A 56,163-nucleotide genomic window follows, 5' to 3' on the forward strand; every position below is an offset into this window, starting at 1 on the left:
CACCACCAAGCCCTCATCGCACTCGCCCGCCGACGCATCAACGTTCTCTACGCGATACTCCGCGACCGCCAGCCCTACCAGCCCCGACCGCCCAAAGCGGCTTGACAGAAACATCAGCCTGTCACCTTCGGTCGGTCGGGTTCGTCGAGCAGCGCGGTCAGCGCCGGATTGTCGATGTCCGCGGCGAGCACGCGCGCCGTTCCCAGCGCACCGTCGTCGCCCAGACGGTGCCGGTGCAGCTGCGACCGCACGACCAGCTCACGCATCTCGCCACGCGCGGCCAGCGCGCCGAGCGTGGCGACCAGCGGCCGCGCGTGCTCCTCCTCGCCGCGGGACAGGGCGGTGTCGATGGCGGTGTCCAGCACGTGCCCCTGCATCCAGTGGTAGCGGTCGGTCACGCGGTTGCAGCGCACCGTCGCCTCGGCGAGCCACTCCGTCGCGGCGCGGTGGTCGCCGCGGCCGGCATTGAGCAGGCCGAGCCCGCGCGCGGCGAACCCCTCCCAGCACGGGTCGCCGACCTGACAGCCCAGCACCCACGACTGCTCGAACGCGTCGGCGGCCGTCTCGAGGTCGCCGTTGCGCAGGTCGACCTCGGCCCGCAGCGCCTGAGGCCAGGGCAGGAACGCCATCCACCGCTGCTGGTGCGCCAGCCGCAGCGACCGGTCGGCCGCGGCCGCCGCCTGGTGCCGCTCGTCGCGCAGCAGGTGCGCCCGGGCCAGGATCGACTGCGACCACGCCTCCTGCCGGTCGTCGCCGGCCGTGCGGGCGCGGTCGATCGACTCGCCGAGGAACCTGATCGCCGCGACGTAGTCGGCCTCGTCGGAGGCGTTCTGCCCACGGACGCCGAGGATCCCGGCCAGCTCGGCGTCGGTCTCGGCCAGCTCCTGCGCCTTGCTCAGCCAGGTCCGCGCGGCGGCCCGGCGACCGGCTTGCACCTCGACGTAGCCCATCTCGCGGTTGCAGCTGACGGCGGTGGCCCGGTCGCCCGCCGCCGTCGCGAACCGCAGCGCCTCGTGCAGGACCAGCGCACCCTCCTCGTCGCGGCCGCGGACCGCGTGCACCAGGGCGGCACCGAGCGCCGTCAGCGTCCGCGCCTGCAACTGCTGGTCGCGGCAGCGCGCCGCCTCGGCGACTGCACGGCGCAGGCACTGGATGCCGGGGTCGACGGCGCCGGCGACGATCGCCGCCCGGCCCGCGTCGAGCTGGCTCAATGCCGCGGCCCGGCCGCTCAGCGGCGGTGTCCTGGGCGAGTCGGACGCGGCCGAGGCCGCCTCCGTCAGCGCGGCCGATGCCTCGAGCCCGAGCTCCCGCATCAGCACGTCCTTCCCGGCCGCCACCTGCCGCATCGCCGCCGTCCGGTCCCCTGCCATCGCCAGGCTGCGGACCAACAGCTCGTGGTTACCCTCTTCGAGCGGGTTGAGCGCCACCACCCGGGCCGCATAAGGGACGGCGTCAGCTGCCCGTCCCGCGGCGAGCAGAGTGACGGCCGCCTGCCGCAGCCGCGTCTCGAGCCGGGCCGACACCCGGTGCCGCTCGACCGCGAGCCACGACTCCACCTCCGGGCACGCCGCGATGTACACCCCCTCGAGCAGCTCGCCCCGGGCCTCCAGCAGCGGCGCGGGGTCGGCCAGCTCGTCCGTCAGCGCTCGCACGTCGACGGCCTCGCCCGGCACGCCGACGGCGACCGGGTCACCGGTGAACACGTCGGGCCGGCCGAGCGTGCGGCGCAGCTCCGCCAGCGTCCAGCGCAGCGCGCCGAGCGGGTCCTCGGCGTCGCCGAAGAACAGTTCCGCCAGCCGCTGCCGGCTCGGCGGCCGGTCGGCGAGCAGCAGGTACGCCAGCAACGCCCAGGCCTTGCGCCCCCGCGGCGGTCTGATCGGGCCGCCGTCGTGCTCGATGACCGGCGGCCCCAGCAATCGGATCGTCCCCATGCGCACCCCCCTCGCCTGGGTTGATTGTCACCCCGATCGGCGGGCCGCGGAATGCTTCGCGGCCCGCCGATCTGGGCGGCGTCCGAGCCCGTCAGGCGCGGACGGAGGCGTGGACGGTGACGGAACGGCCTTCGGCCGTCCACGCCTTGAGGCCGCCGTCCAGGTGCGCGACGTCGGTGTAGCCCAGGTCCTGCAGCGCCCGCGCGGCCAGTGCCGACCGGCCGCCCGACGCGCAGTACAGGATGGTCTGGCCGGCCGGGCTGAACTCGGCGCGGTGATACGGGCTGGCCGGGTCCGCGTAGAACTCGATCATCCCGCGCGGCGCGTGCACGGCCCCCGCGATGACGCCGTCGCGGCTGACCTCCTCCGGCTCGCGGATGTCGATCAGCGTGACGCCGCCGGCCGCGATCCGCTCCGCCACCTCGTGGGTGGTCAGGTTGCGGATCCGGCTCTTGGCGTCTGCCACGAGGTCCTGAACGGACGACTGCTCTGTGCTCACGGTGGTGTTCTCCCCCGTCGGTACGGATGTTCTGACGATCAGGAACGATCCGGCAGCGGCGTGTGAAGCCGCGTGTGACGGGCATTGCCCTGGGATACCCGCGTGCGGGATGCTGCACGGACGATCTTTCGACGGCGCTCTGCGAAAGGAGGACGCGCGATGGCACAGACGCTGGTCGGCGAGCGGGTCGTGCTGCTCGATCCCGCCGGTGCGGCCGTGGGGACCGCCTTGAAGAGCGAGGTCCACCACGAGGCGACGCCGCTGCATCTCGCGTTCTCCTGCTACGTCTTCGACGCGGCCGGCTCCTTGCTGGTCACGAAGCGCGCCGCGGCCAAGACGACCTGGCCGGACGTGTGGACGAACTCGTTCTGCGGCCACCCCGCGCCGGGCGAGGACATCGTGTCGGCGCTGGCCCGGCGGGCGGCCGACGAGCTCACCATCCGCCTGGGGAACGTACGCCCCGTCCTGCCCCGTTTCCGCTACCGCGCGGTCATGCCCAACGGTGTCGTCGAGAACGAGGTCTGCCCGGTCTTCGCCGCCGACACCGCCGACCCGCCCGAACCGCACTCCTCGGAAGTGGGCGGCTTCGAGTGGATCCCCTGGCCCATGTTCCGCGACGACGTCCTGTCCGGACGGCGCGAGGTGTCGCCCTGGTGCGCGCTGCAGGTGGCCGACCTGGCCCGGTTCCCGTCCGACCCGCTGTTCTGGCCGGCCGGCGACCCCGCCGACCTCCCACCCGCCGTCCTCGACCCCGCCGCCTAGGGTCGAGTCAGGGCTGGCTGGCCCCGGCGATGCGGTCGCGGAGCACGGGCACCCAGTGGTCGCCGTAACGTTCCTGCAGCTCAGGAAGCCGCCAGTCCACGCCCGTGACGACGCCTCAGCACGGGGACGCGCCGCAGCGGCAGTCGAGGCGGCAGTCGGGATCGTCGGTGACGGTGGCGTAGTCGAGGTCAGCTCGGCCCCGGCGACCACGGGACCGCGGGTGCGAGCTCGAACGGGTCCGCCCACCAGAGGCCGGGGTCACAGCGTGGTTGCAGCCCTCACCGGCGGCGTCGGCGGGCAGGTCGGTGCGGGTCTACCGTCGCACACGCCGAACCGCTGGAATGATCGAGTACGGCACGGCCTTCCGGCTCGGTTCGATCCGACCCGAGAGGCTTTCGGCGTTTCCGGGCCCCGTGCCGAACCCGCCGGCAGGGCAGAATGCGACGATGGCGACGAACCAGACCCCCGCCCCCACGCGGCTGACCCGCATGACCGACAAGGCCGTGACCGAGCTCGCCGCCCTGCATGCCTTGCTCGAGGACGTCCTCCTCGGCCACGTCGCCGTGGTGGTCGACGGCCATCCGGTCGCGTTCCCGACCGCGGTGGCGCGCGACGGCGAGCGCCTGCTGGTGCACGGCTCGACCGGCTCGTCCTGGCTGCGGTCGCTGAGCAGCGGCGCGCCCGCCTCGGTCACCGTCACCGCCATGGACGCCGTCGTGGTGGCGCGGGCGACGTTCGAGTCGTCGTTCCACTACCGCAGCGCGGTGCTGTTCGGCCGGTTCACGGCACTCGCGGGCGAGGACAAGGAACGCGCGCTCGACGTGCTGGTCGACCGCATCCTGCCCGGCCGCTCCGGCGAGCTGCGCCGCCCGAACAAGCGCGAGCTCGCCGCCACCCTGATCTGCGCGATGCCCATCGACCAGTGGTCGCTCAAGGTGTCCGAGCGCTGGCCTGACGACCTTCCCGAGGACGTCGACGGGCCGGCCTGGGCGGGCATCGTCCCGCTGCGGCACGGCTACGGCGACCCCGTCCCAGCCCCCGACCTACGCGACGGCGTCCCCGTCCCGCCGTCGGTCCGCGCCCTGACTGAGTGAGGCCCGCGCGGGTACGTCCCCGCCATGAACTCGGGCACTGTGCGCGTGATGACCTGGAACGTCTGGTGGCGCTTCGGCGATCGGTGGCGGGAGCGGCAGATCGGCATCGCGGCGTCGCTCGCCGCCCACCGGCCGGACATCGTCGGCCTGCAGGAGTCGTGGTCGGCCCGCGAGTCGTCGCAGGCGGCGGTGCTCGCCGCCCCGCTCGGGCTGCACTCGGTGTTCGGCGGGCCGTCGCTCCCGGACCTGCCCGACCCGCCCGAGTCCGATGACCACGACGGGGTCGGCCTCGGGCTGGCGATCCTCAGCCGCTGGCCGATCCGGCACTCGTGGACGCACCGCCTGCCGTCGAGCCGTGCCGAGCGCCCGGTCGCGCTCGTCGCCGCCGTCGACCACCCCGACGGCGTCCTGCACGTCGTCTGCGCCTGCGCCGAGTACCACGCCCACCTGGCCGAGGACCATTTGGCGCAGACCCGTGAGCTCGCCCGTCTGGTCACCGACCTCAGCACCCGCGACGGCGCCCTGCCGGTGCTGCTGGTCGGCGACCTCAACGCCGGCCCGGACACCCCGGAGATCGAGGCCCTCACCGCCGGCGACGCGGTGACGGACGCGTGGACGCGCAGGGGCGGCGGGGACGGCGACGGCGTCACCTTGAGCGCCGCCCACCCCGACGCGCCCTTGGGGGCGGTGAAGCAGCTCAACCGCCGCATCGACTACGTCATGTTCCGCCCCTCGATCGGCGGCTCCACCCCCAAGGTCACGCACGCCGCCGTCCTGGACGAGCCGCTGAACGGCCTGTACCCGTCCGACCACTTCCCCGTGGTGGTCGACCTCGCGTGGTGATCTGAGTCACTGCCGTTCATGAACGGCAGGGCCGTCTCGTCTCCTTTGGTGAGCACGACGAGAGGAGACGACATGAGGATCTTCGTCGCCGGAGCGTCCGGCGCGATCGGCAGGCACATCGTTCCCCAGCTCGTGGAGCGCGGCCACGAGGTGGTCGGCACCACGCGCTCGGCCGCCAAGACCGGCGCGCTCCGCGGGCTCGGCGCCGAGCCGGTGGTCGTCGACGCCCTCGACCCGGAGGCGGTGGCCGACGCGGTCGCCAAGGCCGAGCCCGAGGTGATCGTCCACCAGCTCACCGCGCTGAACGGACCCATGCGCACCCTGAAGCGGATGGCGGCGGCCACCAACCGGCTGCGCACCGAGGGCACCGACCACCTGCTGGCCGCCGGTCGGGCCGTCGGCGTCCGCGCCGTCGTGGCGCAGAGCAACTACGCCCCGCTGGAACCCGCCGGCGGGCGATTCCTCGACGAGAGCGCGCCGCTCGACCCGAACCCTCCGAAGGACGTCGCCGCCAACGTGGCCGCGCTGCGCCATCTCGAGGACGCGGTGACCGGCATCGCCTGGGCCGACGGCATCGTGCTGCGCTACGGCGGCTTCTACGGCCCGGGGACCGGCCTCGAGACCGCGGAGGACGCGGGCCTGGCCGCGCTGATCCGCAAGCGCCGGTTCCCGATCATCGGTGGCGGCGGCGGGCTGTGGTCGATGGTGCACATCGCCGATGCCGCGTCGGCCACCGTCGCGGCGATCGAGCGGGGCGCGCCGGGGATCTACCATGTCGCCGATGACGACCCCGCGCCCGTGCGCGACATCGTGCTCGAGCTCGCCCGCGTGTTCGGCGCCAAGCCGCCGCGGCGGGTGCCGGCCTGGGTGGTCTGGGCGCTGGCCGGCCGAGGCGCGGTGGAGATCATGACGCAGTCGCGGGCCATCACCAGTGAGAAGATCCGCCGCGAGCTGGGCTGGACGCCACGGTATCCGAGCTGGCGGACGGGTTTCGTCGAGGGAATGAGCTGACCTCCGTCATGACCGGTGCCGACCTCTACGGCGAGCTGCGGCCGCGGGCGTTCGCCATCGCCTACCGCATGCTCGGCAGCGTCAGCGAGGCCGAGGACGTGGTGCAGGAGGCGTTCCTGCGGATGCACCAGACCCTGGAGCGCGACGAGGAGATCGCCTCGCCGCGTGCGTACGTCGCCACGCTGGTCACCCGGCTCGCCATCGACGAGCTGCGCTCGGCCCGCGCACGGCGCGAACGCTACGTCGGCGAGTGGCTGCCGGAGCCGCTGGTCGGCCGGCCGTCGCCCGACCCGACGCCGGCCGAGCAGGCCGAGACGGCCGACTCGCTCTCGCTGGCCTTCCTCGTGCTGCTCGAGAACCTGACGCCGCCGCAGCGGGCCGCGTTCCTGCTGCGCGAGGTGTTCGAGTATCCCTACGCCGAGGTCGCCGAGGTCATCGGCAGCGACGTGGACAGCACCCGGCACCTGGTCGCGAAGGCACGGCGCCACGTCCGTGAGCGCCGGCCACGCCACGCCGCGTCCCGGCAGCAGCGGGAGGCGCTGGCGCAGCGCTTCCTCGCCGCCGCCGGGCAGGGCGACCTGCGGGCACTGGAGTCACTCCTCGCCCGGGACGTGTCCCTGCACGTCGACGGCGGCGGCAAGGTGCCGGCACAGCGCCGGCCCGTCCACGGCCGGTCCCGCGTGGCCCGGACGCTGGCGGCCGGCGTCCCCATGCTGATGCGGCGCGGCGTGCGGGTCGAGGCCGGCGTGGTCAACGGCCAGCCCGGCCTCGTGGCCGTCGACGCCCAGGACCGGCTGGTCGGGATCATGGCCCTGGACGTCGTCGACGGCGAGATCCTCGCGATCCACTCCGTCGCCAACCCCGACAAGCTGGGCGGCGCCGGCACCGTGTAGGCGCCGGCGCCACGAATCCGCCACCTCCTACGGCACGATGTTCTGGTTCAGGTGGAACACGTTGTCCGGGTCGTAGGCGCGCTTCACCGTCCGCAGCCGGTCGTAGTTGGCGCCGTAGTTCACCGGCACCCGGTCCTGGTCGTCGCCGGCCATGAAGTTGACGTAGCCGCCCTCCTCGGAGTGCGGGGCGGTCGCGGCGTAGTAGTCGCGGACCCACCCGATGTTGGCGTCGTTCTGGGCCGGGTCGGGCCACATGCCCGCGATCACCGTCGCGAACGTCGCGTCGCGGTAGGCGAACGCCGTCGCGTCGGGGGCGACCCGCTGGACGGCGCCGTTGATCGGGTAGATGTGCATCGTCGAGTTGACGACGGGCACCTTTGGCCCGTGCGACAGGTGCGCCGAGATCGCATCGTCCGACAGCGTCCGGACGAAGTTCGCCTTCCAGTAGTGCTGCAGCCCAGGCGGCACCAGGCCGTCGAACGCGCTGTTCAGGGCGGGGTAAGGCATCGGCCCGACGTGCTCGGCGACGATGGGAGCGACGTCGCGCAGCGGCTTGAGCGCCTGCTCGCCCTCCTCCAGCGGACCGGCCCAGCAGGCCACGAACGCCAGGAACGGCTCGCCGTGGCGATTTTCCGGGATGAACGGCAGCGGCGGCGCGATCTGGTACGCCGGGAAGCCGCCGAACTGCTCCGGTGCGTCCTGGATGAACTCGCGGTAGAACCGCAGCACGTCGCCGGCATGGTCGAGCGAGAAGAACATCGGGCCGCCGTAGATGTCCTTGACCGGATGCACCCGGAACTCCAGCGACGTCACGACGCCGAAGTTGCCGCCGCCGCCGCGCAGCGCCCAGAACAGGTCGGCGTTCTCCTGCTCGCTCGCCACGACGATGCGGCCGTCCGCCAGCACCACGTCGGCGGAGACCAGGTTGTCGCAGGACAGCCCGAAGCCACGGGCCAGGTAGCCGATGCCGCCGCCCAGCGTCAGCCCGCCGACCCCCGTCGTCGAGATGATGCCGCCGGTGGTGGCCAGCCCGTACGGATAGGTGGCGGCGTTGAAGTCGCCCCAGGTGGCACCGCCCTCGGCGCGCGCCGTCCGGGCGCCCGGGTCGACCCGGACCCCGCGCATGCCGGCCAGGTCGATGACGACGCCGTCGTCGACGGTGCCGAAGCCGGGCACGCTGTGCGAGCCGCCGCGGACCGCGACCTCGAGGTCGTTCGCGCGGGCGTACCGCACGGCGGTCGCCGCGTCACCCGTGTTGGCGACGCGCACCACGGCGCGCGGACGCCGGTCGATCATCGCGTTGTACACGCGCCGGGCCTGGTCGTAGCCCTCGTCGTCGGCCGTGATCACCGTCCCGCGCACCTGCTCGCGCAGTCGGTCCATCGTGAATTCGGCCATGGTGGTTCCCCCTCGTGTCGTTGGCCAGCACCACAGGTCTCCCACCTCGACGTGTGACGCGGCGTGTGACGCGACCCGATCCCGCGCCCTGTTGCCAAGCGGCGCCGGCGGGGAGTAGGACTGGACGGGTGGGCACGGTCGACCAGTGGGTCAGTGCACCTGCGCGCATCGCCGACCCGGACGAGGGGATCTCGGTCGACGAGTTGCGGCTCGCCGCGCGCAACCACGGAATGCCGCTCGAGGCGCTGCGCTACGACGTCACCCCGCCCGGCCTGCATTACCTGCTGACGCACTACGACATCCCGGCGCTCGACCCGGCCGACTGGCGGCTGACGGTGTCCGGTGCGGTCACCCGGCCGCTGTCGCTGAGCCTCGCCGACCTGCGAATCCGCCCGCGGGTGACCCGGCGGGTGACGCTGGAGTGCGCCGGCAACGGCCGCGCCCGGCTGCTGCCGCGCCCTGTCAGCCAGCCCTGGCTCGACGAGGCGGTCGGCACGGCGGAGTGGACCGGGACCCCGCTCGCGGCCGTGCTCGCCGAGGCGGGGGTCGCCGCGACCGCCGTCGACGTCGCGTTCACCGGCGCCGACCACGGCATCGAGCGCGGCGTCGAGCAGGACTACCGCCGCGGCCTGACGCTGGCCGAGGCGATGCGCGACGACGTCCTGCTGGTCGACGAGATGAACGGGGCGCCACTGCTCCCGCAGCACGGGGCGCCGGTCCGGCTGATCGTCCCCGGCTGGTACGGCATGGCGCAGGTGAAGTGGCTGGTCGGCATCGAGGTGCTCGAGACGGAGTTCGACGGCTACCAGAACGTCACGTCGTACCGCGTCAAGCAGGAGCCCGACGAGCCGGGCGAGCCCGTCACCCGGATCATGCCGAAGGCGCTCATCCAGCCGCCCGGCGTGCCCGACTTCCAGAGCCGCGTGCGCGTCGTCGACCACGGCCCGGTGGTCCTTACCGGGCGCGCGTGGTCCGGCTGGGCCCCCGTCGACGCCGTCGAGATCAGCATCGACGACGGTGCCGGCTGGCGGCCCGCCGAGCTCGGCCCGCAGCCGGCCCCGTACGCGTGGCGGTCGTGGCGGTGCAGGTGGGACGCGGTGCCCGGACGGTACGAGCTGCGGGCCCGCGCCCGAGACGCTGCCGGGAACGAGCAGCCGGTCGGCCCGGCCTGGAACCGCCAGGGCATGGCCAACAACCACGCGCAACGGGTCACCGTCGTCGTCCGCTGACGAAACCTCCTCGCCCGACGTTGTCGGGATCGGCCTCCACGGTTCGACGTCTCGGTGGGGACGCACCGTGCGCCCCCTGTGGCACAGACCACTGGGAGGGACGATGAACGCTCTCGCGATCGAGGCCGAGGGTCTGGTCAAGCAGTATCGAGGACGCTCCGGCACCGTCGACGCCGTGCGTGGCGTCGACCTGAACGTCAGTGCGGGCGAGGTCTTCGGGTTCCTGGGCCCGAACGGCGCGGGCAAGTCGACCACCGTGCGCATGCTGACGACACTGCTGTCGATCACGTCGGGCACGGCCCGTGTCGCCGGCATCGACGTCGCGGCCGACCCCGACGCCGTCCGCCGCAGGATCGGCGTCGCGCTGCAGGAGGCCGGACTCGACCATCGGCAGACCGGGCGCGAGCTGATCGTGCTGCAGGCGCGGCTGTTCGGCAGCAGCGCCGCGGAGGCGTCGGCGCGGGCGCAGGAGCTGCTCGAGCTGGTCGAGCTCACCGAGGACGCCGACCGGCGCGTCAAGGGCTACTCCGGCGGCATGAAGCGCCGGCTCGACCTCGCGTCGGCGCTGGTCCACCGGCCCGAGGTGCTGTTCCTCGACGAGCCGACCACGGGGCTCGACCCCGCCAGCCGGCTGAGCGTCTGGGACGAGGTGCGGCGCATCAACCAGCGCGGCACCACGGTCTTCCTGACCACGCAATACCTCGAGGAGGCCGACCAGCTCTGCGACCGGCTCGCGATCATCGACGGCGGCCGCATCGTGCGCGCGGGGACGCCGTCGTCGCTGAAGAAGGAGCTGCGCGAACGGCTCCGGCTGCCTGGCGACGCGCCCGACCCGACGCTGGACGAGGTGTTCCTCGACGCCACCGGCCGGACCCGCGAGCGCGTGGCCGGCGACGTCCAGGAGGTGACCGCATGACCGCGCTGCAACAGGCCGACCTGCTCGGCCGCCGGGCCGTCCGCGAGTCGCTGCGCACGCCCGAGGCGCTCGCGCCGACCCTGTTCATCCCGGTGTTCTTCCTGGTCGTGAACTTCGGCCAGGCCGGCGAGATCTTCCCGTCCGACTCCACGCCATTCCTGTACGGGCAGACCTACGCCGCGTTCCAGCTGCCCAGCTCACTGCTGCTGGCCGCGTCGTTCGGCTCGGCCGCCCTGTACCTCGTCGAGGACATCGAGGGCGGCTACTTCGACAAGCTGCGGGCGGCGCCGGTGTCGCGCGGCGCGTTGGTGCTCGGGCGGCTGCTCGCCGAGGGCCTGAAGACGGCCGTGCTGACGGTCGCGCTGATCATCATCGCGCTGCCGTTCGGTGTGACCATCGCCAGCGGGCCGGCCGGGTTCGTGCTGCTGCTGGTGCTGACGTCGCTGTGGGGCATCGTCTTCACCGGCTTCATGCAGCTCATCGCACTGAAGACGCGCAGCGCGGCGGCCACCAACTCGGGCGGGCTGGTGTTCTTCCCGTTGCTGTTCCTGACGCCCAACTTCGTGCCGCGCGATCTGCTCACCCGGCCCATGGAGATCGCGGCGACGCTCAACCCCGTCACGTATGTCATGGAGGCGCTGCGGTCGCTGATCCTGCAGGACCTGCAGTGGGACGTCCTGGGCCGCGGGTTCGGCGTGGTGGCGGCGTTCGGCGCGCTGATGCTGTTCCTCAACGTGCGGATGGTCCGCCGCTACGACTGAGCCGGCCTCGCTCTCACCACTCTATTGACAACACGTTCCCAAGATGACAACATGTTGTCTATGACCACTAACACCGCACACGTCGCCCTGTACGACACGCTCGCCGACTGGGAGATCGGGCACCTCATCGTCGAGCTGCGCACCGGCCGGTTCACCGGCACGCCGTGGAAGGTCGTCACGGTGGCCGAGTCGGCCGAGCCGGTCACGACCATGGGCGGGCTGCGCATCGTACCCGACCTGGTGCTGGCCGACCTCGACCCGGCGAGCAGCGACCTGCTGGTGCTCGCCGGCGCGGAGTTCTGGGACGCCGGCGGCGGCCGGCCGTGGACCGACGCCGCCCGCAGGTTCCTCGACGCGAGGGTGCCGGTGGCCGCCATCTGCGGCGCGACGGCGGGCCTGGCGCAAGCCGGGCTGCTCGACGACCGCGAGCACACCAGCGCGGCGGCCGGGTACCTGCTGGCGCAGCCCGGCTACGGCGGCCAGGACCGCTACGTCGACGCGCGCGCCGTCGTCGGCGGCGACGTCGTGACGGCCGGGCCGGACTCCCCGGTGCAGTTCGCCCGCTCGACGCTGAGCCGGCTGGGCCTGGCGTCGGACGAGACGCTGCAGGCGTACGAGGACGTGTTCCATCGTGCCGACCCGAGCGCCTACCCGGTGCTCGTGCAGGCACACTGAGCGGCATGACGACGACGGAGATCCCGCCACGCGCGGACTGGCCGGAGCCACCGCCGGCCAGTCCCGCGGGCCGAGCGCTCACCGACATCGCCTTGACGACGTTCCGGCTCAATGCCCGGCTCATGGAGGCCGCCCAGGGCATGGCCGCGGCCGGCGGCATCACCGCCGCGTGGTGGCAGGTGCTCGGCGGCATCCTCGACCAGCCGCGCACGCACGCGGGTATCGGCCGGCTCATGGGCATGTCGCGGCAGGGCGTGCGCCGGGTCGCGGACCTGCTGGTCGAGCAGGGCCTGGCCGAGTACCGCGACAACCCGGCGCACCGCCGGGCCAAGCTGCTGGCCTGCACCGAGGCCGGCTACTGGGCGATCCGGCGCATCTCACTGGTCCAGCACCCGTGGGCCGAGCACATCGGTTCCCAGCTCGACCTCGACGACCTCACCCAGGCCCTCGAGACGATGCGCCGGCTGGTCGGCGTCCTCGAGGCCGAGCAGCCGGCGGACGAACAGGAGCGGACCGGCTGAGACTCAGTGGTCGCCGGCGCGGGCGCCGAAGAGCCCGGCCAGCTCGGGCACCTCGGGCCAGCGCTTCTGGTACTCCCGCCACAGCTGGGCCCAGCCGGTGAGCACCGGGCGGCCGAACTCCGCGCCGAGGGTTTCCAGTCGCTTCACGTGGACGTCGTGTGTGGCGCTGACGCCCGACGGTGTCCGCTTGCGGAAGTTGACCGGGAAGCCGATCAGCGGCAGCGCGCTCCAGGGCAGCTCGATGCGGGTGGTGCTGACGCCGGGAGCGACGGCGAAGGTGGCCACCCGCTGCCAGCCCTCGGTGACCGGGGCGGCCGCCTGCGGCTCGTAGCGCGTCGTCTGGACGTCGATGGAGCACCGCTGCCCCAGGACGGAGTCGAGCTCGAGCACGAGCGCGTTGCGCACCGGGTGGCCGAAGCGCGACACCACCAGGTTCGCCCGCGTCGCCCGGCTCAGGGTGCCCTGCGCGTCGACGTCACCCTCGTTGAACGAGCTCTGGTAGCGGCCGCGCTCGCGCGCACCGGGGCCCCACAGGACCTCGGCGGGCGACGAGCCGGGCGCCTCGACGACGGCCGAGCGCACCCGGGTGCCGTCGGCGCCCATGCGCAGCCGGACGTACTGGTAGCCCAGGAGGCTGGACCGGCTCAGCGCCAGCGGCTCGGCGTCGTACCACGGCAGCGCGCGCTCGAGACCGGTCAGGCCGGCCTCGAGGGTCTGCCGCCAGTCGTCGGACCCGGTCAGCCGGGCGTACTGCGCGATCGACTCGAGGATCGACAGCCAGCCGTTGAGGACGAGGCTCACGGGCCGGGCCGGCGACTCCTCGAACGCCACGAGATCGTGAGCGTTGACAAGAACGCCGCCCTGGTCGACCGGGACCAGCAGCGAGCGCATCACCTGCTCGGCCTGCCGCAGAACGTTCTCGTCCTCGGTGAACTGCCCGAGCCGGGCCAGCTCGACGGCGTAGTAGCACTGCGTCAGGCCGGAGTAGTGCCTGCGGTGCACCCAGGACGACAGTCCCCAGTCGGGCTGCTGCCAGAGCACCCGGGTGCCGTCGAACTCCTCCATCCGCGCCAGTGCGCCCTGCGCGACCAGCGAGGCCGCGGCCAGGTGATCGCTGCGACCGGAGGCCTCGAAGGTGTCGAGGTAGCCCCGGAGCAGGTAGCTGCCGAGGATCGGGTGCGGCACCGCCGAGCCGTCGGGCCGCACGCGGTGCGGGAACCCGTCGGGACCGAACCCGGTCTCCGGGCCCAGCTGTACGCGGCGCGCGGTCTTGGCGTCGACGGCGGGCAGTCCGAGTGCGCGCGGGTCGGCGGCGAGTGCCGGCGCCGCAACGACGTCGGTCATGGAAGGGCCTCCAGGGGTCGCTCACCAACCACGGCGAGTGGGTCGACGGACCTGGGCGCCTCGAGGCCGGCGGGCACCAGACGGGTGATCGCCGTCTCGAACCGCCGCCGCTCCAGCCCCCAGTGGTTCTCCGCGCCGTACTGCAGCGCGGCAGCCCGCGCCTGGGGATAGACGGATGGCTGGAGCAGGTTCGCCGCTGCGGCAGTGAACGATGCGGGGTCGTACGGGTCGTAGACTACGCCGCAACCGGACGAAACCGCCACCTTGCGCAATTCTGGCAAATCCGACGTAATGATCGGCACGCCGACGGCGGTGTATTCGAACACCTTGTTCGGCAGGCTGTAGTAATTGTTGCGCGACACCGGCTGGTACGGAATGAGCCCCACGTCCGCTCCGGCCGTGTACGAGAGCAGCTGTTCCGGAGGCACCGCGGGAAGGATGCGGAACCGGTCGCTGATGCCGCGATCGGCCGCCAGCTGCCACAGCTCGTCCTCCATCGCCCCGAACCCGAGCAGGACCAGCGCCACGTCGGCCGGCAGCTCGCTGACGCCGTCGATGAGCACCTCCAACCCGCGCCCCGGAGCGAAGCCACCCTGGTAGAGCATGATCGTCGCACTCGGCGGCAGGTGCGCCACCCGCCACAGCTCGACCGGCTCGACTTGGTCCGGAAGCTGCGCGCAGTTGCGCACCACGCGCATGCGCTTGAGCCCGTACCGGCGCCGGTACTCGGCGGCGATGCTGTGGTTCACGGAGAACACGACGTCGGCCCGGCGCATGTAGGTGCGCTCGAACGGGCGGAACAGGAACTTGTCGAGCCGGCTCAGGGCGGTGCTCTCGAGATACAGCTCGTGGCAGTCGTGCGCGTGCGGGCTCCCGATCGCCCGCGCGCCGCGGCTGGCGCCGACCAGCCCGGGCAGATCTGAGCTCACCACCAGATCGGGCTCCTCGGCGCGGATCAGCGCCGCGCTGGCCTCCCAGTACGCCAGGAACCGGCTGAACCGGTGCAGCGGGCGCAGCGCCCAGCGCATGGTCCGGATGCTCCATCGCCACGCCGCGTTGCGCCGGCGCCGCACCCGCCGCATCGCGCGCCGGAACGTCCGCACCACGAGCAGGCGCAGCCGCCGGTGCAGCCGGCGCACCCTGAACCACAGGCTCCGGCGCGGTTCACCCGTGGCCGGCGGGCGATCGAAGTCGGACCTGACCCACGCCTGGACACGACGACGATGCCGGCGCCGCACGCGAGCCCGATACCGCTCCAGGCGGCGGACACTCCTCGCACTCATGGCGATCTGGACCCGCTCGAGCCAGGACCGCACTCGAACCTGCCGGACCTCGAATCGCGGGTGAGAGAGATCGCCGCGAATCGGTTCGGGATCGGTGTGGGTGAGGAACACCACGGTGAACCCCATGAGAAGCAGCGTTTCGACGGTTCTGCGAATTCGGCCCCGCAATCGCGGCTTCATGGTCACCACGACGGCCGTTCTGGTACCGGGTTCGTCGCCCCGGCGAACAGATGACGAACGAATGTCGTCGTGCCCGCGTTGCCGCATGGTTCCCCTATCGAATGCGCTCGGTCCCACCCTGCGCGGAATTCAGCGACCCCGGCTCGGCATTCGATTTGAGGCGCACCACTGTTGTACTGCACCAGGCGGCATGAGGGCGAGCGGGGGCCGCACCGCCATGAGAACGGGCAGGCCTCAGGGACGGACGCTCAGGCCCGTGATCAGGGCGGCGCCCAGCAGTGCGAGCACGATCGTCACCGACGCCGCCACCTGAACCTGCAGCAGCGTGCTGCGCAACTCGCGGGCGAACGCCGGCGTCAGCAGCTCGCCCCTCCGCCTGCGCGGCACTCGGAATCTCCCCCGCCTCGGCGTCGCCATGGCGCGCCTCCCCTCCACCGGCGAGGGAGGAGGCTGCACTCCCTCATCACAGGGGAGTCCGGCGAGCGGGCCGTCAGCACGCGGGGCAGGTGTGATCCACGTCATAGCGCCGCCGAACCCTCAGAGAGTGCGGGTCATGAAAACGCTGAGCGGGTCGGGACGATAGTCGGCGAATGGCTCGCAATAGCCGAACCCGAACTTCTCATAGAGCCGTCGGGCAGGGGCGAAGAAATCGTCCGAACCGGTCTCGAGGCTCAGCCGCGTGTACCCCATGGCCCGCGCCTCGTCGATGATGTGCCCCAGCAGCAGCGACGCGATGCCGCTGCGCTTGCGCGCGACGGCGGTGCGCATCGACTTCACCTCGGCGTGCTGCCGGTCGAGCCGCTTGATCGCCCCGCACCCGACGACGCTGCCGCCGTCGCGCACCGCCCAGAACGTCACCTCGGGCTGCCGCAGCCCGTCGAGGTCGAGGGCGTGCTTGCTCTCCGGCGGGGTGATGGACAGCATCTCACGCACGTGCTCGTCGAGGAACGCGGCGATCTCCGGGCCGCGCAGGTCGTCGACGGCGATCTTCATCGCCACTCCCTTCGTCGAGCCCGACTGTAGGACGCCCGTGTCACCGGGAGGTTTCGCGCTCCGCACGGCGGCGGACGTCGCGGAGGATACGGCCGACGGCCACCCGGTGGGCGCCGCTGCCGATGACGAGCATCCGGTAGAGCCGTCCGTGCGGGCCGGGGAAGGCCGCCTCGGTGCGCGCGCCGACCACCGTCCCGCCCGGCGCGACGTCCAGTGTGAAGGTGAGCGCGTAGACGGAGAACCGGTGCCGCCCGGTCAGCCGGACGCGGCGCTGCGGCTCCGCCTCGGCGACGGCGAACCCGGGCACCGCTGCGCCCGGCTCCAGCCCCGCCCCGGCCGCCCGCCGGGGCCGCGTCGCCAGCACGGCATGGAGCAGCGCCGGCGCGGGGTCGCGGACGTGCGCGGCCAGCGCCGACCAGACGGCCTCCGGCGGGGCGGGCACCAGCAGCCGGTGCTCGTCGACGAACGGGAGCGCGGTGCCCGCGTCAGGCACCGGGCTGCACCCGGCCGGGCTGGTCCGGGTCGACCACGTCGGCGTACTCGGGATGGCTCTCGATGTAGCCGGCGACGTACTCGCAGAACACCGTCGCCGTCAGTCCCCGGGCGCGAAGGTCGTCGAGGACGCCGCGGACGAGCCGGCCCCCGACCCCGCGGCCGCGGTACTCCGGCTCGACGGCGGTGTGTGTCAGCACGCGCCGCGTGCCCTCGGCCTCGTAGGCGGTGATCGCCACCAGCGTGTCGCCGACGAGGGCGTCGTAGCTGCGGGCCTCCGGGTTGTCGCGCACGACGATGTCGCCGGCGGCCGGTGCGGATTCGTCGCTCACCTCTGCATCGTGTCACTCCCCGCTAGGGTCGGGGCGTGGGGAACCGGGTCGAGGTCGAGATCGTGGGGTTGGTGGTCTCGCCGGTGCACGCTTACGAGGGCCGGCCGCAGGCCGGTCCGCGGCCCGACCCGGAGCCGGCCGCCCGCACCGAGGTCACCGTCCGCGCCGGGCTCGGGCTGGTGGGCGACCGGTACTTCGGCCACCGGGCGCACCGCAACGCGGCCGTGACGGTGTTCGACGCGGCGGCGCTCGACGAGCTCGCGGCCACTCTCGGCTCGGGTCCGCTCGACCCGCTGCTGACCAGGCGCAACATCATCCTGCGCGGCTTCGGCGTCGACGAGCTCGCGGCACGGCGGCCGCACCCCGGCGCGGTGTTCGCGCTCGACTCCGGCGCCGGGCCGGTCCGCTTCCAGGCGCACCGCCCGGCCAACCCGTGCGCCTGGATGGACGTGGTGCTGGCGCCGGGCGCGTTCCGCGGCCTGCGCGGCCGCGGCGGCGTGCGGTGCACACCTCTCGACGACGGCATGCTGCGGCTCGGCCCGGCGGCCCTCACCGTCTCCTGGCCGGCCGCGACGTAGTGTCAGCCGAGGCCGAGCAGCTCCCAGGTCTTCTTGCCGGGAATGCCGTCGGCGTCGGTGCCCTTCCAGCCCTGATCCTCCTGGAAGGCCTTGACCGCGGCCTGGTCGACGTTCGACCAGCTGCGGCTGGGTCCTTCCTTGTAGAGGTCGCGGTACTTCTTGCCGCGCAGCACCAGCGCGGCACCGACGAGGAGTACGTAGTCGTTCTCCTTGCCGGCCCCGAACACCTCGGGCCCCGGGAACGGAACGACTTCGACAACCACGGGCTCGGCCATGTCCCCTCCAGCGATCGACGACGATCTGAGGCTCAGCGTAGGGAGTGCCGGGCCGTTCCCGCAGGACGTTCGCCGCCTGCTCGTACGCTGGGTCCATGACGACGGAGCACCACGACCAGTTGCGCACCACACTCGGCGTCCTCCGCAGCCGGCGCAGCACCGAGGCCCCCAGCGTCATGGACGAGACCCTCGCCGGCGGCGGGCCGCAGCTGCTGGCGCTGGCTCGCGCCATCGACCCCGTGAACGCCGAGGACCTGGTCCAGACGGCGTATGCCGACGTCCTCGAGCGGTCCGGGTCGGCAGAGCTGCCGGCCGTGCTGGAGCGCCTGGCCGACCTGGCGGTCCAGTACCGCGACAGCGACGTCGACACCGAGCGGGTCCGCGAGGACCGCATCACCGAGATCGCCGACACCGGGCCCGACGAGGACAGCCCCGCCGAGCTGTACTACCCCTCGTTCTACGAGGAGACCACCGACCTCGGCGACTGGGTCGACTCCCCGAACTCGTGGCCCGACGGCGCCCGCGTCCTGGGCCCTGACGCCGAGATCGACACCGAGGAGCTCTACGGCGTCGTCGACGGCGCACTCGCGGAGCTGCCGGCCGCGCAGGCCACGCTGCTGAACCTGGTCGACGTCCAGGACATCCCGATCGAGGTCGCCGCCCGCACCGCCGGGCTCGACCCGGCCGCGGCCCGCAAGGCCATCGGCCGGGCCCGCCACCACGTCCGGCAGCGGCTGCACGCCTACCTCGACGGCACCGAGTCGGCCTGACGGCCGGCGCCGGGCGCTCCTCGCGGCCGGTCGCGCGGCCGGTGGCGCGGCAGGCCGCACCCGCCGCCGCCGGGATGGACCCGTCGACGTCGAGGACCGGCCAGCCGGTCGTCCGACGGATACGCCGGCGACCCGGAGACGTCGATCAGCCGTACTCCGTCACCCAGCACCCTTGGCATGGAACGGGCCCGCGGCTACCGTGGCACGACGTTCCATGCTGGAGTCCGCTGGTCTCGCCGAGGAGTGCCCCCCATGCCACGAATCGCCGTCGCCGCCGCCCTCGCCACACTGCTGGCGGCCGCCACCCTGCCGTTGACGACGGCCGCCGGCGCTTCGGCCGAGGCGCCCGCCGTCCGCACGTTCGACGACGAGACGCTCGGCGCCGCACCAGCGGGCTACACGGTCCAGGGCGACGTCACCGTCGCCGAGGCGCCGTTCGGCCCGGCCGGCAACCGCGCGCTGCACCTCACCGACAGCAACCGGGCACTGCAGACCCGGCTGCACATTCCCGCACAGGTCACGGCCGCTCGGCGGTTCGACTTCGACCTCGCGCTGCACTCCACGAGGCAGCCGGTCTTCATCGCCGTCCACGCGGCCGGCGACAACCCCGCGCTGGGGATGTACCGGTTCATGATCACGCCCGTGTACGCCTACGGCGGCAGCACCACCGCCCAGGTCCTGGTCTACGACGGGCGCCAGTACGTGCGGTTCGCGACCGTGCCGATGCTCACCGCGCGCGACCACCCGAGCCGCGTCAGCATCGCCGCCGGCACCGAGGCCGCCGTGCTCACGGTGAACGGAATGTCGTTCCGCACCACCGTCAAGGCCTCGGGCGGCAGCGGGATCACCAGCATCGAGCTCGCCTCGAGCGGCAGCGCCCCCGTGGGCTCGGACGCCTACGTCGACGACGTCGGGCTGTCCGACATCGACCCGGCCGGCCCGGCGCTGGCCGCAGGACTCCCCGTCGTCGGCACCCTGCAGGACTACACCGCCGAGAAACACCCCGCGTCGACCGTCGTGGCGACCATCGACGAGCCGGGCCTGCGGGCGTCGCAGGTCCGGGCGCGCGTCGTCGTCGACGGTGTGGACACGCCGTTCCCCGCCCGCGTGCACGGCGAGCCCGGACGGCTCTCCGTGAGCGCCGCGATCGACGCCGACGACATCGGGCTACACCCCGTCACCGTCACGGTCACCGACCTGCGCACCCATGTCACGCGCTCGGTCCAGCAGCGCATCCAGGCATACTCGCCGATCCCCACGCAGGTGGTCGCCCAGGAGCCGGCCGGCGCGGCCGAGCCGCGCTTCCCCGACGCCGTCCGGCTGGCCGACGGCACCATCGTCCTCGCCTACCACCTGGCCGACGGGCACACGAACGCCGACGGCGTCGTCCGGGTCGTGCGCTCGACCGACGGCGGGGCGACGTGGACGGCGCCGGTCACCGTCGTCGCCACGGCGGGCGACAACCGCGACCCGAAGCTCAGCGTGCTGCGCGACGGGACCGTGCTGCTGACGGTGTTCCGCACCGACTGGTCGACCCGGCCGGAGAGCAACCTCGGCACCTTCGTCTATCGCTCGACCGACGGCGGCCTCACGTTCCCCGCGGTCACGCGCATCGACAGCGCACAGCCCGGCGCCTGGCAGCACGGCCCCGCCGTCGAGCTCCCGAACGGCGACATCCTGCAGCCGCTGTACGGCTACGGCGCCCGGGTGGCCCGCAGCACCGACGGCGGCCGCACCTTCCCCGCGTCGAACGAGCTGACCGTCGTCGAGGACGACGTGCGCTACTCCAACGGCGAGCCGAACATCGTCCGGCTGCCCAGCGGCGAGCTCGTCATGCAGATCCGCCGCCACGACAACCTGCTGGCGATCGAGAGCGAGTCCACCCTCGTCCGCTCCTTCGACGACGGCGTCACCTGGACGACCCCCGAGCCGATCGGCCTGCCGACGTCGTCGGCGCACCTGCTGCTGGCGGAGGACGGATCGCTGCTGGTCACGTACGGCGACTACTCCCAGGCGGGGCGGCCCACCTACGGCGCGCTGATCGACGACCCGTCGGGCCCCTGGACGGAGCACCGCACGCGGGCGCTGTACAACTCCGGCTGGGAGGACCAGGCCAACCCCACCAGCGTCCAGCTCGACGACGGCTCGTTCCTCACCTTCGGCTTCGACGTCGCCGACCGGACCGTCGTCTCGTTCCGCACCACGGCGGCCGACTACGAGTGAGCCGCGCTCGGCACCCCTCCGGAGTCGATCATCTCGCCCGGTCCCGATCCTGGCGCGCACGTCCCGAGCCGGGGCGTCGAGGACGGCAGGGGCCGGACGGTCGACGCCTGTCGGAGTTGTCAGGGTTTGCGTGATCGACACACCCGCGCAACACGCGACCGCGACCGTACTGTGGTCGCGGATACAAGATGCAGCCCGCCGCGACGCCCTCGTCCGAAGGGAGTCGTTCATGTCGACGCACCACTGGAGTACAGCAAGCCGGCGCAGTGTGCTGGCCGCCGGTCTCGCCGTCCCACTGGCCGCCGCCGTCGGCGCCGCCCCTGCCCGGGCGTCCCGCGGTCAGGGCGGCGGCCATGGTAGTCATGGCCCCATGTCCGGGAAGTGGGACCATCACCTGAAGTCCACGCCGGAGAACCTGCACTGGGGCGGGTTCCCGATCGGCTGGGAGCCGGGGGTCACGATCCGGTCGGGGCAGACGGCGCGTGTCGACACTCTCTCCCACCAGGGTTTCACCAACCCGGCCATCCACCCGCGCGACTACTTCGGCGCGTTCGGGGTGAAGCCGCGCGAGATCCTGTCCGACGGCATCGCGTTCTGGGAGACGCTCCCCGCACGGCAGGCGGAGAACCGGCAGTACGGAGGGCACGTCCTGACCGGCCCGATCTACGTCCGCGGCGCCGAGCCGGGCGACACCGTCGCGATCGACATCCTCGACATCGACACCCGGGTGCCGTACGGGTTCAACAACACGGCGCCGACCGGTGGCGTCATGGCCGAGTTCTACCGAGGCTGGCGCGAGGGCGACGCCGGCCTCGACATCCCGGCGCAGATCCCGCCGGGCCTGCCCGCGGGCGTCTGGCCGGACGTGCGCACGCACCTCTACCGGACCGGCATGCACCGGGGCGAGGAGGTCGTCTTCTTCTCCGACGACGTCATCATCCCGACGCACAAGTTCCCGGGGATCATCGCGGTCGCCTCACCGACGGGCGAGTTCATCGGCAACACCGAGGACGCCCCGCCACCGGCCACCGGGGTGCAGAACTCGACCCCGCCGGGGAGGTTCGGCGGCAACATGGACGTCCGCGACCTCACCGCCGGGACGACGCTGTACCTGCCGGTCTTCCAGCCGGGTGCGCAGATCTTCATCGGCGACCCGCACAGCTGCCAGGGCGACGGCGAGGTGAGCGGCACCGCCGTCGAGCACTCGCTCGCGGGCACGTTCCGGATCACCCTGATCAAGGACACCGTGACCGAGCTGCCCTGGGCCGAGACCGACGACCACTGGATCATGATGGGCATCCACTGGGACCTCGACCGAGCCATGCGCATCGCCGTCGAGAAGACCGTCGACTTCCTCGTCACCACCCAGGGCATGACCGTCCCGAAGGCCTACTCGTTCGCCTCGATCGCGGTGAACTACCACAACGCCGAGGTCGTCGACCGCACCCAGGTCGTCACGGGTTTCGTCCCGAAGAGCGTCTTCAGGGGCCGTCGCCGCTGACCTGGCCGACGCAGGCGGCCTCGGGTACGGTCCGGACGTGTCCAGGTCCACCGAGCCCGAGGCCGGCCTGCTCGCCGCCGCTCGGCGGGGCGACGAGCACGCCTTCGAGGCGCTGGTGACGCCGTTCCGCGGCGAGGTGCTGGCCCATTGCTACCGGATGCTGGGCTCGTTCCACGACGCCGAGGACGTGCTGCAGGACGCCCTGGTCCGGGCCTGGCGCGGATTGGACGGGTTCGACGGCCGCCGGTCGATCCGGCCGTGGCTCTACCGGATCGCCACCAACCGGTGCCTGACCGCCCTCGAACGACGGCGACGGCGTGAACTGCCGGTCGATCTCGGCCCGGGCGCCCGCGCCGAGGAGGTCCGGTGGATCGAGCCGTTCCCGGACGACCGGCTCGGCACCGAGCCGGATCCCGAGGCACGTACGGTCGCCCGGGAACGCGTCGAGCTGGCGTTCGTCGCCGCGCTGCAGGTACTGACGCCCCGGCAGCGAGCGGTCCTGCTGTTGCGCGAGGTCCTGGGCTTCGCCGCCGCCGAGGTCGCCGTCCAGCTGGACACGACCGTCGCGTCGGTGAACAGCGCGCTGCAGCGGGCGAGGAAGGCGATCGACGGACGGCGGCCCGAGCGCAGTCAGCAGGCGACCCTCGCGGCGCTGGACGATGCCACCGTCCGGCGGATCGCCGAGCGGTACGCCGCCGCCTGGGAGGCCGGCGACGTCGATGCGATCGTGGCGATGCTCACCGACGACGCGCGCTATGCGATGCCGCCGATCGCCGAGTGGTACTCAGGCCGCGACGACATCCGCGCCTTCCTGGCCGCCGGGCCGTTGACGGACCGCTGGCGGTTCCTGCCGGCGCGGGCGAACGGCCAGCCGGCGTTCGGCACCTACCTGTGGGACGGGTCCCGGCGCGTCTTCGTGGCCGCCGCGCTGGACCTGCTCGCCGTCGACGGCGACCGGGTCGCCGAGGTGACCTCGTTCCTCATGCCGGAGACCTTCGCCGATTTCGGCCTTCCCGCCGAGATCCCGGACGACATCGCCCCGGCGCGATGAGTTCGCCGGCACCCGCGGGGTTGTAGGTCGTGACGGACCGACCCGACACCGCAGGAGGAGACCATGAACGACACGACGGCCGAGACCGAGATCCGCTCCCTCATCGAGCGCTGGGCGGCGGCCGCCCAGACCGGTGACCTCGACGGCATCGTCGCCGGCCACACGGCCGACACCGTCATGTTCGACGTGTCGCCACCGGCTGGCGGGGTGCGCGGGCTCCAGGCGTACCGGGACAGCTGGGGGCCGTTCCTCGACATGTCGGCGACGGCGACGGCGTTCGTCTTCCGGGTCACGTCGATCGAGGTCACGGCCGGAGCGGACGTCGCCTTCGCCCACGCACTGCTCGACATCGGGCCGGCGAGCGCACTCGGCCAGGACAGCAGCCCGCTGCGTCTCAGCGTGGGGCTGCGCAAGCAGGACGGACGGTGGCTCATCGCTCACGAGCACCATTCGTTCGCTCGCTCCTGACCGTCGGCCTGGCGGCGATCGCGACGATCTCGTCGGCGAGCTGCCGTGGCGCGTCGAGCGGGACGAATGTCCGCGCCTTCGGCACCGGCACGAAGGCGGCGTCGCGGAACCGCTGCTGGATCCGCCGGCCCAGCTTCGCCGTAAAGGCGCGGTCGCCGGTGCCCCAGACCAGGGTGACGGCGCCCTCGAAGCGGTCCAGCCGGGTCGAGACGTCGAGGAGCTCGTCCGGCTCGACGGCCCTCAGGAACCGCACCAGGTCGCGGACGACACCGTCGTCGCGCAGGGCCGGCTCGATCCACGCGCGGGTCAGCTCGGCCGGGAGGTCGTGGGCGAGCATGCCGAACCCGAGCCACGACTGCCGCAGCGCACGCACCCGCATCCGGCCGGCGAGGAACCGCGCCCGGCGCTCGCTGCGGAGCAGCGCGAACAGCGGCTTGAAGGCCGCCGGCGGGAACACGCCGAGACCGTCGCAGTTGGTGAGGACGACCCGCCCGATGCGCCGTGGATCCTCGTCGACGGCGAACTGGCACAGCGCGCCGCCCGTGTCGTTGCCGACCAGCGTGACCGCGTCCAGGCCCAGAGCCTCCAGGAACTCGAGGACCAGGCGCGCGACGCCGCGGGGCGACAGGTCGGCACCGTCGTTCATGGCCGTGGGGTGCGCGCCGAGCGGCCAGTCGGGCGCGTACGACCGGATCCCGCGCCCGGCGAGGTCATCGGCCACGCGCGACCACAGGGTCCCGTCGGTGAGGAGTGGGTGGACGAAGACGACGGGCGGCGCGGCGGACTCCTCGGGCCCGGCGACGCGGTAGTGGACGGGACCGCCGGACAGCTCGATGGTGGGCATCGGAGGACCTCCTAGACTCGGCGCACGCACTGACGAACAGCCTGCACGGAAGGTAACATACAGACTGTATGAATGTTAAGCGTCGCACCCAAGCGGAACGGTCCGCCGCCACGCGCATCGCGCTCGTCGGGGCGGGGCGGCGGCTCTTCGCTGCCCAGGGGTTCGCCGGCGTCGGCACCGAGGCGATCGTCCGCGAGGCCTCCGTCAGCCGGGGGGCGCTCTACCACCAGTTCGCCGACAAGACCGAGCTGTTCGCGGCGGTGCTCGAGGACGTCGAGCGCGACGTTTCGCAGCACCTCGCCGAGGTCGCGGGCGCCAGGGCCGAGGCGGGCTTCGAGGACGTCATGCTGGGCGCGGTCGAAGCCTGGCTCGAACTCTGCGAACGGCCCGAGATCCAGCGCATCGTGCTCGTCGACGGCCCCTCGGTGCTGGGCTGGATCCGGTGGCGCGAGATCTGCCAGCCCCACGTGCTGGGCCTGATCCGCGCGGTCCTCGAGCAGGGCATGGCCGCGGGCGAGGTGGAGCAGCAGCCGGTGGCCCCGCTGTCGCACGCGCTGATCGCGGTCGCCGACGAGGCCGCGATGTACGTGGCCTCGTCGGCCGACCCCGCCACGGCTCGACGCGAGATGGTCGACGTGGCGCGCCGGCTGCTCTCCTCGCTCACGACCAGCGGCGCCACGCCGGGTCGGTGATCACCGCAGGGCGGGCACGTCCACCATCGACCGGAGCCGGCGGATGCGGTCGGCCGTGGGCGGGTGGGTGCGCAGCAGACCGGCCATGCCGCCGCCGGCCAGCGGATTGGCGATCATCAGGTGCGCCTTCGAGGCGATGGCCGGGTCGGCGGGCAGCGGCAGCGCCCGGGTGCCGCGCTCGATCTTCGCCAGTGCACTGGCCAGCGCGAGCGGGTCGCCGGACAGCTGCGCGCCGTCGGCGTCCGCCTCGTACTCGCGGCTGCGGCTGACGGCGAGCTGGATCAGCCCGGCCGCGAACGGCGCGAGGAACAGCATGAACAGCGCCACGAGCGGATTCGGACCGTCGTCGTCATCGGAGCCCAGCGGGATGACGATGGCCAGGTGGGCGACGGCGGTGACGATGCCCGCCAGCGCCGCGGCGACGCTGGAGATGAGGATGTCGCGGTTGTAGACGTGCGACAGCTCGTGGGCCAGCACCGCGCGCAGCTCACGCGGGGTGAGCAGCCGCAGGATGCCCTCGGTGACGGCGACGGCGGCATGCTCCGGGTTGCGGCCGGTCGCGAACGCATTGGGCTGCACCACCGGGCTGACGTACAGGCGCGGCATGGGCCGGCCACTGGCGACGGCGAGCTCGCGCACCATGGCGTGCAGCTCCGGCGCCTGGGCCGCAGTGACCGGCCGCGCGCCCATGGCCCGCAGCGCGAGCTGGTCCGACCAGAAGTAGCTGCCGGCGTTCATCGCCAGCGACAGAACCGTGGCCAGCATGAGGCCCGTCGTGCCGCCCAGCCAGTAGCCCACGGTCAGGATGAGACCGGTGAGCAGGCCGAGCAGGACGGCGGTCTTGAGTGCGTTGCGATAACGGCGAGTCGTCTGCATGTGTCCTCTCTCTTCGTCGGTGCACTCACCTCTCGAGAGAACGCGCTGACCACGGGTTCTGTTCCAAACCTGCGCGGGGTCGACTCAACCTCGGCGGATCACCGGCGCACCCCGCTGGAGCATTGCGGTGGCCACGGCTGCTACCCGACGCGGCCGTCCGCTGCTCGATCGGGTTCCCTCGCGGCGTCTCGGCGACCGCGAGGGACCCTGATCGGGAGCCGCGCGTCAGCCGGCGGGCGGGATGTTGACGTTGCGGCGGAACAGGTTGCCGGGGTCGTACTGCCGCTTGATCTGCGTGAGCCGCTCCCAGGTGCCGCCGGGGTAGGCCTCGCGCGCTCGCTCGGTGCCGTCCTCGGCGAGGAAGTTGACGTACGCGCCCGGCTCGCCGTTGGCGATCAGTGCCGAGGTGTCGCGGACCCACTGCTCCCGCTCGGCCCGGGTGCCGGGACCGTCGAGGAACGAGGCGACGTTGACCATGAACGGCCGCCCGCGGTGGGAGTAGGCCGTGGCGTCGTCGGCCACCCGCGAGATGGCGCCGCCGAGCGGCCGGAACTGCGTGACGCGCATGGGCGCCGGCGCGGTCTCGAGGCGCTCGAGGACCTGCGTGATCAGGGCGTGGTCGAGCCGGTCGGCGAAGAGGGTGCGGGCGGTGGCCGTCGGGTGGTAGTCGCCGTCGGCGTCGCCCATGAACATCTCGTGGTAGGCGATGGGCCGCACCATGTCGGCGATGGGCTCGGCGAGGGCTCGGATGGGCGCCAGCACCTTCTCGGCCTCGTCGGCCGGTCCGGAGTAACAGACCAGGCCGAAGACCACCATGGTGCCGTGCAGGTCGGCCGGGACGAAGGGCATGGGCGGCGCCGGCATGACGTTGACGATGACGGAGAGCTCGTCGGGCGCCGCGGCCGCCTCGGTGATGAACCCGTGCACGACGTCGGGCGTCGCCGGGAGCATGAGCATGCCGCCCACGACGCCGGGCAGCTCGTGCAGCCGGTACTTGAACCTGGTGACGACGCCGAAGTTGCCGCCGCCGCCGCGGACCGCCCAGAACAGGTCGGGATGGCTTCCGGCGTCGACCTGCAGGATCTGGCCGTCGGCGGTGACGACCTCGGCGGCCAGCACGTTGTCGATGGTCAGGCCGTGCCGGCGGGACAGGAAGCCGACCCCGCCGCCGGTGGTGATGCCGCCGATGCCGACCGTGCCGGTGTCGCCGAAGCCGACCGCCAGGCCGTGCTCGGCGACCGCCTTGGTGACGTCGCCCGCCGTCAGGCCGGTCTGCGCCCACACCGTGCGCTCGTCGACGTCGATGGCGATGGCGCGCAGGTGACGCAGGTCGAGCACGATGCCGTCGTCGACGCTGCTGAGACCGACCGGGTTGTGGCCGCCGCAGCGCACGGCGAGCTCGAGGCCGGTCTCGCGCGCGAGGGCGATGACGCCGGCCACCTCGGTGGGGTCGGTGGGGCGGACGATGACGGCCGGCCGGGTGTCGGTGCCGCCGTAGAACAGACCGCGGGCGGAGTCGTAGTCGGTGTCGCCAGGCGCGATGACCTGGCCTGCGAAGCGGTTTCGGAGGGCGGAGACGTCGAGGGTGGTCAAGGTCAGGGTTCTCCTTCGAGGGTCACCACGCCGGACCGCGAGGGTGTGCCCGTCCGGCGTGGGGACCATTCAACCCCTGACCACCGACAGAGTCAGCATGAATTTCGGCCGGATCTGCCAGCATCCGGTCGCAGTCGGCCACCCGCGCCGCCCGGCCACGCCGTCGCCGTCGGCTACGCGGTCGCCGCCCGGCCGGCGGGAACGGCGAGGTCCTCCATGAGGCGGTCGAAGACCTGGACCCGGTCGAAGCGCATGGCGTAGGTGCGTGCCCGCAGCGCCGCGGCCCGCCGGTCGTCAGGGGCCATCTGCAGGACGACGCGGTCGAGGGCGGCCGCGAGCCCGGCGGGGTCGCCCGCGGCGATCTCGACGGCGGTGTCGCCGACCGACTCCGGGATGCCGCCCGTCGTCGTCGTGACGACCGGGCCACCGCCGGACAGCATGGCCTCGACGAGCGCGATGCCGAACGTCTCGACGAACTCCGGCCGCGGCTTGCTGGGCAGGACGAACGCGGCGCTCCCGTTCATCAGCAGCGGCTTCTCCTCGTCGCTGACGTCGTCGAGGAAGACGATGCGGTCGTCGCCGGCGGCGAGCGCCCGCATCTGGGCGAGCTCCGGTCCCGTGCCGGCGATGACCAGCCTGACCCGGTCGCGTCCGGCCGACGCCTGGTACGCGGCGATGAGGTCGTCGACCCCCTTGGCCAGCGTGACCCGCGACAGGAACAGCAGGTAGCCGTCGCGCTCGAGACCGCGTCGGGCCAGCGCCTCGTCGACGGCCACCGGGTCGAGGTCGACGTAGGCGCCGGTGTCGATGGGCGGGTAGCTGACGGTGACGCGGGCGGCGCACTCGTCGGCGAACCGGGTGCCGCAGACCTGGTCGACCTGCCGTGCCGACTCGATGATGAGGTCGCGGGTGTAGTCCGACACCGCCACGCAGCCGTCGTTGGCCAGGAAGGTCGTCAGCAGGAATGCCGCAGCGCCGGCCCGGCCCTCGGCGATGCTGGTGCGGACGATGTTCGTGATGTCGGAGCCGACGGCCTTCGCGGCGGTGGTGACGTTGAACCCGGCGCCGCTGGCTCGCGCCCCGCGCAGCGCCTCGACCACGGCGTTCGTGTGCGGCGTCAGGTACATCGAGATGCACACCGTCGGGACGCCGTCGGTGAAGAGCTCGTAGAGCCGGCTGGTCAGGCCGAGCACGAAGCGGCCGTCGGGGACGCGGTAGTCGCCGACGGGCTCCGGCCGCTCGACGGTGATGCCCTCGCTGTACGGGAGGATCGAGTCGAGCGGTTTCAACGGGAGACCGGCCGCCTGCAGCGCGGGAATCGGCCAGGTGACGATGCGGACGTCGTCGTATCCCCGGGTGAGCGCGACCTCGGCGAGGTTGCGAGCCTCGCCCGAATGGCCGCAGATCACTGGATCTGCGCGCACGACGATCACCAGGCGGCGGGTGGGTCGGCTCATGGCAACACCTCCGAGTCTCTATCCGTGCGTGCGGTCGGAGACCGACGGCGGACGCACCTTCGTCGCCCAGCCCGAGGGTTCCGGTCCGAGTTCGATCTGCAGGCGGCCTCCGCCGTGCAGTTCGCTTCCGGTGATGAATCCACCGTCGAGTGGCTTGCCGTTGAACGTCGCCGATTGGACGAACTGCGGTGCCGGCTGGGTTCCCGTCTCGCTGCCGATCGGCGACTCCCGGTGCCCGACGGTCTCGACCAGGAACTCGTTGCCGCCGATCTCGAGGCTCGCCGTCGCGAACGCCGGCGCGTTCACCAGGAACAGGTTCTGCCCGGCGACGGGGAACAGGCCCAGCGACGCCCACACGTACCACGAGCTCAGGGCCCCGGAGTCGTCGTTGCCGGGCAGCCCGCCGCGGGTCGGGGCGAACTGGTTCGTCAGCGCGGCGTGCACGATCTCGGCGGTGCGGTCGGGCCGGCCGGCGTAGTGGTAGGCCCACGGCGCCTCCATGTCCGGCTCGTTGTTCAGTCCCTCGAACCGGTGCAGCGCGAGACCCTCGCCGTAGCCGTCGCCGTCGGCGAACGGAGGCGTGCCGAGCTGGCGGACCGGTTCCTTGCCGTACCCGAAGAAGCTGTCGAGCATCTCGACGAACCGGTCGTCGCCGCCGGCGAGCTTGATGCGCGCGGCCATGTCGTGCAGCAGCCGGAACGAGTAGTTCCACCGGCCGCCCTCGTAGTACGTCGACTTCTTCAGCAGCCCGGTGCTGGGCTCGAACGCGTTGGCCCAGTACCGCGACCGCTGCTCCAGCTCGTCGGCCAGCCGGCGGTCGCCGAGACCGCGGGCGATGACGGCGGTGCAGTGGTAGCCGTAGGCGAGGTCGAGCGTGTGGGTGATCGGGTGGACGATGTCCTTCTCGAGGAAGTCCTCGCCGTACACCCGCCGCAGGTCGTCCTGCATGTGCACCAGTGCCCAGTCCCAGTCGATGCCGTCGAGGCCGAGCAGGTACCCGTCGGCCAGCGCCGTATGCGCCAGGGCGCTGCCCTGCCGGAAGAAGCGGTCCGCGCCCTTGGCCATCCGATAGCCGATGGGGAAGTTGCCCTCTTCCTCGCACACCCGGATCAGCGACTCGAGCAGCGCCGCACCCCGCTTCGGCGCCAGTGCCGTGATCAGCGGGATCTGCGTCTTGTAGATGTCCCACATCGTGCAGATGTCGAAGACGAACGGCCCCGACGTCGGCCAGAAGGGGCTCTCGTCGTCGCCGAAGCACGGCTTGATCAGCGAGTGGTACAGGCTGGTGGCGAACACCGTCCGCCGCGCGTCGGTGCCGCCGTCGACCTTCACCTGATCGAAGTACGACGACCACTTCTTCCTGGTGCGCGACCGGCACTTGTCGAACCGGGTGCGGCCCAGGCCCAGCTCGTCGTCCAGATTGGCCCGCGCCTGGTCCGTCCCGCGCAGCGAGAAGCCCATCTTCAGCTCGACCGTCTGCCCGGACAGCGCCGGTCCCATGAAGATCAGGCCGAACGGACGCAGCGTCGTGCGCCGGATGTAGTCGAAGTCGAGCCGTGTCCCGCCGTCGACCAACCGGCGGTCGTACCAGAGCAGCTGCCGCCAGTCAGGGGTGTCGGCCTCGATGAAGACCGACAGCGGCACCCCCTCCATGACGATGGTGCCCTCGGCCTGGCCGTGGCCGAGACTCTGCATGTGGGCGCGCAGCGGCACGGTCCGGCCGTGCTCGATGGCCAGCCCGCCGTACGAGAAGTCGACGACGACGCGGCCGCTGCGGGCCTCGGGGAACGTGTACCGGTGCACGGCCGTCTTCGCCCCGACGGTGACCTCGCACCTGATGCCGGTGTCGAGGGTGGCGCCGTAGTACCCCGGCTCGGCGACCTCGTCGCGCAGCTGCCAGAGCGTCCCGAGCGAGTCGAGCGGCTCGATCATCGGGGTGACGCGGAAGTAGTTGTAGTACTTGCGGATCGCGCCCGTGCCCGACTGCTGGAAATGCGTGAACCCCGACGCCTGCTGCCGGTCGTACAACGGCGTCGGCCGGCCCTCGGTGCTGATGCGATAGACCCCGTACCCCGTCGGGTAGGCCCCCGAGTAGGCACACGCCGACACCATGCCCAGCGGGTAGCTCGCGCCCGGATGGGTGTTGCCGACCTGCGCCTTCGGCCACCACCACGTGGCGGCCAGCCCTTGCGGGTCCGGCAGGTCCGTGGCCATGGTGCCGATGAAGGGATCAACGCTGTCCAGTATGTTCTGCATTCTGCCTGTCCCGAGGTGACCGATCCGTAGCGTCGATATGAACTCCCCATGTCGCGGGCGTCAAGGGCTATGGGTGAGGAGTACCCGTTTGTCACGCGGCTGGCCACCGGCGTCGCGTGGAGGGCGGCCCTGCGAATGGGTAGCCTGTCCGCGGGGCCTCTAGCTCAATTGGCAGAGCAGCGGACTTTTAATCCGCGGGTTCAGGGTTCGATCCCCTGGGGGCCCACCCCTCTGAGCTGCGAATCAGCTGCTGGAGCCCGTCGGTCCTCCGACCGGCGCGTCGTCGACGCCGACCTTGCGTGCGGCCTCTGACCGGCCTCCGACCCCGACCACGGCATCACGTCGCACGCCACGCCGTTCGGGTCGGCGTCGGGAGCTCGACAACCACGTCTCGCACCCGCAGCAGCTGCGCGGAGCCTTCGCGCGAGACGGCCCTGCGCATCTGGAGACCTGACGGCACCTTGTGGATGCGTTCTGCATGCAATATATTGCACATCAGACGGCGATCGCCGGGCTCTTCACAGGATCCGCGCGGGAACTCCCCGGTGCGGGAAGGAGAGGACCAGATCATGAGCACCGACCAGATCAAGAACGTCGTGCTGGTGCACGGCGCGTTCGCCGACGGCTCGGGGTGGCGTGGCGTGTACGAGAACCTGACGGCGCGCGGCTACACGGTGACGATCGTGCAGAACCCGCTCACCTCACTGGAGGACGACGTCGCGGCGACCACCCGGGTTCTGAATCGGCAGGACGGCCCGACGATCCTCGTCGGCCACTCCTGGGGCGGCACGGTCATCACCGAGGCCGGTGTCCACCCGAACGTGGCCGGCCTGGTCTACGTCTCCGCTCTGGCACCCGATGCCGGCGAGACCACGGGCCAGCAGTACGAGGGATTCGCGCCGACACCGGACTTCGTCATCGATGTCGTCGACGACGGGTACGGGTTCCTCGATCACGCCACGTTCAAGGCCGGGTTCGCCCACGACGCCAGCGACGCTGACGCCGCCTTCCTGCGTGACACGCAGATCCCGATCAACATGTCGGTCTTCGACACGCCGCTCGAGAACGCCGCCTGGCGCGACAAGCCCAGCTGGGCCGTCATCGCCACGGAGGACAAGTCGTTCGACCAGGCCATGCTGCAGCACATGGCGACGCGGAGCGGCGCGAAGGTCACCCACGTGTCCGCCAGCCACGCCGTCTTCATGACGCAGGCCGGGGTCGTCTCCGACACCATCGACGACGCCGCGAAGGGCGCTTCGCGCGCCGGTCGGTGAGCCGCCGATCCGCCGCAGGCCGAGCCCCACGCGCGGGCCTCACTCCTCGCTGACAGCCGACAACGTCTTCCAGGTGCCGAAGGCGATCTCGGCGGCGCGGTCCGCGTCACCGAGTGCGCACAGCCGGATGAGTTGGTCGTGGCGCGCCACCGAAGCCTGCCCGCCCAGCGAGGAGAACCGGAGGCGCTCGGCCCTTCGCAGTACGGGAGTGAACTGGTCGAGAACCGTCGCCAGCGCCCGGTTCGACGCCACCGCCACGGGGACGTTGTGCAAGGCATCGTCCGCGCGCAGCGCCGCTTCGACGTCGCCCTTCTCGATCGCGGCGCGAAATCGGGCGTTGGCCTCGCGCATCGCATCGAGGTCGGCGTCGGTGAGGTTGCCGACGGCTTCGCGGACGGCCAGTTGGTGCATGGCGGCGACGACGTCTCGGGCCTCCCGGATGTCGCGCGGGTCCAGGGAGCTCACCGTTGTGGAACGCCCGGGCAGAGCCGAGACCAGGCCTGCTTCCGCGAGGCGCAACAGTGCTTCACGGATCGGGGTCCGGCTGACCCCGAGCCAGGCCGCCAGCTCGGCGTCGCGCAACTGCTCACCGGGTTCCAAGGTGCCGTCGACAATGGCATCGCGGAGCCGGTGGTAGACGTCATCGCGAAGGAGACGCCGACCGATCGACTGAGCGTCCTGAGGGATGGGCATGCAATATATTGCGCACGCTCGCGTGGAGGTTGCAACTCGGTCAGGGCCCGGCACACACCCCGTTTTCGGTCTCCAGCCTTTCGGCCCTGGTGGCGCGTCGATCAGGGCTATAGGAGTGAGCTGGGTCGCCTCACGCTCAGCCCCTGCAGCGAGGCGGCCAAGTCCCCGCGTCGGGGCCGGCCCCCCGTTGCGACCCGGCGCGGGGGCGCCCCCCGCACCCGTCCCGAGCCGGCCGCAGCCGGCTTCGTTCTCTGGACGGCGACGGCGGCCGGCGTCGTCGTGCATGCCGACGTCGAGCTCGACCCGATCCATGCTGACCGAGGCCAGGACGTCGCGCGTGATCTCGGCGTGCACCGGCGGGGCGTCGCTGCCGAAGCGCATGGTCGTGTAGGCACCGCTGAGGAACGCGTCGGTGCTTCCGAGGTCGCGACCCTTCAACTCGAGATCGTGCCCGGTCAGGACGGGTCCCCGTACCTGCCGCCCACCCTGGACCGGCGCAGGCCGCGTCCCGGCGGAATCCGGATGGCCGCCTGCTCGACCTTGCGTCGAGCCTGCTCGGCAGGACGCACAGCGGACAGGATCGGTCCGCCTGATCTGTCACAGTGGGCACCGTGACGGGCGGCGAGGAGCGGGGGACGACGGAGCGGGTGCTGACGCTGCTCGGCCTGCTGCAGCAGCGTCAGGTCTGGACCGGTCCCGAGCTCGCCGAGCGGCTCGGGGTCACGCCGCGAACGGTGCGGCGCGACGTCGAGCGGCTGCGGGCGCTGGGTTACCCGGTGCACGCGAGCCAGGGCATCGGCGGCGGCTACCAGCTCGGCGCGGGGCAGGACCTGCCGCCGTTGCTGCTCGACGACGAGGAGGCGATCGCCACCACCGTCTCGCTGCTGGCGGCCGCGGGCGGCGCGGGTGGCGGCGTCGCCGGGGCCGGCGATGCCGCGCTGCGGGCGCTGACCAAGCTCGACCGGGTGCTGCCGACCCGGCTTCAGCGCGAGGTGCGCGCGCTCTCGGGCTCGGTCGCGTCGTTCAGCGGCGGCCGCACGCCGGTCGACCCCGAGCGGCTGATGACGCTGGCCCGGGCCTGCCGCGACGAGGTCGAGGCCGGCTTCGACTACCCGGCCGGGAGATCCGGGAGCGAGCTGCGACGGCGCCGGGTCGAGCCGTACCGGCTTGTCGCCTCCGACCGCCGCTGGTACCTGCTCGCCTACGACCTCGACCGCGACGACTGGCGCAGCTTCCGCGTCGACCGGATGACCGGGGTGACGGCGCGCACCTGGCGGTTCCGCCCGCGCGAGGCGCCCGACGCGGCGACGTTCGTGCAGGAGAGCGTGGCCAGCCGGGTCTATCCGCGCCAGGCGCGCTTCCTCGTGCACGCGCCGGCCGCGACGGTGCGCGCGCAGGTCTCGGCGTCGGCGGCGGTCGTGCGGCCCCGCGACGACGACCGCTGCGAGGTGCTCAGCGGCGCCGCCGACCTCGACGACGTCCTCATGCGCGTGCTGCTGCTGGGGCACGAGTTCGAAGTCCTCGACCCGCCGGAGCTCGCGAGCCGCTGCCGTGTGCTGGCGCAGCGACTGCTGGCCGCCGGCCCGGGTTGACTGAGCCGCCGCCCGCCCCGACCCACGTTGATCTTGGAGTAACCGCGGAGTCGCGGGGCGATTCGCCCGATTGATCCCGCGGTTACTCCAAGATCAACGTGGGTCGGGGTTGTCATGGGCATATATGCGTGGTCCTATATAGGACATGTCCCTCAGTCATGCGATCCTCGGGCTGCTCGACCTGGCCCCGATGACCGGCTACGACCTCAAGAAGACCTTCGACGGCTCCGTCGCGCACTTCTGGGCCGCCGACCAGGCGCAGATCTACCGCACGCTCGCCGCCCTGGTCGACGACGGCTCCGTCGACGTCCGCGTGGTGCCGCAGAAGGGCCGCCCCGACCGGCGCGAGCACCACATCACCGACGACGGCCGCCGCCGGCTCACCGCCTGGCTCGGCTCCCCGCTCGAGCCGGAGCGCAGCCGCGAGCCGTTCCTCGCCCGCGTCTTCTTCGCCGGCCGCGAGGATCCCGCCGTCGCGCGGAAGCTGCTCGCCGAGCGCCGCGCGGCCACCGAGGAGCGGCTGACGGCGTTGCGCTCGCTCCCCGACCCGGCCGGCACCCCGGCCGAACGACTCCGAACGGCGACCCTGCGCTACGGTGTCAGGCAGCTCGAGGCCGAGCTGGGCTGGATCGACGAGACCGCGGCGGCACTCTGATGCACCTCGCCGAGACTCATCCGAGCGCAGGCCCCAGCGTGCTGTTCCTGCACGGCGGCAACGTCGCCGGCTGGATGTGGCGCGGGCAGGCCGCCGCACTGCCGGACCACCACGGGCTGATCCCCGACCTCCCCGGCTTCGGCGCGTCCGCCGCGGCCGGCGAGCACTGGACCGGCCTCGCCGCCGTCGCCGACGAGCTCGCGGGCCTCATCCGCGAGCATGCCCACGACCGGCGAGCGCACGTCGTCGGGCTCTCGCTGGGCGGCATCGTCGGCACCGTCCTCGCCGCCCGGCACCCGGACATCGTCCGCAGCGTCTTCGTCACCGGGGCCGCGGTGCGCGGCGTCCGCGGCCCGGTCCGTGCGCTCGGCCTCGCCCAGCTGCGGCTGTGGGGCCGGCACGGCTACTGGTCCGGTCTCGCCCGCGCCTACCGGCTGCCCGCGGACTCCGTCGACGAGTTCGTGACGACCGGGCTCGGCATCGACCGCGGCTCCGCGCGCCGCCTGGTGCACGAGATCCACGACGGCGTCCCCGCGGCGACGCTCGACGGGCTCCGGTCGCTCGACGCGCCGCTGCTGGCGATCGCGGGCGAGCGCGAGCGCCGGGCCATCCGCGCGGCGCTGCCCGACATCGCCGGCCGGGCCCCGCACGGCGCCACCGGCCTCGCGCCGGGCATGCACCACGTCTGGAGTGCCGAGGACCCGGACCTGTTCCACCGCGTCCTCGCGCACTGGCTCGCTCACGCCGAGCCGTCGCCGGAGCTCCTGCCGACCACCTAGGACCAGAGCGACGCCGTCTGTGCCCCGGCGTCGTCGGCACGGATGCGCTGGAAGTTCCGCCCGCCGCGGCCGAACGCCGCCACCACGGCGGCCGGCACCCGCGCCACGTCGACGGGCGCGGGCAACCATCGGCATGGCCGCACGTGCACCAGGTCTGCCGCCCGGGCCGGCCCGCTCGCGTCGTAGCGGTACGGGCCGTCGAGCCGGCCGAGCAGGTAGGCGCCGTCGACGTCGCGGGTCCAGGCGAACGCGCCGTCGGGCACCGCCGCGAACCGCAGCAGCCGCCGGGCCGCACGCTCGCCGTAGGCCCCGTCCACCGCGGAGGCCGCCTCCTCGGCAGAGCCGGGTGGCGACGACGGCGGCAGCTCACCTCCCAGCCCGCACACGCCGGCCGCCAGCGCCCGCTCGACCCCGGCGCCGTCTGGCACCTCCGGCCGGCGCGAGCGCATGGGCGCGCGGTAGACGAGCGGCTCCATCAGGCCGGCACGGACGCCGCATGGCGCGCGACCCAGGCCTCGTACTCGGAGTCGTCCTCGGGCGTGCGGTCGATCAGCTCGGTCAGCAGCGTCCGCGCGGTGTCGAGCGCGTCGATGGCCGCCGTGATGCGGTCGCGCTCGGCCTCGAGCGGCGGCAGCATGGAGCGGCAGCCGGGCATGAGGCCGTCGCCGGTGTCGACCATGCACGGCAGCAGGTCGGCGATCAGGTGGCTGGGCAGCCCGGCCGCCAGCAGCGACCGCACGTGCCCCACGGTCTCGACGTCGGACGGCGCGTAGTCGCGGTAGCCGCTGGGCAGTCGCGCCGGCGTCAGGAGGCCCTGCTCCTCGTAATAGCGCAGCGCCCGCTCCGTCGCGCCGGTCCGCCTCGCAAGTTCACCGATCCGCATGCCGCTCCTCATCGCTTGACCTTCACGCCGACGTGAAGCTTTAGCGTACCTGGCATGACGACATCGCCGCAGGTCACCGTGCTCGGGCTCGGCAACATGGGCCGAGCTCTCGCCAAGGCCTTCCTCGCCCACGGCCACCCCACGACCGTCTGGAACCGCTCCCCGGAGAAGGGCGCCGAGGTGGTCGCCGCGGGCGCGACGCGAGCCGCCACCGTCGCCGACGCGGTGAGGACCGCCGACCTCGTCGTCGTGTGCGTCGTCGACTACAAGGTCGCGCGGCAGCTCCTCGAGCCGGCGGCCGCCGCGCTGCGCGGCCGGACCGTGGTGAACCTGACCGCCGACTCCCCCGGCGCCGCGCGCGATCTGGCGGCGTGGGCGGCCGAACACGGCATCGACTACCTCGACGGGTCGATCATGACGCCGACGATCACCATCGACACTCCGGACGCGGTGCTGATCTACAGCGGCCCGGCCGGCCTCTACCAGCGCCACGCGCCGACCCTCGCCGCGCTCGGCGGCAGGCAGCACCACCTCGGCGCCGACCCCGGCCGGGCCGCCGCCTTCGACGTCGCGCTGCTGGACCTGTTCTGGACCGCGGTCTCCGGCCTGACGCACGCGTTCGCGCTGGCCAAGGCCGAGGGTGTCGACGGCGCCGACCTCGCGCCGTTCGCCACCTCGATCGCCGGCCTGCTCGCGAGCTCCGTCGACGAGCTCGCCGAGCGCGTCGACCACGACCGCCACGACGCCGACGTCGCGACGCTGGAGACCGTCGCCGCGGGATTGGCGCACGTCATCGAGGCGGCCGACCGGCGCGGCCTGGACACCAGCGTCCAGCGGGCCGCGCACGCCCAGATGCGCCGGGTCATCGACGCCGGTCATGGCGCGGACGACGTGTCGCGGCTCAGCGCCGCACTGCTTCCGGGCGGCTGACCAGCGTCCTCTTTGCGCCATTGGCGCCTACCTGCCACGGATAGTCCTTCCGTGACGGGTCGCGGCGGTGCCAGATTGTCCGGACCGGACATCCCGGCACCACGTCTCACCCTGCAGGAGGAGCCGTGCGACCACGCCGACCGAGCCGACCGAGCCGACCGAGCCGCCTCGTCGTGACCGGAGCCGCCGTCGCCGCGATGGTCGCCGCCCTGCTGCCGGCAGCGGCGAGTGCACCGGCCGCCAGCGCCCCGGCCGCTCGCGCCGCGGAACCGGCCACCTCCTCCGTCACGCTCCTCACGGGCGACGTCGTCACCGTCGCGCAGGAGCCGGGCGGCGAGCGGACCTACGCCGTCACTCCGGCGCCGCGCGAGAACGGCCGCTCGGTGACGTTCACCAGCGTGTCCGACGGCGACAACCACTACGTCCTGCCGTCGGACGCGTTCGGGCTGGTCGCGAGCGGGACGGTGGACCGGCGGCTGTTCGACGTCGCGCACCTGGAGCCGGGCGGCCCGCCGCCGGTCATCGTCCGGTACGACGGCGTCAGCCCGCGGCTGCGCAGCACCCCGGTCGCGCGGACGCTCGAGTCGATCGACGCCGTCGCGCTCGACCCGCAGGACGCGACAGGGCTGTGGGCCGACCTCACCCAGCCTGGCACGAGCGCCCGCGCCGCCGCGCTGACCAGCGGCGTCGCCAACGTCTGGCTGGACGCGACCATCCGCGCCGACCTCGACGTCAGCGTCCCGCACATCGGCGTCCCGGCGGCGTGGGCGGCCGGGTACGACGGCGCCGGCGTCACCGTGGCGGTCCTCGACACCGGGATCGACGCCGCCCACCCCGACCTCGCCGGCCGGGTCACGGCGACGCGGAACTTCACGACCGACGACGACGCCGTCGACCACCACGGGCACGGCACCCACGTCGCCGCGACGGTCGCGGGCACCGGCGCCGCGCCCGGCGCCGGTCCGGGTGTCGCACCCGGCGCCGACCTCATGATCGGCAAGGTTCTGACCAGCGGGGGCACCGGGCAGCTGTCGTGGGCCATCGACGGCATGGAGTGGGCCGCCCGCAACGGCGCCGACGTCGTCAACCTCAGCCTCAGCGCGCCCGCGACCGACGGCACCGACCCCGGCAGCCTCGCCGTCGACGCGCTGTCCGCGGAGACCGGCACGCTCTTCGTCGTCGCGGCCGGCAACGACTACAGCGACGCCGCCGTCGGCACGCCCGGCGCGGCCACCAGCGCGCTCACCGTCGGCGCCGTCGACGACACCGACGCCCTCGCCGACTTCAGCAACCGCGGCCCCCGACGGGGCGACGCCGCGATCAAGCCGAACCTCACCGCACCCGGCGTCGGCATCGTCGCCGCCCGCGCGGCCGGCACCAGCATGGGCACACCCGTCAGCGACCTGCACACCAGCGCCAACGGCACGTCCATGGCCACGCCGCACGTCGCCGGCGCCGCGGCGCTGCTCGCCCAGGCGCACCCCGACTGGGGCTACGCCGAGCTGAGGGACGCCCTCGCGTCGACGGCCGCGCCCGGCGCCCACACCCCGTTCCAGCAGGGCGCGGGCCGGGTCGACGTCGCCCGGGCGGTCGAGCAGGGCGTGTACGGGCCGGCCAGCCTGGACTTCGGCCGCATCGCGGACCCCGCGACGGCGCCGGTCACCCGCACGCTGACCTACCGCAACACCACCGGCGCCGCCGTCACCCTGGATCTCGCGGTCACCGGCACCGGGTGGGACGGCCGCACCATCCCGTCCGGCGACGTCCGGTTGAGCGACACGGCCCTCACCGTCCCCGCGAACGGCACCGCCACCGTCGACCTCACCGCCGACCCGACGGCCCTCGACGCGGGCGTCTACTCCGGCGTCGTGACGGCGACCGGCGCGACCGGCGCGGCCGGCGCCATCGCGACGAGGACGCCGTGGAGCCTCTACGAGGCCGGCGTCACCCACGCCCTCGACATCGCCGCGACCAACCGCCGCGGCGCTCCGGCCGACCCGGGCCTGCCGGTCTGGGTGGTCAAGGTCGACCCGGGCTTCGTCGCCAACGACCCGTTCCGCACCTGGAACCACTTCGCCTGGACCGACTCCGAGGGCCGCGCGAGCCTCGACGTCGCCGAGGGCGTGTACGACGTCTACGCGCAGATCACGACGTGGGACCTGCAGGCGACGGAGTCGACCATCGCCGTCGCGAGTGAGCTCGCGGTCCGCGCCGACACCGCCGCCCACCTGGACGCCCGCGACGCCGTTCTGCGCAACCCCGAGGTCGGCGAGCCGGTCGACCTGCTCATGGGCGAGATCGGCGTGCTCCGCAGCACCCCCGACGGCCGGCTGTTCGGCGTCGGCGCGCTGTTCGACCAGTCCAGCGAGTGGACGCTGTACACGACGCCGACCCCCGATCCGCAGCTGGGCCGGACCGAGTCGTACACGAAGTGGGCCCTCGGCTCGACGCTGGCCGAGCTGCGCGGGCCCGGCTTCCGGGCCACGCCGGAGTACTGGCCGCACCTCGCCGGACCCGCGCTCGACGGCGACCGGCGGTTCCCCGTCGTCGACGCCGGCGACTCCGGCGACGGCGCGTCCGCCGACCTGCCCGCCGCCCGCGACGCCCTGGCGCTGGTCCGGATCCGGATCCCGGCCGGCGAGCCGTACGGGTACGCGTACGCGCTCAGGGAGATCCAGCGGGTCACGGCGGCGGCGGCCGAGGCCGGGGTCGCGGGCCTGCTGGTCTACGCCGACACCCCCGGCGCGCTGGGCATCCAGCTCCAGGCGACGCCGCTGCTGCAGCTCGGCCTCAGCCGGGCCGACGGCGACGCGCTGCGGCAGGCGATCGCGGCCGGCCGGGTCCGCCACCTCGACGTCGACGCGCGCCGCTCGCCCGAGCGCGTCTACCACCTGCGCCTGGGCCACGAGGGCGGCTTCCCGGCCGACGGCCCCGCCGTCGTCGAGCCGGGCGACCTCACCACGCTGCAGAGCCGCTACCACACCGACACCCCCGGCCACGAGGGCACGCACGCCTGGTTCGCGTTCAGCCCGACGATGCCGGACAGCGCGCAGCTCACGCTCGGGCTCTGGGGCGGCAGCGCCCGCACCGAGCTGGTCGCCGCCTCCGGCCCGCCGCTGCGCTGGCTGCGCTGGCTGCGCGAGACGACCATGGAGGGCGCCGCGCTGCGGGCCTGGAACGTGTTCGAGCCTGGTGACCGGCTGCCGGCCGAGCGCTGGTTCGAGTCACCGGTCCACTACGGCGCGCTGGACGTCGACGGCGCCTTCCCGACTGTGCTGCGTTGCACGTTCTGCCGCCAGGGCGACCGGTTCGTCACCGGCCAGTACCGCCTCGACGCGCAGGGCGACCACTACCAGCACGCCTGGTTCGAGCAACCGGCCGTCCGGCTGTTCCGCGGCGGCGAGGAGCTGCCGGTCCGTGGCTCGGTCAACCAGTGGTTCCAGCTCCCGGCGGGCACCGGGGACTACCGGCTGACCATGGACTACGTCCAGCCCGGCCCGCCCGACGGCCTGGCCACGCGCATCGCGACGGAGTGGGAGTTCACGTCGGCGCCGCCGGCCCCGAACCAGCTGCCGGAGGCCTACGAGTGCCCCGTCGCCGCGCTCACCGACCCGTGCGCGTTCCAGCCGCTGCCGCAGCTGCAGTGGGACCTCGGCCTCGACCTGGTCAACAGCGCGCCGGCCGGCCGGCGGCACACCGTCGGGCTGCACGCCGCTGCGCCCGGCGGCGGCCCGGCCGCCGAACGGCTGCGGGTCTGGTTCTCCGTCGACGACGGCGTCAGCTGGCGGCCCGCCCAGGTCCGGCCCGACGGCCGCCCGGGCAGCGGCGACTTCCGGGTCACCGTTCCGCACCCGGACCTCGGCGCCACGAACGGCCACGTCTGGCTGCGCACCGAGGCGTGGACGGCCGGCGGCGACTCCGTCACCCAGACGATCGAGCGCGCGTACCGGCTCACCGACTGACGCGCGCGCTCGACCGCACCACCGCAGCACCCCCACCCCCCCCCGAGAGGACGACGCGATGCCCCCGATTGCGCCCAGGTCCCGCTCCCGCTTGTGGTCCGCCGCCGCGCTGACCATCGCCCTGACCGCGACGGCCGGAGCGACGGCCGCCTCCGCACCCACGACGGCGCCGCAGGCTGCCGCCGTCGGCGCCCCGACGGCCACCGGCGAGTCCGCCACCAGAGTCACCCTCATCACCGGCGACGTCGTCCACGTGACCACCGTCGACGGGAAGACGTCGGTCGCGGTCGACGCCGCGGACGGGGGCGCCGTCGAGGCCTATGAGTTGGACGGCGACACCTACGTCGTCCCGGCCCGGGTCGCGCCGCGGGTCCGCGCGGGCACCGTCGACGACCAGCTGTTCAACGTGACCCGGCTGATCGAGAGCGGGTACGCCGACGACGCGACCGGTGAGCTGCCGGTCATCGTCACCTACGACGGCGCCGCCGCCCGGTCCGCGGCCGGCACCGCGCAACGCGCGGAGGCACTGCCCGCGAGCGACGCCACTCTCCCGCTGCCGAGCATCGACGGCGCCGCGGTCGAGGTCGCCAAGGACGCGGCGGCGGACTTCTGGGCCGCGGTCGAGACCGACGCGGCCGTCGACGCCGTCTGGCTCGACGGCAACGTCGCCGCCACCCTCGACGTCAGCGTCCCGATGGTCGGCGCACCCGAGGCCTGGGAGCAGGGCCTCGACGGCACCGGCACCACCGTCGCCGTCCTCGACACCGGCATCGACGCGAACCACCCGGACGTCGCCGGCAGCATCGCCGAGCAGCAGGACTTCACCGGCGGCGACGACCCCACCGACCGGCACGGTCACGGCACCCACGTCGCCGCGACGGTCGCGGGCAGCGGCGCCGGGTCCGACGGCGCCCGCCGCGGCGTCGCCCCGAGCGCGGACCTGATGATCGGCAAGGTGCTCGACGACGGCGGCAGCGGCCAGGACTCGTGGGTCATCGCCGGCATGGAGTGGGCCGCGCGGAACGGCGCCGACGTCGTCAGCATGAGCCTCGGCGGCTACCCCAGCGACGGCACCGACCCGCTCAGCCAGGCCGTGAACGAGCTGACCGCCGAGACCGGCGCGCTGTTCGTCATCGCCGGCGGCAACTACGGCCCGGGCGAGTACTCGCTGACCAACCCGGGCAGCGCCGACGCCGCGCTCACCGTCGGCAACGTCACGAAGGCCGACGAGCTCGCGGCGTCGTCCGGCCGCGGGCCGCGGGTCGGCGACCACGCGATCAAGCCGGACATCACCGCGCCGGGCACCGACATCGTCGCCGCGAGGGCCGCCGGCACCGCGATGGGCACGCCCGTCGACGGCCTCTACACCAGCGCGTCGGGCACCTCGATGGCCACGCCGCACGTCGCCGGCGCCGCCGCGATCGTCCGCCAGCAGCACCCGGACTGGACGCCGGAGCAGGTCAAGGCCGCTCTGGTGTCGACGGCGATCCCGCGCGACGGCCTCACCGTCTACCAGCAGGGCGGCGGCCGGCTCGACGTCGCGACCGCCGTCGGCCAGGGCGTCTACGCCGGGCCGGCGCCGCTGAACTTCGGCTACCTGCCGTACCCGCAGACCGAGCTGGAGCCGATCGTCCGCACCGTCACGTTCTCCAACGACACCGACGCGCCCGTGCCGCTGCAGCTCACGGCGTCGGCGACTGTCGGGACGACGCCCGCGCCGGCCGGCATGATCACGCTCGGTGCGCCGTCGGTCACCGTTCCGGCGCAGGGCACCGCCACCGTCGACGTCACCCTCGACCCGTCGCTGGGCGCCGCGGGCCTGTACAGCGGCTTCGTCACCGGCACGGGTCCCGGTGGCGTGAGCGTGACGCTGCCGCTCGGGCTGAACAAGGAGCCCGAGGTCTACGACCTCACCGTCACCGTCCTGGACCGCACGGGCGCGCCGAACCGCGGCGCGACCGTCCAGATCGGCAGCGTCGACGACTCCTCCTCGCACCTGTCGTTCCCGAACCTCGACGCGCGCGGCCAGGCGACGGTGCGGGTGCCACCGGGGACGTACAGCGCGCTGAGCATCATGACCGAGCTCGACGGCGACCGGTACACGTACACGTTCGCCGGCGACCCGCAGATCGAGGTCGCGCCGGGCGGGGCGAGCGTCGTGCTGGACGGCCGCACAGCGGTCCCGGTCACCGCCGACGTCGGCCGGCCCGCCGAGGGCATCACCGCCAAGCTGGAGTTCTGGCGCTACCCGGTGACCGGCGAGTCGATGCACTACCGCTACCTGCTCGGCGAGCCGTTCACCGACATGTACGCGACGCCGACCGAGCAGGTGACGAAGGGCGGCTTCCACCTGGTGACGGCGCTCTCGCTGGCCGCGCCGGACATCGTCGTCGAGGGAGCCGGGCTGCCGGCGTTCGAGCCGGAGTACTTCGTCTACGCACCGGAGCTGCCCGAGGGCCGCTACCGCCGGGACGTCGTCGACGCGGGCGAGGCCACGCCGGCCGAGCTGGCCGCCGTCGACCTCGAGGGCAGGATCGCGCTGGTCGAGGCGACCGGCGGGCAGTGGAGCGAGCAGATCACGGCCGTGGCCGAGGCGGGTGCCGAGCTCGCCCTCCTCTACAGCCGGTCCGGCTACCCGTTCGCCGGCGTCGTCGAGCGAGGACTGCCCATCCCGGCCGCCGCGCTGGACATCGGCGAGGCGGAGGCGCTGCTGGCGCGGGACGGCTCGGCCGTGACGGTGCGGAGCACGCCGGACAGCCCGTACCTCTATGACCTGCGGTTCGACGAGGACGGCGGCGTGGGGACGGACCTCACCCATCAGATCGGCCCGGACGACCTCGCCACCGTCGCGTCGAGCTATCACTCCGACGCGCCGGAACGGTCGGTCGCCGACGTCAACGCCTCGTTCGCGCCCTGGCAGGACTGGTCGTTCGACTCGTTCCGCTACTTCCGCGCGCCGGTCGAGCGCACGGAGTACGTGATCGCGTCGCCCGGCACGCTCTGGCTGAAGCAGGTGGCCGGCTACGAGACCGCCGACGTGGTCCTCGGCCGGATGGTCCGCGACCGGCTGCGGCATCTCGCGGCCGGCGACGAGGTCGCCGACACCTGGTTCGGCGGGCCGTTCGTGCCGTCGCCGCGGCGTGAGGTGCTCGACCAGGACCGCATCGGCATCCCCTGCCCGGCCTGCCGCGACGCCGACGAGCTGTTCCTCTGGATCGAGGACTTCGCCGACTCCGGCGACGGCCACTACGGCGCCTGGGACACCCGCTGGGAGAACTCCGCGACCCGCCTCTACCGCGACGACCAGCTGGTGCTCAGCCGGCGGACCGGGCGCGGCGTGCTGCCCGCGGTCGCGGCGGACTCGGAGTACCGGCTCGAGATCGACGCGTGGTCCGACGCGCCGTGGAGCTGGGGCACCCGGTCGACGACGGCGTGGACGTTCGAGTCCGCGGCCCCGTCCGTCGTGGATCCGGAGCAGCTGCCGGACTGGTACCGCTGCACCGACGGCGGGCACCGCAACTGCGCGTTCGTGCCGCTGCTGTTCGCGTCGTACGACGTGCCGCTGGACCCGCTGAACCGGGCGCCGTCGGGCCGCACCTTCCAGTTCGGGCTCACCGTCGGCGGGCAGGTGGGTGCGCCGCCGCCGCCGCTGCACCGGGTGCGGGTCGAGGTGTCGTTCGACGACGGCGGCAGCTGGCGGCCCGCCGCGGTCCGGCCGGCCGGCGCGAGCGGCACGTACGCCGTCACCGTCAAGCACCGGAAGGACGCCGACCACGTGTCGCTGCGGATCGACGCCCAGGGCGACGGGACCCGGCTGGAGCAGGAGGTGATCCGGGCCTACCCGCTGGATTGATCCGCTGGAATCTCCTCTGGACGCCGTGAGCTGCGTCGTGATACACCTTGTATCGTGAATGATGTCAGGGTGTCTCACGACGTGCTCGCGGCGGCGAAGCGGCTGGCCGAGCGGCAGGAGCTGGCCGGCGCCTCGATGGCAGACATCGCCAGAGAGGCCGGCATCACCCGTGTCACGCTGTACCGGCGGGGCGAGACGCGCACCGCGATCCTGGTGGCGCTGCGCGACGAGCTCGCCCGCGAGGAGCGCGAGCGGCTGCTCCCCGTCCTGGCCGGCGAGGGCGACGCGCGTGCACGGCTGACCGCGGCCTTCGAGGCGATCTGCGCCATCACCGATGAGCGGTCCGACCTGCTCACCGGCCTCGACGACCCCACGTTGAACGCGATCTACCACGATCCCGGCGACGACTCCCTGACCCGCTCCGAGTTCACCGCGCCGATCGTCCGGCTGCTGCGCGACGGCGCGCTCGACGGCTCGCTGCGCGTGTTCGCCGATCCCGAGGAGACCGCGACCGTGCTGTACGTCCAGGTCACCGAGACCTACCTGCATCTGCGCCGCGAGCACCGGTGGTCGGCGACACGCTCGACGAGCGCCGTTCTCGACCTCACGCTGCACGGGCTGCTGCCGTGACCGCCCTGCTGGAGCGGGTGATCCCCGGCCAGAACGTCCACCGCGGCCGGGTCGCCCGGCTGACCGTCGCGCACGCCGGCGCCGACCTCTTCCAGGCCGCCGTTCCCGCACTGATCCCGTTCTTCGTCGCCGAACGGGACATGACTTACGCCGACGCCGGCCTCCTGGTGCTGGCCGGCAGCCTCGCGTCGTCGGTCATGCAGCCGCTGGCCGGCGTGGTCGGCGACCGCGTGCGCGCCGCGTGGCTGCAGCCGCTCGGGCTCGTGCTGGCCGGCGGCGGCCTGCTGGCCGCGACGCTGCTCGACTCGTTCGCCGCCATCGCCGTCGCGCTGCTGCTCGGCGGTCTCGGCGTCGCGATCTTCCACCCCGAGGCGTTCCGCGCGACCCGGGCCGCGGCGGCCGCCAGCCCCGGCGCGGCCCTGGGCGTCTTCGCGCTCGGCGGCAACATCGGCTTCGCCCTCGGCCCGTCGCTGGTGGTGCCGCTGGGTGCGGCGTACGGGATCGAGGCGGCCGGCGCGGTCGCCGTCATCCCGCTGGCCGGTGCGCTGCTGCTGGGCCGCGGTGTGCCCTCCGAGCTGTCCTCGTCCACCGATGAGGCCGGCGTGGCGGGCGCGGTGCTCCCGAGCGACTGGCGGACGTTCACGTTCGCGACCCTCGGCGCGACGGCGGCCGCGGGCGTGCTGTTCGGGCTCATGGCCTTCGCCCCGGTCTGGTTCGACGAGACCCTCGGCGCCGGTGTCGGCCTGGGCAGCGCCGCGGTCACCGGCATGCTGCTGGCCGGCGCCGTCGGCACCTACGCCGCCGGCACGCTCGGCGACCGCCACGGCCGCCGCCCGGTGGTGCTGGTGTCGGTGCTCGCGCTGCTCCCGCTGTCGCTCGTGCTGCCGGCCACTGGGCCGGTGCTCGCGGTGGCGCTGCTGGTCCTCATCGGGTTCGTGCTCGAGGGCATCTTCTACCCGCTGGTCATCGTCGCCCAGGACGGCCTGCCGCGGCACGCCGGGCTGGCGGCCGGCATGGCGCTCGGCCTCAGCGTCGGCATCGCCGCCGGCACCACCAGCCTGCTGGGCGTGCTGGTCGACTCGAGCGGCCCGACGGCGGCGCTGTGGGGTTGCGCGGTGCTCGCCTCCGTCGCCCTGGTCGCCGGCGCCCTCGCCGTCCGGCGCCCGCATTGACCCAGTGGGTACGTGGGGCGGGCGGAACCTTCCGCCGGCTCTGCGACTCTGTCGGTGGTCGAGCAGGCGCGGCCACTTTTACGCCGGCTCCAGGTTCCGCCCGCCCCACCCTGGCCACTCGGCTCGGGCGGGTCGGTTCGGCCGCCGCGTCCGCAGGCGCCCGCCGTCGTCAGCACGGAGTGAAGGTCTCGGCGGTGGCGACGCCGTCGACGAAGTCGAGGACGGCGGTCTCGAGCTGCTCGGCCGGCGCGCCACCCTCGGCCAGGATGTCGGTGCCGTGTCGTGGGCTGGGCAGGACGAGGAGTTCGCTGCCCGGCAGCCAGGCGTGCAGCTGCCGGGTGTCCTCGGTGGCGCCGTAGGAGTCGCCGTCGCCGGTGGCGAGCAGCACCGGACAACTCACGCCGTCTACGCCGGCCTGATCGAAGCGCATGCCGTTCGCCCCGAGCAGGCCGGCGACCCAGACCACGCCGTCGATCGGTACCGACCGCTCCAGTGCGACGTGCAGCGAGGCCATGGCGCCCAGGCTCGCCCCGGCGAGGACCACCTTCTCGGCGCCGTTCTCGCGCGCGTACCGCGCCGCTCCGATGACGTCCTGCCAGACCTGGTAGCGCGGCCGCAGCCGCTGGTAGGTGATCACCCGGTGGCCGCGCTCGGCCAGCGCCTGCGCTGTCGCCGCCCAGTCGTCCTGGCTGTCGCCGTCGCTGCCCATGTGCGACAGGACGACGACCACCGGCGCGTCCTCGGGTCCGTACAGCCGGCCCTGCCGCGGCTCGCCGTCGCCGCCGGTGAACTCGATGTCCTGGTACGGCCCGCTCGGCTTGGTCGCGGTCTCGGACGGGGCCGCTGACGGAACCCCCGCGGAGGGTGAACTGCCGCCGTCGTCGCCGGTGCTGGAGGAGCAGGCGGTGAGGCCGAGCGCGAGCAGGAAGGCGAGTGCGGCGGTCCGAGGCATGCGCGACATGGTCGCCTAGGAGGTGCGTCCGGTCCAGGCCAGGAGGTCGTCGACGGCCCAGGTGTTGACGATCTTCTCGATCGGCACGCCGCACGCGGCCGCCCGCTCGCACCCGTACGGCTGCCAGTCCAGCTGGCCGGGTGCGTGCGCGTCGGTGTCGACGGCGAACGAGCAACCGGCCTCGACGGCGAGGCGGAGCAGCCGCTTCGGGGGGTCGAGCCGCTCGGGCCGCGAGTTGATCTCGACGGCGACGCCGAAGCGCTCGCACGCGGCGAACACGATCTCCGGCTCGAACGTCGACTCCGGCCGGGTGCCGCGGCCGCCCGTGATGAGCCGGCCCGTGCAGTGCCCGAGAACGTCCGTGTGCGGGTTGGCGATGGCCGTCACCATGCGCTCGGTCAGCTCGTCGGACTTCATCCGCAGCTTCGAGTGCACGCTCGCCACGACGACGTCGAGCCGGCCGAGCAGCTCGTCGCTCTGGTCGAGCGAGCCGTCCTCGTTGATGTCGACCTCGATGCCGGTGAGGATCCGGATGCCGTGCTCGTTCGTCGCGTTCAGCTCGGCGACGATGTCGAGCTGCTTGCGCAGCCGCTCCGGCGACAGCCCGTTGGCGACGGTGAGCCGCGGCGAGTGGTCGGTGAGCGCGACGTACTCGTGCCCCAGCTCGGCCGCGGTCCGCACCATCTCCTCGATCGGGCTGCCGCCGTCGGACCAGTCCGAGTGCATGTGCAGGTCGCCGCGGAGCGCCGCCCGGATCTCCGCCCCGCCCTCGGCGACCGGCCGCCCGCCGGTCGCCTCGAGGCGGCGCAGATACACCGGGACCTCGCCGCCCAGCGCCTCGGTGATGACGGTCGCCGTCACCTTGCCGATGCCGGGCAGCTCGGTCAGCGTGCCCTCCTCGACCCGCTCGACCAGCTCTTCGATGCCGATGGAATCGGCGGTGGCGGCGGCGGTCCGGAAGGCGCGGACGCGGTACGTGGGCTCGCGGGCGCGCTCCAGCAGGAACGCGATGCGCCGCATCAGATCGCCGGGCGTGGGATCGGCCGTCACGGACCCAGTCTCTCCCGCGGAGCCAGGGCGGCGGCGACCGCCTCGGCAAGCCGGCGGGCGGTGGAGCCGTCGGGCTCGCCGTGGTCGGGATTGAACTCGGTCAGGGTCAGGCCGGCGAAGCCCGGGTGCCGGACCATCACCGCGAGCGCGCGCATGGCCTGGTCGAGGGTGAGCCCGCGGTAGTGCGGTACGTCGGCCGCGGGGAAGTCCAGGTAGTTCACGACATCGACGTCGAAGTGCACGACGAACCGCTCGGTGACGGAGGTCAGCGCGGACACGGCCATGGCCGCCGCGCCGGCTGGATCGGCCGCGACCGACGCCGCCTGGAACCGCCAGCTGGAGACCCGGCCGTGCAGGTCTTCGTCGTCGCCGCAGTAGCCGAAGAAGCAGACCTGCTCGGGACTGAGCAATGGTCGGCGCGGGCCGAAGCCGGTCAGCTCGGGAGCGGTGCCCGGCAGGTCGAGCAGATGCGCGACCCCCATGCCGTCGGCGATCGGCTCATGCGGATGGTCATCGAAATTCATCAGGTCCTGGCCGCCGTCGACGTACATGAGCCCGACGTCCTGACCGGCCGTGACCATGGCACTCACCATGGCGAGGGTCAGCGTGCACTCGCCGCCCACGACGAACGGCACCTGCCCGGCGGCCAGCACCCGACCGAGGGCGGAACGGACGTCCTGCAGCACCTCGACCACCGCGTCGAGGTTGTTCAGGCCGCTGGCCGACGGCCGGGCAGCCCACCGCCGCACCGGCCGGTCGCCATGATCGGCGACATCGAGCCCGGCGGTGCGCAGCAGCTCGACCAACCCGGCGGCTCGCAGGGCGGCCGGCCCTCGTTCCTGGCCCGGCCAGTGGGCGGCGGCGCTGGACGGCGCGCCGAGCAGACCGATGGTCGTCATGACCTCAATCCCTCCCCTGCCACGTGCAGATGCAGACCTCGTTGCCCTCGGGGTCGGCGAGCACCCAGAACGCGGGCGCCTGGGCGTCGTCGACGACCGACCCGCCGGCGTCGACCGCGGCCCGCAGCCGCCGCTCGGCCTCGTCGTGCGCGACGGTGAGGTCGAGGTGGATGCGGTTGCGCTGCGGCCGCGGGGCGTCCATCTGCTGGAACCAGACCGCCGGCCCCTGCCCGAGGGGGTCGACCAGCGGGTCGGTGGGACCGTCGCGACCGGCCTCGTCCGTGTAGCCGAGGATCGCCTTCCAGAACGGCCGCACCGCCGGGATGTCGAGGGCGTCGACGGCGATCTCGAGCGTCTGCTCGGCCCGGGTCTCCGCCACGCCGGCGGCGGGCTCGGCGGAGCGTCCCTCCGCGCGCAAGGCCGTCGTGATGCGGGCCGCCGCCTCGACGTCGGCGGCCGTGACGTCGGCGAGCGACTCGTCCTGCAGGCTCAGCAGCACCCGCCCGGGCCGGAGGTCGACGCGCAGGTGGGTGCCGGCCCCGCCGGCCGCGCGCACCGCCGTCGCGGCCACGTCGACCGCCTCGGCCGGCGACCCCACGGCGACGCCGCTCTGGAACCGCGCCAGCAGGTACCGCCAGCCCAGATGCTCGACCGCCGCCGACGCCTCGGTCCGGCTCAGCGGCCGCCGTTCGACCACGTCATCGCTCATGCCGGCCATCTTCACACGCGGGTCCGACAGCCTTGTCCGGAAACCGCGAGCCGAACGGTCAGGCCGGGGTCTCCGCGGGACCGCGGACGGCCGCCTCGAGGTCGGTGCGAAGCGCGAACCGCACGAACGCCACCAGCACGACGACCGCCAGCACCGAGGCCGCCATGAACGCCGTCCGCAGGCTCCACACCTCCGCGACGACGCCGGCCAGGGCCGCGCCGGCCGGGATGACGCCCCAGCTGATCATCCGCGACGCCGAGTAGATGCGGCCGAGCAGCTCCGGCGGCGAGAGGTTCTGCCGGACCGTCCCCGCCAGGATGCGCCAGATGCTCGACCCGGCCCCGGCGACGACGGCGCCCGCCGCGACCGCCCAGATCCCGGCCCCGACGGCGACCGGCAGCACGAACAGCACGGTGCCGACGGCGTCGGCGATCATCAGCCTCGTCGTGCCGGCCCACCGGCGCAACGGCTCGACCAGCACCGATGCCACGAGGCCGCCGACCGCCATGGCCGTGAGCAGCAGGCCGTACTGCGCCGGCGTGAGCCCCAGCGGCCCGGGCTCGACGGCGTAGACGACGAGCAGCGCCGTCGCCACGGCCCAGACGACGTTCATGGCGGCGGTGAACAGGGTGAGCGTGCGGACCACCGGCTGCGCCCAGAGGAACCGGAACCCGGCGACCAGCTCGCCCTTGGCCCGCCCGGTGCCGGCGCCCCCGCCCGGCCCGGCGCCCCCGTCCGCCCCGGCGGCCCCGCCGGCAGGAGCCGGCGCCGTCCTGGTCCGCCGCAGGGTCACCGCCAGCGCCGCGCCGGCGGCGAGCACGTACAGCGCCGCGCTCGATCCGGTCGCCAGCGCCAGCGTCGCCCCGGCCAGCAGGCCGGCGAGCGGCGGCCCGGCCAGCTGGTTGGTCACGTTGATGGTCGCCTCGATGCGCGCGTTGGCCCGGCTGCGACCGGCCGGCACGACCACCATGGGGATGGTCGACGTGAGCGCGGTGTCGACCAGGGTCTCGGCGACGCCCAGCAGGACGGCGACGGCGAGGATCAGCGGCAGCGACAGCACGTCGGCCACGAACGCTGCCGTGACGCCGCCCAGCAGCAGCCCGCGCACCGCGTTGACCGCCGAAAGCAGCGTCCGCCGGTCGACGCGGTCGACGATCCAGCCGGCGTGGAGCCCGAACACCGGCCAGGCCAGCGTCAGCGCCGCCGTCACCGCCGCCACCCCGCCGGCCGACGCGTCGACGGCGATGGCCAGCAGCGGCAGCACGAACAGCGCCATGCCGTCGCCCAGGTTGGCCGCGCCCGTCGCGAACCACAGCCCGTTGAACGACCGGCCCAGCGACACCGGCAACACGCGCATCGGACTCTCACCCTTCATCGGCGTTTCACTGGTTGCAGTTGTCGCACATCGCTTCTCACCTGTCAACGCCAGATGAATGGTGAGATAGGCTCGAAGGCATGACCGACGTCGAACTGGTCGGCAACGCGCTCTGCCTCGACTTCGCCAACACCGTCAACGCGCGCCCCGTCGTCCGCCGCGACTGGCTGGCGACGCCCGAGCAGGCCGTCACCTGGGCCCGCGCCGCCGGCCACCCGGTCGACGGCGACCGGAGCCTCGCGTTCACGCTGCCGAGGGCCCGCGACCTGCGCGAGACGGTGTACCGGGTGTTCCGGCCGCTGGCCCACGGCGAGCGCCCGGCACAGGACGACGTCGACGAGATCCACGCCGTGCACGCCGAGGGGGTCGCGCACGCCCGCTTCATCGACAACGGCGCGAGCTTCCGGCTCTCGTGGGCGGCGCCGCAGACGATGCGCGTCCTGCTCTGGGAGGTCGCGGCGTCGGCGGTGGGGCTGCTGACCCAGGGGCCGCTGGAGCGGCTGGGCGAGTGCCCGTCGTGCCGCTGGGTGTTCCTCGACACCAGCAAGAACGGCCGGCGGCGGTGGTGCAGCATGGCCACCTGCGGCACCCGCGACAAGTCCCGGCGGTACTACGAGGCCCGTACGAGCACCTGATCGCGGTCCGGGCGAGGACACTCGGCACCATGGAGTTCCAGTTCGTCGCGCGCCGGCCGGCCGGGCTGGAGCGGTACGTGGAGTCGGTCTGGTTCGCACGCGGCCGCATCGACTACCCCGACGAGCGGATCGCCCCGACCGGCTCGACCGTGGCGGTCGTGGTGCTGGGCGACCCGATCCGCGAGACCCCGGCCGACGGTGCCGGCGAGCCGCTGGTCACCGCCACCGGGTTCCTCCTCGGCCCGCACGACCGCCCGGTCGTGAACGAGCCACTGGGCGAGACCCACTGCGTCGGGATCGTGACGACGCCGGTCGGCTGCGAGTCCGTGTTCGGCGTCCGGCCCGCGACGATCCGCGGCCGGGTGGTGGAGCTCGCCGCGGCCTGGCCGGCGGCGGTGCCCCTGCGGAGCCGGCTGCTCGCCGTGGCCTCCGGCCGCCCCGGCGACGTCACCGTCGACGACCTGCTCGACCGGCCCGGCGCCCATGCCGACGACAGCACCGGTCACGGCGACCGTTCCAGTGAAGGCGTCGAAGCCACCGACCACGACGGCAGCCGCGCCGGCCACGGCGGAAACACCGCCGGCCGGCGCGACGAGCCGGCCGACGTCCTTGTGGGCACCGTCAGTGCGACCCTCGCGGCGGGGATGCGGCCGCGGGACACCGAGCGGTGCGAGCGGGCGGTGGCGGCGCTGGAGGCGGATCCGGCGCGGGCCATCGGCGCGCTCGCCGCGGACCTCGGAGTGTCGCACGGCCACCTGGACCGGGAGTTCACCGAGGTCGTCGGGCTGGGCCCGCGCACGCTGGCCCGGATCCTGCGGCTGCGGGTCCTGCTCGCGCGGCTGGACGTCTACGCGCCGGTGCCGTGGTCGGCGCTGGCGGCCGAGCTGGGCTGGTTCGACCAGAGCCACTTCATCCGCGACTTCAAGCGGCACACCGGCGTGACCCCGTCGGAGTACGTCGCGGCCCAGCGGGGAAGCTTCACGCCGGACCAGGCGGCGCCCGGCTTCGTCCCGCGCCGCTGACGGCCCGTCGCCACCGGACGAGGCGGAGGGCGGACGATGCGGAGGATGCGGAGGATGCAGGGCCGGCGCAGCATCCTCCGCCCCTCTGCCGAACCCCCGGCGCCGCTGACGTGCGGCGGCCGACGTGAAATCCGTACAAGACCGCAGCGGCAGGACTCGCCACGGTGGGCGCGTGACCCAGGCCTTCCACGCCACCACGATGATCGACCGGCCGCCCGCCGCCGTGTGGGCCGCGCTGACCGACTGGCCGCGCGCCGCCGACTGGCTGCCCGGCGTCGACGCGGTGCGGACGGGCGAGTCGACCGCCGTCGGCGCCCGACTGACCATGCACGCCCGCGGCAAGGACCGCACCAGCACGATCACCGCCCTGGACCCGGGCCGCTCGCTCACCCTCACGTCCGTCCAGGGCGGCGTCACCGCCGACTACGCCTACTCCGTCGACCCCTCGGGTGGCGGCACCGCCGTCACCCTGACCGCCGACGTGAGGACACGGGGGTGGTGGACGGTGTTCGGCCCACTGCTCCGCGCGGCGATCCGGCGCGCCGACGGCGGCCAGCTCGAGGCCTTCAAGCGGACGGTCGAGGGCCGCCGAGCGTCGCCGTGAGGTGCGCGTCGAGGGCCTCGACGGCGAACGCGACCTGGTCCGGCTGGTCGTAGAAGTCGATCTGCGTCCCCTCGCCCCACGCGACCTCGGCCGGACCACCCAGCCGCCCCCGCAACGCCTCGATGTGGTCGGGGAAGACGCAGCCGGAGGAGTGCACGAACAGCGTCGGCACCGAGACGGCGTCCGCCGCCGACAGCCCGTCGAACGTCAGCCAGGGCAGCCAGCTCGCCTCGGCCATCTCGTTGCGCCAGGCCGGCACCGCGCCGCGCGCCGGGTTCGCGTAGTAGTCCATCTCGAGGAACATGCCGGCCCGGTCGTTGCCGGCCTCGTACGCCGGCACCGTCACGACCGATCCGTCCCGGCGCAAGACCCCCAGCGCGACGGCAGCCCGCTCCAGCCGGTCGCGGACCCCGTCGACCCCGCCGTAGAACGGGGCGACCGACGCGGTGTCGTGGAACCAGCCGGCGACGCTGCCGAACGACGCGATCGGCGCGCCGGCCGCGATGGCCGCCAGTGCGTACTGCGCGCTCGCGCACACGCCGACATGGCCGACGCCGCCGGGGCGGACGAACGACAGCGACGCCGCGAACCGGGCCGCCGCGGCGATGTCGGCGATCTTGCGGCTGGGCAGCTCGAGCTGACGGGGCTCGCCGCCGCTCTCGCCCCAGCCGGCGAAGTCGAACGTGATGGCGGTGTAGCCGCGCGCGGCCAGCGCGGCGGCGTAGTGGTCGGCCATCTGCTCCTTGACGGTCA

Annotated in this window: 53 protein-coding genes and 1 tRNA gene (1 of these 54 only partly in view); 30 read left to right on the top strand and 24 right to left on the bottom strand. The window is 73.3% G+C overall.

Annotated elements, in window-relative coordinates; all coding sequences use genetic code 11:
• Positions 1-113: 113 nt before the first annotated feature.
• Both E1212_RS04960 and E1212_RS29905 read right to left on the bottom strand, forming a co-directional pair.
• The gene (locus tag E1212_RS04960) at positions 114-1,931 is read right to left on the bottom strand and encodes an AfsR/SARP family transcriptional regulator (protein ID WP_131979951.1); all 1,818 of its coding nucleotides are present in this window, start codon (positions 1,929-1,931) and stop codon (positions 114-116) included.
• Positions 1,932-2,022: 91 nt separating this feature from the next.
• Complete coding sequence (locus E1212_RS29905) at positions 2,023-2,430, bottom strand: rhodanese-like domain-containing protein (protein WP_203416420.1); 408 nt, start codon at positions 2,428-2,430, stop codon at positions 2,023-2,025.
• Positions 2,431-2,589: 159 nt separating this feature from the next.
• Between E1212_RS29905 and idi the strand changes: the two genes are divergently transcribed.
• The 5 genes from idi to E1212_RS04990 all read left to right on the top strand — a co-directional run bounded on the left by idi (position 2,590) and on the right by E1212_RS04990 (position 7,033).
• Positions 2,590-3,192: an isopentenyl-diphosphate Delta-isomerase gene (gene idi / locus E1212_RS04970; protein WP_131979955.1), complete on the top strand. Its 603-nt coding sequence runs from the start codon at positions 2,590-2,592 to the stop codon at positions 3,190-3,192.
• Positions 3,193-3,638: 446 nt separating this feature from the next.
• Positions 3,639-4,286 carry a pyridoxamine 5'-phosphate oxidase family protein gene (locus E1212_RS04975; RefSeq protein ID WP_203416422.1) on the top strand — a complete coding sequence of 216 codons (648 nt, stop codon included), beginning with the start codon at positions 3,639-3,641 and terminating at the stop codon, positions 4,284-4,286.
• A gap of 48 nt (positions 4,287-4,334) precedes the next feature.
• A complete protein-coding gene (locus E1212_RS04980) occupies positions 4,335-5,129 on the top strand; it encodes an endonuclease/exonuclease/phosphatase family protein (RefSeq protein ID WP_162605316.1) in 795 nt (264 codons plus the stop codon).
• A 72-nt stretch (positions 5,130-5,201) separates the two neighbouring features.
• Positions 5,202-6,140 carry an NAD-dependent epimerase/dehydratase family protein gene (locus E1212_RS04985; protein WP_131979959.1) on the top strand — a complete coding sequence of 313 codons (939 nt, stop codon included), beginning with the start codon at positions 5,202-5,204 and terminating at the stop codon, positions 6,138-6,140.
• An 8-nt stretch (positions 6,141-6,148) separates the two neighbouring features.
• Complete coding sequence (locus tag E1212_RS04990) at positions 6,149-7,033, top strand: RNA polymerase sigma-70 factor (protein WP_131979961.1); 885 nt, start codon at positions 6,149-6,151, stop codon at positions 7,031-7,033.
• A 27-nt stretch (positions 7,034-7,060) separates the two neighbouring features.
• Here E1212_RS04990 and E1212_RS04995 read toward each other — a convergent pair whose 3' ends face one another.
• A complete protein-coding gene (locus E1212_RS04995) occupies positions 7,061-8,431 on the bottom strand; it encodes an FAD-binding oxidoreductase (protein WP_131979963.1) in 1,371 nt (456 codons plus the stop codon).
• A gap of 128 nt (positions 8,432-8,559) precedes the next feature.
• Here E1212_RS04995 and E1212_RS05000 point away from each other — a divergent pair, with 128 nt between their 5' ends.
• The 5 genes from E1212_RS05000 to E1212_RS05020 all read left to right on the top strand — a co-directional run bounded on the left by E1212_RS05000 (position 8,560) and on the right by E1212_RS05020 (position 12,533).
• Positions 8,560-9,660 carry a sulfite oxidase gene (locus tag E1212_RS05000; RefSeq protein WP_131979965.1) on the top strand — a complete coding sequence of 367 codons (1,101 nt, stop codon included), beginning with the start codon at positions 8,560-8,562 and terminating at the stop codon, positions 9,658-9,660.
• Positions 9,661-9,763: 103 nt separating this feature from the next.
• The gene (locus E1212_RS05005) at positions 9,764-10,576 is read left to right on the top strand and encodes an ABC transporter ATP-binding protein (RefSeq protein WP_131979967.1); all 813 of its coding nucleotides are present in this window, start codon (positions 9,764-9,766) and stop codon (positions 10,574-10,576) included.
• The gene (locus tag E1212_RS05010) at positions 10,573-11,337 is read left to right on the top strand and encodes an ABC transporter permease (RefSeq protein ID WP_131979969.1); all 765 of its coding nucleotides are present in this window, start codon (positions 10,573-10,575) and stop codon (positions 11,335-11,337) included. The genes E1212_RS05005 and E1212_RS05010 overlap by 4 nt, the downstream gene beginning before the upstream one ends.
• Positions 11,338-11,397: 60 nt before the next feature.
• The gene (locus E1212_RS05015; RefSeq protein WP_131979971.1) at positions 11,398-12,012 is read left to right on the top strand and encodes a DJ-1/PfpI family protein; all 615 of its coding nucleotides are present in this window, start codon (positions 11,398-11,400) and stop codon (positions 12,010-12,012) included.
• 5 nt (positions 12,013-12,017) lie between these two features.
• The gene (locus E1212_RS05020) at positions 12,018-12,533 is read left to right on the top strand and encodes a MarR family winged helix-turn-helix transcriptional regulator (protein ID WP_131979973.1); all 516 of its coding nucleotides are present in this window, start codon (positions 12,018-12,020) and stop codon (positions 12,531-12,533) included.
• Between the two features lie 3 nt (positions 12,534-12,536).
• On the opposite strand, the gene E1212_RS05025 is transcribed toward E1212_RS05020, so the two are convergent.
• The 6 genes from E1212_RS05025 to E1212_RS05045 form a co-directional block, all read right to left on the bottom strand.
• Positions 12,537-13,877 (bottom strand): D-glucuronyl C5-epimerase family protein, encoded by a 1,341-nt coding sequence (locus tag E1212_RS05025; RefSeq protein ID WP_131979975.1) that lies wholly within the window; start codon positions 13,875-13,877, stop codon positions 12,537-12,539.
• On the bottom strand, positions 13,874-15,340 hold the full coding sequence (locus E1212_RS05030; RefSeq protein WP_238992253.1) for a glycosyltransferase: 1,467 nt from the start codon (positions 15,338-15,340) through the stop codon (positions 13,874-13,876). Before E1212_RS05030 ends, E1212_RS05025 begins: the two co-directional genes overlap by 4 nt.
• 234 nt (positions 15,341-15,574) lie before the next feature.
• Complete coding sequence (locus tag E1212_RS29255; protein ID WP_162605318.1) at positions 15,575-15,727, bottom strand: hypothetical protein; 153 nt, start codon at positions 15,725-15,727, stop codon at positions 15,575-15,577.
• 150 nt (positions 15,728-15,877) lie between these two features.
• The gene (locus E1212_RS05035; RefSeq protein ID WP_131979979.1) at positions 15,878-16,333 is read right to left on the bottom strand and encodes a GNAT family N-acetyltransferase; all 456 of its coding nucleotides are present in this window, start codon (positions 16,331-16,333) and stop codon (positions 15,878-15,880) included.
• Between the two features lie 40 nt (positions 16,334-16,373).
• On the bottom strand, positions 16,374-16,826 hold the full coding sequence (locus E1212_RS29260; protein WP_162605319.1) for a hypothetical protein: 453 nt from the start codon (positions 16,824-16,826) through the stop codon (positions 16,374-16,376).
• A complete protein-coding gene (locus tag E1212_RS05045) occupies positions 16,819-17,157 on the bottom strand; it encodes a GNAT family N-acetyltransferase (protein ID WP_131979981.1) in 339 nt (112 codons plus the stop codon). Before E1212_RS05045 ends, E1212_RS29260 begins: the two co-directional genes overlap by 8 nt.
• A 35-nt stretch (positions 17,158-17,192) precedes the next feature.
• Between E1212_RS05045 and E1212_RS05050 the strand changes: the two genes are divergently transcribed.
• Positions 17,193-17,735: an MOSC domain-containing protein gene (locus E1212_RS05050; RefSeq protein ID WP_131979983.1), complete on the top strand. Its 543-nt coding sequence runs from the start codon at positions 17,193-17,195 to the stop codon at positions 17,733-17,735.
• A 2-nt stretch (positions 17,736-17,737) separates the two neighbouring features.
• On the opposite strand, the gene E1212_RS05055 is transcribed toward E1212_RS05050, so the two are convergent.
• Complete coding sequence (locus E1212_RS05055) at positions 17,738-18,010, bottom strand: peptidoglycan-binding protein (protein WP_131979985.1); 273 nt, start codon at positions 18,008-18,010, stop codon at positions 17,738-17,740.
• Between the two features lie 95 nt (positions 18,011-18,105).
• Here E1212_RS05055 and E1212_RS05060 point away from each other — a divergent pair, with 95 nt between their 5' ends.
• The 5 genes from E1212_RS05060 (at position 18,106) to E1212_RS05080 (ending at position 24,023) form a co-directional block, all read left to right on the top strand.
• Positions 18,106-18,780 (top strand): RNA polymerase sigma factor, encoded by a 675-nt coding sequence (locus E1212_RS05060; protein WP_131979987.1) that lies wholly within the window; start codon positions 18,106-18,108, stop codon positions 18,778-18,780.
• 252 nt (positions 18,781-19,032) lie between these two features.
• The gene (locus E1212_RS05065) at positions 19,033-21,003 is read left to right on the top strand and encodes a sialidase family protein (RefSeq protein WP_162605320.1); all 1,971 of its coding nucleotides are present in this window, start codon (positions 19,033-19,035) and stop codon (positions 21,001-21,003) included.
• A 229-nt stretch (positions 21,004-21,232) separates the two neighbouring features.
• On the top strand, positions 21,233-22,504 hold the full coding sequence (locus E1212_RS05070; protein WP_131979991.1) for an acetamidase/formamidase family protein: 1,272 nt from the start codon (positions 21,233-21,235) through the stop codon (positions 22,502-22,504).
• A 37-nt stretch (positions 22,505-22,541) separates the two neighbouring features.
• Positions 22,542-23,555: a sigma-70 family RNA polymerase sigma factor gene (locus tag E1212_RS05075; RefSeq protein WP_131979993.1), complete on the top strand. Its 1,014-nt coding sequence runs from the start codon at positions 22,542-22,544 to the stop codon at positions 23,553-23,555.
• Between the two features lie 63 nt (positions 23,556-23,618).
• Positions 23,619-24,023 carry a YybH family protein gene (locus tag E1212_RS05080; protein ID WP_131979995.1) on the top strand — a complete coding sequence of 135 codons (405 nt, stop codon included), beginning with the start codon at positions 23,619-23,621 and terminating at the stop codon, positions 24,021-24,023.
• Here the strand turns inward: E1212_RS05080 and E1212_RS05085 are convergent.
• Entirely contained in the window at positions 23,986-24,867 is an 882-nt protein-coding gene (locus E1212_RS05085; protein WP_131979997.1) for an alpha/beta fold hydrolase, read from the bottom strand. The two genes, E1212_RS05080 and E1212_RS05085, sit on opposite strands and share 38 nt — an antisense overlap.
• A gap of 68 nt (positions 24,868-24,935) precedes the next feature.
• Here E1212_RS05085 and E1212_RS05090 point away from each other — a divergent pair, with 68 nt between their 5' ends.
• On the top strand, positions 24,936-25,559 hold the full coding sequence (locus tag E1212_RS05090) for a TetR/AcrR family transcriptional regulator (protein ID WP_131979999.1): 624 nt from the start codon (positions 24,936-24,938) through the stop codon (positions 25,557-25,559).
• On the opposite strand, the gene E1212_RS05095 is transcribed toward E1212_RS05090, so the two are convergent.
• From E1212_RS05095 to E1212_RS05110, 4 genes are all read right to left on the bottom strand, one after another.
• Entirely contained in the window at positions 25,560-26,435 is an 876-nt protein-coding gene (locus E1212_RS05095; protein ID WP_131980001.1) for a M48 family metalloprotease, read from the bottom strand.
• Between the two features lie 225 nt (positions 26,436-26,660).
• On the bottom strand, positions 26,661-28,028 hold the full coding sequence (locus E1212_RS05100; RefSeq protein WP_203416424.1) for an FAD-binding oxidoreductase: 1,368 nt from the start codon (positions 28,026-28,028) through the stop codon (positions 26,661-26,663).
• A 173-nt stretch (positions 28,029-28,201) separates the two neighbouring features.
• Positions 28,202-29,485 (bottom strand): glycosyltransferase, encoded by a 1,284-nt coding sequence (locus E1212_RS05105; RefSeq protein ID WP_131980005.1) that lies wholly within the window; start codon positions 29,483-29,485, stop codon positions 28,202-28,204.
• Between the two features lie 18 nt (positions 29,486-29,503).
• Positions 29,504-31,741 (bottom strand): glycoside hydrolase domain-containing protein, encoded by a 2,238-nt coding sequence (locus E1212_RS05110; protein WP_131980007.1) that lies wholly within the window; start codon positions 31,739-31,741, stop codon positions 29,504-29,506.
• A gap of 153 nt (positions 31,742-31,894) precedes the next feature.
• Between E1212_RS05110 and E1212_RS05115 the strand changes: the two genes are divergently transcribed.
• Both E1212_RS05115 and E1212_RS05120 read left to right on the top strand, forming a co-directional pair.
• Positions 31,895-31,967: transfer RNA gene (locus E1212_RS05115), tRNA-Lys, on the top strand.
• 343 nt (positions 31,968-32,310) lie between these two features.
• Entirely contained in the window at positions 32,311-33,015 is a 705-nt protein-coding gene (locus E1212_RS05120) for an alpha/beta hydrolase (RefSeq protein WP_131980009.1), read from the top strand.
• A gap of 39 nt (positions 33,016-33,054) precedes the next feature.
• On the opposite strand, the gene E1212_RS05125 is transcribed toward E1212_RS05120, so the two are convergent.
• Entirely contained in the window at positions 33,055-33,708 is a 654-nt protein-coding gene (locus E1212_RS05125) for a GntR family transcriptional regulator (RefSeq protein ID WP_131980011.1), read from the bottom strand.
• A gap of 611 nt (positions 33,709-34,319) precedes the next feature.
• Here E1212_RS05125 and E1212_RS05130 point away from each other — a divergent pair.
• From E1212_RS05130 to E1212_RS05140, 3 genes are all read left to right on the top strand, one after another.
• A complete protein-coding gene (locus E1212_RS05130; RefSeq protein WP_203416428.1) occupies positions 34,320-35,300 on the top strand; it encodes a helix-turn-helix transcriptional regulator in 981 nt (326 codons plus the stop codon).
• A gap of 145 nt (positions 35,301-35,445) precedes the next feature.
• Positions 35,446-35,955: a PadR family transcriptional regulator gene (locus E1212_RS05135; protein ID WP_131980015.1), complete on the top strand. Its 510-nt coding sequence runs from the start codon at positions 35,446-35,448 to the stop codon at positions 35,953-35,955.
• Positions 35,955-36,734, top strand: a complete 780-nt coding sequence (locus E1212_RS05140) for an alpha/beta fold hydrolase (RefSeq protein WP_131980017.1) — start codon at positions 35,955-35,957, stop codon at positions 36,732-36,734. The genes E1212_RS05135 and E1212_RS05140 overlap by 1 nt, the downstream gene beginning before the upstream one ends.
• Here the strand turns inward: E1212_RS05140 and E1212_RS05145 are convergent.
• Both E1212_RS05145 and E1212_RS05150 read right to left on the bottom strand, forming a co-directional pair.
• On the bottom strand, positions 36,731-37,210 hold the full coding sequence (locus E1212_RS05145; protein WP_131980019.1) for a GAF domain-containing protein: 480 nt from the start codon (positions 37,208-37,210) through the stop codon (positions 36,731-36,733). The two genes, E1212_RS05140 and E1212_RS05145, sit on opposite strands and share 4 nt — an antisense overlap.
• Positions 37,210-37,617: a MerR family transcriptional regulator gene (locus tag E1212_RS05150; RefSeq protein WP_131980021.1), complete on the bottom strand. Its 408-nt coding sequence runs from the start codon at positions 37,615-37,617 to the stop codon at positions 37,210-37,212. The genes E1212_RS05145 and E1212_RS05150 overlap by 1 nt, the downstream gene beginning before the upstream one ends.
• 54 nt (positions 37,618-37,671) lie before the next feature.
• Between E1212_RS05150 and E1212_RS05155 the strand changes: the two genes are divergently transcribed.
• The 5 genes from E1212_RS05155 (at position 37,672) to E1212_RS05175 (ending at position 48,164) form a co-directional block, all read left to right on the top strand.
• Positions 37,672-38,547, top strand: coding sequence for an NAD(P)-dependent oxidoreductase (locus E1212_RS05155; protein WP_131980023.1), 876 nt, complete (start codon positions 37,672-37,674; stop codon positions 38,545-38,547).
• Between the two features lie 173 nt (positions 38,548-38,720).
• A complete protein-coding gene (locus E1212_RS05160; RefSeq protein ID WP_131980025.1) occupies positions 38,721-42,509 on the top strand; it encodes a S8 family peptidase in 3,789 nt (1,262 codons plus the stop codon).
• A gap of 58 nt (positions 42,510-42,567) precedes the next feature.
• A complete protein-coding gene (locus E1212_RS05165; RefSeq protein WP_131980027.1) occupies positions 42,568-46,362 on the top strand; it encodes a S8 family serine peptidase in 3,795 nt (1,264 codons plus the stop codon).
• Between the two features lie 69 nt (positions 46,363-46,431).
• Entirely contained in the window at positions 46,432-46,992 is a 561-nt protein-coding gene (locus E1212_RS05170; RefSeq protein WP_203416430.1) for a TetR/AcrR family transcriptional regulator, read from the top strand.
• On the top strand, positions 46,989-48,164 hold the full coding sequence (locus E1212_RS05175; RefSeq protein WP_162605321.1) for an MFS transporter: 1,176 nt from the start codon (positions 46,989-46,991) through the stop codon (positions 48,162-48,164). The genes E1212_RS05170 and E1212_RS05175 overlap by 4 nt, the downstream gene beginning before the upstream one ends.
• Before the next feature lie 169 nt (positions 48,165-48,333).
• Here E1212_RS05175 and E1212_RS05180 read toward each other — a convergent pair whose 3' ends face one another.
• From E1212_RS05180 to E1212_RS05200, 5 genes are read right to left on the bottom strand one after another with little or no spacing between them, the layout of a single operon-like run.
• Positions 48,334-49,116 carry an alpha/beta hydrolase gene (locus E1212_RS05180; protein ID WP_162605322.1) on the bottom strand — a complete coding sequence of 261 codons (783 nt, stop codon included), beginning with the start codon at positions 49,114-49,116 and terminating at the stop codon, positions 48,334-48,336.
• Positions 49,117-49,131: 15 nt separating this feature from the next.
• The gene (locus tag E1212_RS05185) at positions 49,132-50,136 is read right to left on the bottom strand and encodes a PHP domain-containing protein (RefSeq protein WP_131980172.1); all 1,005 of its coding nucleotides are present in this window, start codon (positions 50,134-50,136) and stop codon (positions 49,132-49,134) included.
• A 26-nt stretch (positions 50,137-50,162) separates the two neighbouring features.
• Positions 50,163-51,065: an arginase family protein gene (locus tag E1212_RS05190; protein WP_131980035.1), complete on the bottom strand. Its 903-nt coding sequence runs from the start codon at positions 51,063-51,065 to the stop codon at positions 50,163-50,165.
• Positions 51,066-51,069: 4 nt separating this feature from the next.
• A complete protein-coding gene (locus E1212_RS05195) occupies positions 51,070-51,774 on the bottom strand; it encodes a VOC family protein (protein ID WP_131980037.1) in 705 nt (234 codons plus the stop codon).
• Between the two features lie 58 nt (positions 51,775-51,832).
• Entirely contained in the window at positions 51,833-53,131 is a 1,299-nt protein-coding gene (locus E1212_RS05200; protein WP_162605323.1) for an MFS transporter, read from the bottom strand.
• 98 nt (positions 53,132-53,229) lie between these two features.
• On the opposite strand from E1212_RS05200, the gene E1212_RS05205 reads away from it, so the two are divergent.
• The 3 genes from E1212_RS05205 (at position 53,230) to E1212_RS05215 (ending at position 55,410) form a co-directional block, all read left to right on the top strand.
• Positions 53,230-53,784 (top strand): CGNR zinc finger domain-containing protein, encoded by a 555-nt coding sequence (locus E1212_RS05205; RefSeq protein WP_131980041.1) that lies wholly within the window; start codon positions 53,230-53,232, stop codon positions 53,782-53,784.
• A 29-nt stretch (positions 53,785-53,813) separates the two neighbouring features.
• On the top strand, positions 53,814-54,806 hold the full coding sequence (locus tag E1212_RS05210) for a helix-turn-helix domain-containing protein (protein ID WP_131980043.1): 993 nt from the start codon (positions 53,814-53,816) through the stop codon (positions 54,804-54,806).
• Between the two features lie 172 nt (positions 54,807-54,978).
• Positions 54,979-55,410, top strand: coding sequence for an SRPBCC family protein (locus E1212_RS05215; protein ID WP_131980045.1), 432 nt, complete (start codon positions 54,979-54,981; stop codon positions 55,408-55,410).
• Here E1212_RS05215 and E1212_RS05220 read toward each other — a convergent pair.
• Positions 55,373-56,163 carry the 3' portion of an alpha/beta hydrolase gene (locus E1212_RS05220; RefSeq protein ID WP_131980047.1) on the bottom strand. Its footprint extends 118 nt past the window's final position, so the window shows 791 of its 909 coding nt (coding positions 119-909); its start codon lies beyond the right edge, outside the window — the gene reads right to left on this strand; its stop codon occupies positions 55,373-55,375. The two genes, E1212_RS05215 and E1212_RS05220, sit on opposite strands and share 38 nt — an antisense overlap.

It is taken from the genome of Jiangella ureilytica (assembly GCF_004348545.1).
In the GTDB taxonomy this organism is placed as follows: Bacteria; Actinomycetota; Actinomycetes; order Jiangellales; family Jiangellaceae; genus Jiangella; species Jiangella ureilytica.

What these genes read in the sequence shown, in the direction of transcription:
- E1212_RS04960 (WP_131979951.1), bottom strand. Translation starts at nt 1,931, where the DNA reads ATGGGGACGATCCGATTGCTGGGGCCGCCGGTCATCGAGCACGACGGC.
- idi (WP_131979955.1), top strand. Translation starts at nt 2,590, where the DNA reads ATGGCACAGACGCTGGTCGGCGAGCGGGTCGTGCTGCTCGATCCCGCC.
- E1212_RS04975 (WP_203416422.1), top strand. Translation starts at nt 3,639, where the DNA reads ATGGCGACGAACCAGACCCCCGCCCCCACGCGGCTGACCCGCATGACC.
- E1212_RS04980 (WP_162605316.1), top strand. Translation starts at nt 4,335, where the DNA reads ATGACCTGGAACGTCTGGTGGCGCTTCGGCGATCGGTGGCGGGAGCGG.
- E1212_RS04985 (WP_131979959.1), top strand. Translation starts at nt 5,202, where the DNA reads ATGAGGATCTTCGTCGCCGGAGCGTCCGGCGCGATCGGCAGGCACATC.
- E1212_RS04990 (WP_131979961.1), top strand. Translation starts at nt 6,149, where the DNA reads ATGACCGGTGCCGACCTCTACGGCGAGCTGCGGCCGCGGGCGTTCGCC.
- E1212_RS04995 (WP_131979963.1), bottom strand. Translation starts at nt 8,431, where the DNA reads ATGGCCGAATTCACGATGGACCGACTGCGCGAGCAGGTGCGCGGGACG.
- E1212_RS05005 (WP_131979967.1), top strand. Translation starts at nt 9,764, where the DNA reads ATGAACGCTCTCGCGATCGAGGCCGAGGGTCTGGTCAAGCAGTATCGA.
- E1212_RS05010 (WP_131979969.1), top strand. Translation starts at nt 10,573, where the DNA reads ATGACCGCGCTGCAACAGGCCGACCTGCTCGGCCGCCGGGCCGTCCGC.
- E1212_RS05015 (WP_131979971.1), top strand. Translation starts at nt 11,398, where the DNA reads ATGACCACTAACACCGCACACGTCGCCCTGTACGACACGCTCGCCGAC.
- E1212_RS05020 (WP_131979973.1), top strand. Translation starts at nt 12,018, where the DNA reads ATGACGACGACGGAGATCCCGCCACGCGCGGACTGGCCGGAGCCACCG.
- E1212_RS05025 (WP_131979975.1), bottom strand. Translation starts at nt 13,877, where the DNA reads ATGACCGACGTCGTTGCGGCGCCGGCACTCGCCGCCGACCCGCGCGCA.
- E1212_RS05030 (WP_238992253.1), bottom strand. Translation starts at nt 15,340, where the DNA reads ATGAAGCCGCGATTGCGGGGCCGAATTCGCAGAACCGTCGAAACGCTG.
- E1212_RS05035 (WP_131979979.1), bottom strand. Translation starts at nt 16,333, where the DNA reads ATGAAGATCGCCGTCGACGACCTGCGCGGCCCGGAGATCGCCGCGTTC.
- E1212_RS05055 (WP_131979985.1), bottom strand. Translation starts at nt 18,010, where the DNA reads ATGGCCGAGCCCGTGGTTGTCGAAGTCGTTCCGTTCCCGGGGCCCGAG.
- E1212_RS05060 (WP_131979987.1), top strand. Translation starts at nt 18,106, where the DNA reads ATGACGACGGAGCACCACGACCAGTTGCGCACCACACTCGGCGTCCTC.
- E1212_RS05065 (WP_162605320.1), top strand. Translation starts at nt 19,033, where the DNA reads ATGCCACGAATCGCCGTCGCCGCCGCCCTCGCCACACTGCTGGCGGCC.
- E1212_RS05070 (WP_131979991.1), top strand. Translation starts at nt 21,233, where the DNA reads ATGTCGACGCACCACTGGAGTACAGCAAGCCGGCGCAGTGTGCTGGCC.
- E1212_RS05080 (WP_131979995.1), top strand. Translation starts at nt 23,619, where the DNA reads ATGAACGACACGACGGCCGAGACCGAGATCCGCTCCCTCATCGAGCGC.
- E1212_RS05085 (WP_131979997.1), bottom strand. Translation starts at nt 24,867, where the DNA reads ATGCCCACCATCGAGCTGTCCGGCGGTCCCGTCCACTACCGCGTCGCC.
- E1212_RS05090 (WP_131979999.1), top strand. Translation starts at nt 24,936, where the DNA reads ATGAATGTTAAGCGTCGCACCCAAGCGGAACGGTCCGCCGCCACGCGC.
- E1212_RS05095 (WP_131980001.1), bottom strand. Translation starts at nt 26,435, where the DNA reads ATGCAGACGACTCGCCGTTATCGCAACGCACTCAAGACCGCCGTCCTG.
- E1212_RS05105 (WP_131980005.1), bottom strand. Translation starts at nt 29,485, where the DNA reads ATGAGCCGACCCACCCGCCGCCTGGTGATCGTCGTGCGCGCAGATCCA.
- E1212_RS05110 (WP_131980007.1), bottom strand. Translation starts at nt 31,741, where the DNA reads ATGCAGAACATACTGGACAGCGTTGATCCCTTCATCGGCACCATGGCC.
- E1212_RS05120 (WP_131980009.1), top strand. Translation starts at nt 32,311, where the DNA reads ATGAGCACCGACCAGATCAAGAACGTCGTGCTGGTGCACGGCGCGTTC.
- E1212_RS05125 (WP_131980011.1), bottom strand. Translation starts at nt 33,708, where the DNA reads ATGCCCATCCCTCAGGACGCTCAGTCGATCGGTCGGCGTCTCCTTCGC.
- E1212_RS05135 (WP_131980015.1), top strand. Translation starts at nt 35,446, where the DNA reads ATGTCCCTCAGTCATGCGATCCTCGGGCTGCTCGACCTGGCCCCGATG.
- E1212_RS05140 (WP_131980017.1), top strand. Translation starts at nt 35,955, where the DNA reads ATGCACCTCGCCGAGACTCATCCGAGCGCAGGCCCCAGCGTGCTGTTC.
- E1212_RS05145 (WP_131980019.1), bottom strand. Translation starts at nt 37,210, where the DNA reads ATGGAGCCGCTCGTCTACCGCGCGCCCATGCGCTCGCGCCGGCCGGAG.
- E1212_RS05150 (WP_131980021.1), bottom strand. Translation starts at nt 37,617, where the DNA reads ATGCGGATCGGTGAACTTGCGAGGCGGACCGGCGCGACGGAGCGGGCG.
- E1212_RS05155 (WP_131980023.1), top strand. Translation starts at nt 37,672, where the DNA reads ATGACGACATCGCCGCAGGTCACCGTGCTCGGGCTCGGCAACATGGGC.
- E1212_RS05165 (WP_131980027.1), top strand. Translation starts at nt 42,568, where the DNA reads ATGCCCCCGATTGCGCCCAGGTCCCGCTCCCGCTTGTGGTCCGCCGCC.
- E1212_RS05180 (WP_162605322.1), bottom strand. Translation starts at nt 49,116, where the DNA reads ATGCCTCGGACCGCCGCACTCGCCTTCCTGCTCGCGCTCGGCCTCACC.
- E1212_RS05185 (WP_131980172.1), bottom strand. Translation starts at nt 50,136, where the DNA reads ATGCGGCGCATCGCGTTCCTGCTGGAGCGCGCCCGCGAGCCCACGTAC.
- E1212_RS05190 (WP_131980035.1), bottom strand. Translation starts at nt 51,065, where the DNA reads ATGACGACCATCGGTCTGCTCGGCGCGCCGTCCAGCGCCGCCGCCCAC.
- E1212_RS05195 (WP_131980037.1), bottom strand. Translation starts at nt 51,774, where the DNA reads ATGAGCGATGACGTGGTCGAACGGCGGCCGCTGAGCCGGACCGAGGCG.
- E1212_RS05200 (WP_162605323.1), bottom strand. Translation starts at nt 53,131, where the DNA reads ATGCGCGTGTTGCCGGTGTCGCTGGGCCGGTCGTTCAACGGGCTGTGG.
- E1212_RS05205 (WP_131980041.1), top strand. Translation starts at nt 53,230, where the DNA reads ATGACCGACGTCGAACTGGTCGGCAACGCGCTCTGCCTCGACTTCGCC.
- E1212_RS05210 (WP_131980043.1), top strand. Translation starts at nt 53,814, where the DNA reads ATGGAGTTCCAGTTCGTCGCGCGCCGGCCGGCCGGGCTGGAGCGGTAC.